The 56,281-nt window shown below is 54.3% G+C and carries 63 protein-coding genes (2 of these 63 only partly in view); 8 read left to right on the top strand and 55 right to left on the bottom strand.

Annotated elements, in window-relative coordinates; genetic code table 11:
* The 31 genes from ETC02_RS00605 to ETC02_RS00455 form a co-directional block, all read right to left on the bottom strand.
* Nucleotides 1–686 carry the 5' portion of a YlmH family RNA-binding protein gene (locus ETC02_RS00605; RefSeq protein WP_063211156.1) on the bottom strand. Its footprint begins 88 nt before the window's first position, so 686 of the gene's 774 nt are visible here — the first part of the coding sequence; the start codon lies at nt 684–686; the stop codon falls past the left edge of the window.
* Nucleotides 687–788: 102 nt separating this feature from the next.
* The gene (locus tag ETC02_RS00600) at nt 789–1,061 is read right to left on the bottom strand and encodes a YggT family protein (protein ID WP_033011295.1); all 273 of its coding nucleotides are present in this window, start codon (nt 1,059–1,061) and stop codon (nt 789–791) included.
* A gap of 3 nt (nt 1,062–1,064) precedes the next feature.
* Complete coding sequence (locus ETC02_RS00595) at nt 1,065–1,496, bottom strand: cell division protein SepF (protein ID WP_033011296.1); 432 nt, start codon at nt 1,494–1,496, stop codon at nt 1,065–1,067.
* Nucleotides 1,497–1,508: 12 nt separating this feature from the next.
* Nucleotides 1,509–2,183, bottom strand: a complete 675-nt coding sequence (locus ETC02_RS00590) for a YggS family pyridoxal phosphate-dependent enzyme (RefSeq protein WP_033011299.1) — start codon at nt 2,181–2,183, stop codon at nt 1,509–1,511.
* Nucleotides 2,180–3,004 (bottom strand): peptidoglycan editing factor PgeF, encoded by an 825-nt coding sequence (gene pgeF, locus ETC02_RS00585; protein WP_063211242.1) that lies wholly within the window; start codon nt 3,002–3,004, stop codon nt 2,180–2,182. The genes ETC02_RS00590 and pgeF overlap by 4 nt, the downstream gene beginning before the upstream one ends.
* A gap of 196 nt (nt 3,005–3,200) precedes the next feature.
* A complete protein-coding gene (locus ETC02_RS00580) occupies nt 3,201–3,443 on the bottom strand; it encodes a YlmC/YmxH family sporulation protein (protein WP_033011301.1) in 243 nt (80 codons plus the stop codon).
* A 95-nt stretch (nt 3,444–3,538) separates the two neighbouring features.
* Nucleotides 3,539–4,318, bottom strand: a complete 780-nt coding sequence (gene sigG, locus ETC02_RS00575) for an RNA polymerase sporulation sigma factor SigG (RefSeq protein ID WP_044742639.1) — start codon at nt 4,316–4,318, stop codon at nt 3,539–3,541.
* A gap of 120 nt (nt 4,319–4,438) precedes the next feature.
* On the bottom strand, nt 4,439–5,158 hold the full coding sequence (gene sigE / locus ETC02_RS00570; RefSeq protein ID WP_033011303.1) for an RNA polymerase sporulation sigma factor SigE: 720 nt from the start codon (nt 5,156–5,158) through the stop codon (nt 4,439–4,441).
* Nucleotides 5,159–5,208: 50 nt separating this feature from the next.
* Entirely contained in the window at nt 5,209–6,120 is a 912-nt protein-coding gene (gene spoIIGA / locus ETC02_RS00565) for a sigma-E processing peptidase SpoIIGA (RefSeq protein WP_033011306.1), read from the bottom strand.
* 211 nt (nt 6,121–6,331) lie between these two features.
* The gene (gene ftsZ / locus ETC02_RS00560; RefSeq protein ID WP_033011308.1) at nt 6,332–7,465 is read right to left on the bottom strand and encodes a cell division protein FtsZ; all 1,134 of its coding nucleotides are present in this window, start codon (nt 7,463–7,465) and stop codon (nt 6,332–6,334) included.
* A 27-nt stretch (nt 7,466–7,492) separates the two neighbouring features.
* Nucleotides 7,493–8,761, bottom strand: coding sequence for a cell division protein FtsA (ftsA, locus tag ETC02_RS00555; protein WP_033011337.1), 1,269 nt, complete (start codon nt 8,759–8,761; stop codon nt 7,493–7,495).
* A gap of 191 nt (nt 8,762–8,952) precedes the next feature.
* Nucleotides 8,953–9,315 (bottom strand): small basic family protein, encoded by a 363-nt coding sequence (locus ETC02_RS00550; protein WP_033011310.1) that lies wholly within the window; start codon nt 9,313–9,315, stop codon nt 8,953–8,955.
* Nucleotide 9,316: 1 nt separating this feature from the next.
* A complete protein-coding gene (locus tag ETC02_RS00545; RefSeq protein WP_033011312.1) occupies nt 9,317–10,033 on the bottom strand; it encodes a DUF881 domain-containing protein in 717 nt (238 codons plus the stop codon).
* A 28-nt stretch (nt 10,034–10,061) separates the two neighbouring features.
* Nucleotides 10,062–10,766 carry a DUF881 domain-containing protein gene (locus tag ETC02_RS00540; protein WP_033011314.1) on the bottom strand — a complete coding sequence of 235 codons (705 nt, stop codon included), beginning with the start codon at nt 10,764–10,766 and terminating at the stop codon, nt 10,062–10,064.
* Nucleotides 10,747–11,532 (bottom strand): cell division protein DivIB, encoded by a 786-nt coding sequence (divIB, locus tag ETC02_RS00535; RefSeq protein ID WP_033011316.1) that lies wholly within the window; start codon nt 11,530–11,532, stop codon nt 10,747–10,749. Before divIB ends, ETC02_RS00540 begins: the two co-directional genes overlap by 20 nt.
* A 208-nt stretch (nt 11,533–11,740) precedes the next feature.
* Nucleotides 11,741–12,841 carry a stage V sporulation protein E gene (gene spoVE / locus ETC02_RS00530; protein ID WP_171697961.1) on the bottom strand — a complete coding sequence of 367 codons (1,101 nt, stop codon included), beginning with the start codon at nt 12,839–12,841 and terminating at the stop codon, nt 11,741–11,743.
* A 52-nt stretch (nt 12,842–12,893) separates the two neighbouring features.
* Complete coding sequence (murD, locus tag ETC02_RS00525; protein WP_033011323.1) at nt 12,894–14,249, bottom strand: UDP-N-acetylmuramoyl-L-alanine--D-glutamate ligase; 1,356 nt, start codon at nt 14,247–14,249, stop codon at nt 12,894–12,896.
* A complete protein-coding gene (gene mraY, locus ETC02_RS00520) occupies nt 14,250–15,224 on the bottom strand; it encodes a phospho-N-acetylmuramoyl-pentapeptide-transferase (protein ID WP_033011325.1) in 975 nt (324 codons plus the stop codon).
* On the bottom strand, nt 15,209–15,670 hold the full coding sequence (locus ETC02_RS00515; protein WP_047818095.1) for a hypothetical protein: 462 nt from the start codon (nt 15,668–15,670) through the stop codon (nt 15,209–15,211). The genes mraY and ETC02_RS00515 overlap by 16 nt, the downstream gene beginning before the upstream one ends.
* Nucleotides 15,667–17,136, bottom strand: coding sequence for a UDP-N-acetylmuramoyl-L-alanyl-D-glutamate--2,6-diaminopimelate ligase (locus ETC02_RS00510; protein ID WP_033011329.1), 1,470 nt, complete (start codon nt 17,134–17,136; stop codon nt 15,667–15,669). The genes ETC02_RS00515 and ETC02_RS00510 overlap by 4 nt, the downstream gene beginning before the upstream one ends.
* 110 nt (nt 17,137–17,246) lie before the next feature.
* Nucleotides 17,247–19,181, bottom strand: coding sequence for a stage V sporulation protein D (locus ETC02_RS00505; protein ID WP_044742633.1), 1,935 nt, complete (start codon nt 19,179–19,181; stop codon nt 17,247–17,249).
* Between the two features lie 72 nt (nt 19,182–19,253).
* The gene (locus tag ETC02_RS00500; RefSeq protein ID WP_050368477.1) at nt 19,254–21,449 is read right to left on the bottom strand and encodes a penicillin-binding protein; all 2,196 of its coding nucleotides are present in this window, start codon (nt 21,447–21,449) and stop codon (nt 19,254–19,256) included.
* A 6-nt stretch (nt 21,450–21,455) separates the two neighbouring features.
* Nucleotides 21,456–21,812, bottom strand: coding sequence for a cell division protein FtsL (ftsL, locus tag ETC02_RS00495; protein ID WP_033011332.1), 357 nt, complete (start codon nt 21,810–21,812; stop codon nt 21,456–21,458).
* Nucleotides 21,813–21,846: 34 nt separating this feature from the next.
* On the bottom strand, nt 21,847–22,788 hold the full coding sequence (gene rsmH / locus ETC02_RS00490) for a 16S rRNA (cytosine(1402)-N(4))-methyltransferase RsmH (protein ID WP_033011333.1): 942 nt from the start codon (nt 22,786–22,788) through the stop codon (nt 21,847–21,849).
* A gap of 259 nt (nt 22,789–23,047) precedes the next feature.
* Nucleotides 23,048–24,676, bottom strand: coding sequence for a bacillithiol biosynthesis cysteine-adding enzyme BshC (gene bshC / locus ETC02_RS00485; RefSeq protein WP_047818093.1), 1,629 nt, complete (start codon nt 24,674–24,676; stop codon nt 23,048–23,050).
* Nucleotides 24,677–24,749: 73 nt separating this feature from the next.
* A complete protein-coding gene (locus ETC02_RS00480; protein WP_033010250.1) occupies nt 24,750–25,136 on the bottom strand; it encodes a DUF3397 domain-containing protein in 387 nt (128 codons plus the stop codon).
* Entirely contained in the window at nt 25,129–26,019 is an 891-nt protein-coding gene (locus ETC02_RS00475) for a 2-dehydropantoate 2-reductase (RefSeq protein WP_033010251.1), read from the bottom strand. The genes ETC02_RS00480 and ETC02_RS00475 overlap by 8 nt, the downstream gene beginning before the upstream one ends.
* Nucleotides 26,020–26,116: 97 nt before the next feature.
* A complete protein-coding gene (locus tag ETC02_RS00470) occupies nt 26,117–26,692 on the bottom strand; it encodes an RsfA family transcriptional regulator (protein WP_033010252.1) in 576 nt (191 codons plus the stop codon).
* A gap of 70 nt (nt 26,693–26,762) precedes the next feature.
* The gene (locus tag ETC02_RS00465; protein WP_063330431.1) at nt 26,763–27,518 is read right to left on the bottom strand and encodes an enoyl-CoA hydratase/isomerase family protein; all 756 of its coding nucleotides are present in this window, start codon (nt 27,516–27,518) and stop codon (nt 26,763–26,765) included.
* Nucleotides 27,519–27,676: 158 nt separating this feature from the next.
* Nucleotides 27,677–27,850 (bottom strand): 50S ribosomal protein L32, encoded by a 174-nt coding sequence (gene rpmF, locus ETC02_RS00460; protein WP_011230605.1) that lies wholly within the window; start codon nt 27,848–27,850, stop codon nt 27,677–27,679.
* Nucleotides 27,851–27,988: 138 nt separating this feature from the next.
* Complete coding sequence (locus ETC02_RS00455) at nt 27,989–28,537, bottom strand: YceD family protein (protein ID WP_033010255.1); 549 nt, start codon at nt 28,535–28,537, stop codon at nt 27,989–27,991.
* A gap of 327 nt (nt 28,538–28,864) precedes the next feature.
* Between ETC02_RS00455 and ETC02_RS00450 the strand changes: the two genes are divergently transcribed.
* Nucleotides 28,865–30,085: a nucleotidyltransferase gene (locus ETC02_RS00450; RefSeq protein WP_047818092.1), complete on the top strand. Its 1,221-nt coding sequence runs from the start codon at nt 28,865–28,867 to the stop codon at nt 30,083–30,085.
* Here the strand turns inward: ETC02_RS00450 and ETC02_RS00445 are convergent.
* Together ETC02_RS00445 and ETC02_RS00440 are read right to left on the bottom strand one after the other, a co-directional pair.
* Nucleotides 30,058–31,077: a SepM family pheromone-processing serine protease gene (locus ETC02_RS00445; protein ID WP_044742629.1), complete on the bottom strand. Its 1,020-nt coding sequence runs from the start codon at nt 31,075–31,077 to the stop codon at nt 30,058–30,060. The two genes, ETC02_RS00450 and ETC02_RS00445, sit on opposite strands and share 28 nt — an antisense overlap.
* Nucleotides 31,074–31,862: a patatin-like phospholipase family protein gene (locus tag ETC02_RS00440; protein ID WP_044742635.1), complete on the bottom strand. Its 789-nt coding sequence runs from the start codon at nt 31,860–31,862 to the stop codon at nt 31,074–31,076. The genes ETC02_RS00445 and ETC02_RS00440 overlap by 4 nt, the downstream gene beginning before the upstream one ends.
* Nucleotides 31,863–31,995: 133 nt before the next feature.
* On the opposite strand from ETC02_RS00440, the gene ylbJ reads away from it, so the two are divergent.
* Nucleotides 31,996–33,231 (top strand): sporulation integral membrane protein YlbJ, encoded by a 1,236-nt coding sequence (gene ylbJ, locus ETC02_RS00435; RefSeq protein ID WP_033010260.1) that lies wholly within the window; start codon nt 31,996–31,998, stop codon nt 33,229–33,231.
* A 139-nt stretch (nt 33,232–33,370) separates the two neighbouring features.
* Here ylbJ and coaD read toward each other — a convergent pair whose 3' ends face one another.
* Nucleotides 33,371–33,865 (bottom strand): pantetheine-phosphate adenylyltransferase, encoded by a 495-nt coding sequence (gene coaD, locus ETC02_RS00430; RefSeq protein ID WP_047818091.1) that lies wholly within the window; start codon nt 33,863–33,865, stop codon nt 33,371–33,373.
* Nucleotides 33,831–34,439, bottom strand: a complete 609-nt coding sequence (gene rsmD, locus ETC02_RS00425) for a 16S rRNA (guanine(966)-N(2))-methyltransferase RsmD (protein WP_044742664.1) — start codon at nt 34,437–34,439, stop codon at nt 33,831–33,833. The genes coaD and rsmD overlap by 35 nt, the downstream gene beginning before the upstream one ends.
* A 359-nt stretch (nt 34,440–34,798) precedes the next feature.
* Here rsmD and ETC02_RS00420 point away from each other — a divergent pair, with 359 nt between their 5' ends.
* A complete protein-coding gene (locus ETC02_RS00420) occupies nt 34,799–35,188 on the top strand; it encodes a DUF7147 family protein (RefSeq protein WP_033010264.1) in 390 nt (129 codons plus the stop codon).
* A gap of 37 nt (nt 35,189–35,225) precedes the next feature.
* Here the strand turns inward: ETC02_RS00420 and ETC02_RS00415 are convergent, their stop codons facing one another.
* The 7 genes from ETC02_RS00415 to ETC02_RS00385 form a co-directional block, all read right to left on the bottom strand.
* Complete coding sequence (locus tag ETC02_RS00415; RefSeq protein WP_050368475.1) at nt 35,226–35,495, bottom strand: YlbG family protein; 270 nt, start codon at nt 35,493–35,495, stop codon at nt 35,226–35,228.
* 18 nt (nt 35,496–35,513) lie between these two features.
* Nucleotides 35,514–35,960, bottom strand: a complete 447-nt coding sequence (locus ETC02_RS00410) for a YlbF/YmcA family competence regulator (RefSeq protein ID WP_033010267.1) — start codon at nt 35,958–35,960, stop codon at nt 35,514–35,516.
* A gap of 150 nt (nt 35,961–36,110) precedes the next feature.
* Nucleotides 36,111–36,482, bottom strand: a complete 372-nt coding sequence (locus tag ETC02_RS00405; RefSeq protein ID WP_033010268.1) for a hypothetical protein — start codon at nt 36,480–36,482, stop codon at nt 36,111–36,113.
* A gap of 40 nt (nt 36,483–36,522) precedes the next feature.
* On the bottom strand, nt 36,523–36,756 hold the full coding sequence (locus ETC02_RS00400) for a YlbE-like family protein (RefSeq protein ID WP_033010269.1): 234 nt from the start codon (nt 36,754–36,756) through the stop codon (nt 36,523–36,525).
* 12 nt (nt 36,757–36,768) lie between these two features.
* Nucleotides 36,769–37,152, bottom strand: a complete 384-nt coding sequence (locus tag ETC02_RS00395; RefSeq protein WP_033010270.1) for a YlbD family protein — start codon at nt 37,150–37,152, stop codon at nt 36,769–36,771.
* An 81-nt stretch (nt 37,153–37,233) separates the two neighbouring features.
* A complete protein-coding gene (locus tag ETC02_RS00390; protein ID WP_033010282.1) occupies nt 37,234–38,241 on the bottom strand; it encodes a CAP domain-containing protein in 1,008 nt (335 codons plus the stop codon).
* A 126-nt stretch (nt 38,242–38,367) separates the two neighbouring features.
* Entirely contained in the window at nt 38,368–38,793 is a 426-nt protein-coding gene (locus ETC02_RS00385) for a CBS domain-containing protein (RefSeq protein WP_033010272.1), read from the bottom strand.
* Nucleotides 38,794–38,968: 175 nt separating this feature from the next.
* Between ETC02_RS00385 and ETC02_RS00380 the strand changes: the two genes are divergently transcribed.
* Complete coding sequence (locus tag ETC02_RS00380) at nt 38,969–39,328, top strand: YugN family protein (RefSeq protein WP_033010273.1); 360 nt, start codon at nt 38,969–38,971, stop codon at nt 39,326–39,328.
* 36 nt (nt 39,329–39,364) lie between these two features.
* On the opposite strand, the gene ETC02_RS00375 is transcribed toward ETC02_RS00380, so the two are convergent.
* The 8 genes from ETC02_RS00375 to cyoE form a co-directional block, all read right to left on the bottom strand.
* Nucleotides 39,365–39,658, bottom strand: coding sequence for an Asp23/Gls24 family envelope stress response protein (locus ETC02_RS00375; protein ID WP_033010274.1), 294 nt, complete (start codon nt 39,656–39,658; stop codon nt 39,365–39,367).
* Nucleotides 39,659–39,729: 71 nt separating this feature from the next.
* Complete coding sequence (locus ETC02_RS00370) at nt 39,730–40,185, bottom strand: DUF420 domain-containing protein (protein WP_033010275.1); 456 nt, start codon at nt 40,183–40,185, stop codon at nt 39,730–39,732.
* A gap of 43 nt (nt 40,186–40,228) precedes the next feature.
* A complete protein-coding gene (ctaG, locus tag ETC02_RS00365) occupies nt 40,229–41,131 on the bottom strand; it encodes a cytochrome c oxidase assembly factor CtaG (RefSeq protein ID WP_171697958.1) in 903 nt (300 codons plus the stop codon).
* 106 nt (nt 41,132–41,237) lie between these two features.
* Nucleotides 41,238–41,570, bottom strand: coding sequence for a cytochrome c oxidase subunit IVB (gene ctaF / locus ETC02_RS00360; protein WP_033010278.1), 333 nt, complete (start codon nt 41,568–41,570; stop codon nt 41,238–41,240).
* Between the two features lie 4 nt (nt 41,571–41,574).
* A complete protein-coding gene (gene ctaE, locus ETC02_RS00355) occupies nt 41,575–42,195 on the bottom strand; it encodes a cytochrome c oxidase subunit III (RefSeq protein ID WP_033010279.1) in 621 nt (206 codons plus the stop codon).
* Complete coding sequence (gene ctaD / locus ETC02_RS00350) at nt 42,195–44,066, bottom strand: cytochrome c oxidase subunit I (RefSeq protein ID WP_171697957.1); 1,872 nt, start codon at nt 44,064–44,066, stop codon at nt 42,195–42,197. Before ctaD ends, ctaE begins: the two co-directional genes overlap by 1 nt.
* A gap of 22 nt (nt 44,067–44,088) precedes the next feature.
* Nucleotides 44,089–45,159: a cytochrome c oxidase subunit II gene (coxB, locus tag ETC02_RS00345; RefSeq protein ID WP_033010281.1), complete on the bottom strand. Its 1,071-nt coding sequence runs from the start codon at nt 45,157–45,159 to the stop codon at nt 44,089–44,091.
* 74 nt (nt 45,160–45,233) lie between these two features.
* Nucleotides 45,234–46,163 carry a heme o synthase gene (cyoE, locus tag ETC02_RS00340; RefSeq protein WP_033008519.1) on the bottom strand — a complete coding sequence of 310 codons (930 nt, stop codon included), beginning with the start codon at nt 46,161–46,163 and terminating at the stop codon, nt 45,234–45,236.
* Between the two features lie 390 nt (nt 46,164–46,553).
* Here cyoE and ETC02_RS00335 point away from each other — a divergent pair, with 390 nt between their 5' ends.
* The gene (locus tag ETC02_RS00335; protein ID WP_033008517.1) at nt 46,554–47,513 is read left to right on the top strand and encodes a COX15/CtaA family protein; all 960 of its coding nucleotides are present in this window, start codon (nt 46,554–46,556) and stop codon (nt 47,511–47,513) included.
* A 52-nt stretch (nt 47,514–47,565) separates the two neighbouring features.
* Here the strand turns inward: ETC02_RS00335 and pyc are convergent, their stop codons facing one another.
* The 3 genes from pyc to ETC02_RS00320 all read right to left on the bottom strand — a co-directional run bounded on the left by pyc (nt 47,566) and on the right by ETC02_RS00320 (nt 52,688).
* Nucleotides 47,566–51,009 carry a pyruvate carboxylase gene (gene pyc / locus ETC02_RS00330; protein WP_050368470.1) on the bottom strand — a complete coding sequence of 1,148 codons (3,444 nt, stop codon included), beginning with the start codon at nt 51,007–51,009 and terminating at the stop codon, nt 47,566–47,568.
* Between the two features lie 58 nt (nt 51,010–51,067).
* Nucleotides 51,068–52,279, bottom strand: coding sequence for an FtsW/RodA/SpoVE family cell cycle protein (locus tag ETC02_RS00325; RefSeq protein WP_050368469.1), 1,212 nt, complete (start codon nt 52,277–52,279; stop codon nt 51,068–51,070).
* A 121-nt stretch (nt 52,280–52,400) separates the two neighbouring features.
* On the bottom strand, nt 52,401–52,688 hold the full coding sequence (locus tag ETC02_RS00320) for an Fpa/YlaN family protein (protein WP_033008511.1): 288 nt from the start codon (nt 52,686–52,688) through the stop codon (nt 52,401–52,403).
* A gap of 164 nt (nt 52,689–52,852) precedes the next feature.
* Here ETC02_RS00320 and ETC02_RS00315 point away from each other — a divergent pair, with 164 nt between their 5' ends.
* Nucleotides 52,853–53,359 (top strand): hypothetical protein, encoded by a 507-nt coding sequence (locus ETC02_RS00315; RefSeq protein ID WP_050368468.1) that lies wholly within the window; start codon nt 52,853–52,855, stop codon nt 53,357–53,359.
* Between the two features lie 118 nt (nt 53,360–53,477).
* Here the strand turns inward: ETC02_RS00315 and ETC02_RS00310 are convergent, their stop codons facing one another.
* Nucleotides 53,478–54,809, bottom strand: a complete 1,332-nt coding sequence (locus ETC02_RS00310) for a PhoH family protein (RefSeq protein ID WP_063211136.1) — start codon at nt 54,807–54,809, stop codon at nt 53,478–53,480.
* A gap of 134 nt (nt 54,810–54,943) precedes the next feature.
* Here ETC02_RS00310 and ETC02_RS00305 point away from each other — a divergent pair, with 134 nt between their 5' ends.
* Together ETC02_RS00305 and ETC02_RS00300 are read left to right on the top strand one after the other, a co-directional pair.
* Complete coding sequence (locus ETC02_RS00305) at nt 54,944–55,540, top strand: YhcN/YlaJ family sporulation lipoprotein (RefSeq protein WP_033016198.1); 597 nt, start codon at nt 54,944–54,946, stop codon at nt 55,538–55,540.
* A 215-nt stretch (nt 55,541–55,755) separates the two neighbouring features.
* Nucleotides 55,756–55,956 carry a YlaI family protein gene (locus ETC02_RS00300; protein ID WP_033008504.1) on the top strand — a complete coding sequence of 67 codons (201 nt, stop codon included), beginning with the start codon at nt 55,756–55,758 and terminating at the stop codon, nt 55,954–55,956.
* A gap of 57 nt (nt 55,957–56,013) precedes the next feature.
* Here ETC02_RS00300 and ETC02_RS00295 read toward each other — a convergent pair whose 3' ends face one another.
* Nucleotides 56,014–56,281, bottom strand: the 3' portion of a protein-coding gene (locus ETC02_RS00295) for a hypothetical protein (RefSeq protein ID WP_033008503.1). The gene runs 17 nt beyond the window's last position; only the last 268 of its 285 coding nucleotides appear in the window; its start codon lies off the right edge, out of view — the gene reads right to left on this strand; it ends in the stop codon at nt 56,014–56,016.

Here is a 56,281-nt window from a genome sequence, read left to right as displayed (position 1 = left end):
GCCGACAGGACATCGCCCGGCCCGCATACAAAATCGGGCTTGTCCACCACCTTCCAGTTCACTTTGACGAGCCCGCTTTCAATGAGCGTCTTCGCTTTCTCGCGCGCGAGGCGGAACGCCTGGGCAAGCACCGCATCGAGCCTTAGAGAAGACACCGTTACCGTTCCTTCCTCCCACGTTTCGGCAAGCGGCATGGCAGCTGACAGCGGCAACAGCTCAAGCGAAACCGGCGCTTTGCCGATCGTCCCGACATGGAGGCGAATGTAATCGGCCACCTCGGCGGCGGCAAAAAATTGGATCTCTCCTCCTTGGACGAGAATGTCGCCGAACTTGCCCCGCCGCAAGCCGAGCGACATGAGCGCTCCTAAGACGTCGCGGTGTTCAAGGGAAACGAATTTGCCTGGATAGCGGACAGCGAACAAGGCGATGTCATAATCCTCCTCATTCGGTTCGAAATACGGCGGATACAAAAGCGCCCGCTTCCGCTCGACAAACAAAGCGCCGCCGAAAAAGGACACGCGCACGTCTCCGTCGCTGCCGACGATGCTTTGCACGATTTGCTGCTCGCGCGGATCAAGAAAATCGGTCAGCTTCGGAGCGTACTGACGTTCTACCATTTCCTTCCATTCCATTACATGATCGATGAATTGATGTTCCTCTTTGCGGAAGTGCTGATACAGCTCCATTCCCATTCACCTTGCCTCATAAAGAAAGGAACCCGGAACGGATTCCTCCCGCTATTCCGCCCGCCTGCGCCTGGGCCAAACGACGCGCGTTCCGTCCGGCTGCTAAAACTGCGCTTCGAGGATGTCAAACAACGCATACAGCCCTCTTGTCGCAAATTCAAGGACAATAAAGGCGATGATCGGAGAGATGTCAATGATGCCAAGCGGCGGAATGACGCGCCGAAACGGTTCCAAATACGGCTCGCAAATGGCGGCAAGCATTTGTCCGAACCGCGTTTCGCGCGCATTCGGAAACCAAGACATCAAAATGTAAATGATCAAAGCGTACGAGTATACTTGAATCAAGGTCGTTAAAAACGTAAGCACATAATCCAACGGCTACCACCTCTTTATCGGTCTGTCATCCTCGCCGTCAAGCGAAATCGCGCCGCTGACGTCGACGTTGTCCGGGGTGCACAAAAAAATTTTCGTGCCAACTTGCTGAATGTCGCCGCCAATGGCGTACACCGTGCCGCTTAAAAAGTCGACGATCCGCTTCGCCTGCTCATGCTGGATGCGCTGCAAATTGACGATGACCGCCCGCCGGCTTTTTAAATGATCGGCGATTTCCTGCGCCTCCGCATACACCCGCGGCTCAGCGAGCACGACTTTCGCCGATTTTTGCACGCTTTGCAAGCTGACGACGTTCGCCTTGTTTGCCGCCTTCAGCAGCGGCGCCTCCTCTTCCGGCTGCGGCGCTTCGTATTCTTCTTCATAGTCTTCGTAATCTTCTTCTAAAAAATAATCGCGAAATTTTTTCATCAACCCCATCAAGTTCACCTCCTACAATGATCCGACAAGCGCGCTGCCGATGCGCACAAACGTCGCCCCTTCCTCAATGGCGATCTCGTAATCGTTCGACATGCCCATCGACAGCTCCGTGCACGGCGCATGCGGCCAGCGGAGCGCCTGAACGCGCTCTTTCAAGACCCGCAATTGCCGGAAGCAGGCGCGCAATACCGCCTCGTCATCCGTATGCGGGGCCATCGTCATCAATCCGACGACCTCAAGGTGCGAAAACGAACGGAGCTGATCGATGAACGGGACGGTCTCGTCAGGAGAGAGGCCGTGCTTCGTCGCTTCTCCCGATACATTCACTTGCACAAAACATTTCACCGGCCGCACCGCCCGCTTTTCAATTTCTTTCGCCAGCGACAGGCGATCAAGCGAATGGATGTAATCGACTTTATCGATAATGTCCTTCACCTTGCGCGACTGAAGCGTCCCGATAAAATGCCACACCGCCCGGTCCCCGATCCGTTCATACTTTTCAAGCAGCTGGCCGGCGCGGTTTTCGCCGAGGTCGGCAATGCCGGCGTCAAGCACATGAAGCGCCCTTTCGGCATCAATATATTTCGTGACAGCAACGATGCGTACGTCGGCCGGATTGCGGCCGACGCGGGCGCAAGCCGCCTCGATGCGCTGGCGAACGGCTGCCAAGTTGTCGCGTACGGTCATGCTGTTTCCTCCCTTCGGCCGATAAACGCCAACATCCGCCCTGTCGTCCCACGGTCGCGGCGGTGGGAAAAAAACAACGTCTCCTCACAGCTTGTACAGCGTTCCGACACATAAATATGGCAGTCTGGAATCCCGGCGGCCGCAAGCTGCAGCCGGTTGGCCTCTTTTAAATCAAGCGCATACTGCCCTTGGCTTGTTTCGCGCCACGGCAACGGGCCGCCCGCAGGAAGAGTCGGACGCAGGCCATCGATCACCCGGTCATCAACCGTGTAACAGCATGGGCCAATGGCCGGTCCAATCGCGGCATAGATGTCGGACGGGGCAATGTGTTCACGCTCCTGCCAAAGCCGCACCATGTTTTGGACAATGCCGCCCGCCGTCCCCCGCCAGCCGGCGTGGGCAAGGCCGACTAGGCCCGCCGATGGCGCGATAAAATAGACAGGCACACAATCGGCAAAACAAAGTGCGAGCAATACCCCCGCCTCATCCGTATACAGCCCGTCGGCCCCCCGGACCGCTGCAGCGAAGTCGTGCGCCCCGCTCCCCCGGTCGCCTTTCGTGACTTTCCGAATCACGGCGCCGTGCACTTGCTCACAGCACACCCAATGATCGAGCGGAAAAGAAAGCCGATCGGCCAGACGGCGGCGGTTGTTGACGACGGCCGTGCGGTCATCGCCGACATGCAGCCCCATGTTCAACGAAGCGAACGGCCCTTCGCTTTCTCCGCCTTGTTTCGTTGTCAACCCGGCGACCGCTCCGGCAAACGGGGGCGCCCCGCAGCGGAGCCATCCTTGAGCTTCTTGTTGAAAAATGTCCGGCATTCGCGTCAACCTCACGCTGTTTTTGTAGTTTTTTATCACTTTTTTTCCTATTTTATCATAGTTTGTTTGTTCATGATAACCTTTATTTGCGATTTTGTCGAAACATTGATGCAATCCCGCCAATCAATGCCGCCCGAGCGACCGGACGCCGCGGCCGTCTGCGCTCCAGCGGCGCGCCGCCCGTTGTGCCGGCCGCTCAGTCGGCATCATGCAGGCGGACTAAAATGACATCCGCTCCGATTTTGACGATGTTTTGCCACGGAATGACGACCGCTTCTTCACGCCCGAACAACCCGAGCATCTTTCCGGAGCCTAAAATAATGAGCGACCGGATTTTGCCTGTATCTAAATCGATGTCAATATCCCCGATGTTGCCAAGCTTCTTCCCGTTGGCCACATTGACGACATCTTTCGTTTGAAACTCGGAAATTCTCATCACGGTTCAGTCCCCCGCCTTTCCTCTCCTCTTTTTCATCTATATGACGCCGCCCAACCGGTTATGTGCCAAAGAAAAAAGGCTGCCCCAGCAGCCGTTCACACTTGGATGTTTTTATTCATTTGCCGGATCGCTGCCTTTTCAAGCCTGGACACTTGCGCCTGGGAAATGCCGATTTCCTCGGCGACTTCCATTTGCGTCTTTCCTTGGAAAAACCGTTTGCGGATAATCATTTTCTCTCGCTCATTCAACCGCCGCAGCCCTTCTTTTAAAGCGATTTCTTCGATCCATTGGCTGTCGCGGTTGCGCTCGTCGCTAAGCTGATCCATCACATAAATCGGATCGCCGCCGTCGTTGTAGATCGGTTCAAATAAGGAAACAGGGTCTTGAATGGCATCAAGGGCAAACACCACTTCCTCGTGGGCGACGCCGAGTTCCCGCGCAATATCTTCCGTCGACGGCTCTTTCGCCGTCTCGCTCATGAGCCGTTCCCGCACTTGCAGCGCTTTGTAAGCGATGTCGCGCAGCGAGCGCGAGACGCGAATTGGATTGTTATCGCGCAAGTAACGGCGGATTTCGCCAATGATCATCGGCACCGCATAAGTGGAAAATTTCACATTTTGGTTGAGGTCAAAATTATCAATCGATTTCATGAGTCCGATGCAGCCAACTTGAAATAAATCATCAACAAACTCGCCGCGGTTGTTAAAGCGTTGAATGACGCTTAACACGAGGCGTAAGTTTCCGTTTACCAATTTTTCCCTTGCTTCCAAATCCCCTTCATGCATCCGGCGAAACAGCTCCCGCATTTCTTCGTTGTTGAGGACGGGAAGCTTTGAAGTGTCGACGCCGCAAATTTCGACTTTGTTCCTCGTCAAGTTGTTCCCTCCCATCAGGAGATGCTAAGTCGTCAGTTTTCAGTATCTCCCTGGGAGGGAAAAATATGCACAGCCTGTCCGAGCGAAAAAAAGCGGCGGAGCGTCCACTCCCGCCGCTTGCTACATCATTTTGTTGAACTCTTTGCGCAACCGTTTAATGATCCGCTTCTCGAGCCGCGATATGTACGATTGCGAAATGCCGAGCAAGTCAGCGACATCTTTTTGCGTTTTTTCCTCTCCTCCTGACAAACCAAAGCGCAATTCCATAATCTGCTTTTCACGGTCGCTCAGCTGGTGCAAGGCGTTTAGCAGCAGCCGCCGGTCGACGTCCGCCTCCAAATCCTTTGTAATGACGTCGTCTTCCGTTCCCAGCACATCGGACAGCAGCAGCTCATTGCCGTCCCAATCGATATTGAGCGGTTCGTCAAACGACACTTCCGCCCGCACTTTATTGTTGCGGCGCAAATACATTAAAATTTCGTTTTCAATGCAGCGTGATGCATAAGTCGCCAGCTTGATTTTTTTCTCCGGGTTAAACGTATTGACCGCTTTGATTAAGCCGATCGTTCCGATGCTGATCAAATCTTCGATGTGAATGCCGGTGTTTTCAAACTTGCGCGCAATGTAGACGACAAGCCGCAAATTGCGTTCAATGAGCAGCGACCGCGCCGTCTCATCACCGGTGGCCAGCCGTTCGATCAACTGCTCTTCCTCTTCTTTCGTCAACGGCGGCGGAAGCGCCTCGCTGCCGCCGATATAGTAAATTTCGTCGGCCTTCAACCCAAGTTTGGCCAGCAGCTTATACAGCCAATACATGAACCGAAGTTTCCATCTTTTCATCAAAATCCCCCTTCTAAACGGATAAAATGCGAGTATGATATAGTAACGACCTATGAAGCGGTCAGCTTTCTTCCCGCCTGCACCATTTTCGGGTGGATGATGCAATCGTATTCTCCGTCGGCTGAAAGCGGGTCTGCACTTAAGGCCATAAGCCCATGTTTCACCTCAAGCCACTCGTTTTCGTATGACAGCGCGATGCGGTCTAGTTTTACCGCCATCATCATTTGCGGGCCGCTGCCCACTGCGCGGTATGGAATGAGACGAAGACGATGGGCCCACTGTTCGGGCGGGTCGTCAACCGTCATGGCTGCCATATAGGCCATCAGCTCTTCGGGCAGCACGTCCTTCGCTTTTTCCCGGTCCACGATCATCACCGGCGTTTTGGACACTGGGTCAAACAGCTGGTTGCCGCTGTCGATGAGCCCTCTTAGGGCAAGGGGCCGGCCTTCCCAAACAGCAATGACATCCACAATATGTTCGAAGCGCAATTTTTTCTCGCGAATCTGTTCCACACGGCGGCGGGAAAAAAGCCACAACACCGGAAACCCGACGAGGACAAACAGCCAGCTCACCGGGTCGCCCGCCCCGGGGGGATGCATCATCAATAATCCGTTCTGCACGGACAGTTGCTCGGCGAAAAAATAATGAACCGCCAGCATGCCGCCCCCGACAGCGAACGTGGCAAAGTAAAACGCCAGCATGTTCTCGATCATATAGCGCGGCCGCTTAAAGCCAAAAGCGGCGAGCACAATCAAGATCGAGGCGGCCATTTTGGCAAGCGGGTGCTGGGCGATGGCGGACAACGGGGTGAACAGCAGCACCACAAGCAGCGACCCGATCAACGCTCCGGCCAACAGCCGCCACCAGACGATCGGGCGCTTAAGCATGAGCGCTGTCAGCCAAAGAAGCATTGCATCAAAACAGACGTTCAAAAGCCAAATGACATCAAGATACACAACCAACCGGCAAGCCCCTCCCCCGCCCCATCGGCTTTTGTCTGAAACAAGTATATAGCACATCCCGTTGGAAAGTCTGTCAATCGGTGGTGGTGAAAAACAGAATGTTTTGTCAAAGCGAGGGGAAACGTGCGAACGAGGAAAACCGCCCTTTGAAGCGCGGGGAGAGGGCAAAAAAAGAAGGCATGAACACGGCTTGTTCATGCCCGATAGCTCCTCAACGGCGACGGTTGCGGTTACGCAAGAACGCCGGAATATCGAGCGGGTCTTCCGCCTGCCCGGACCGGAGCGCCGCATAATCTTGCGCCGGTTCTTCGCGCTTTTCCCGCTTCGGCGCCGGCGTCACTTTCGGCGCCGTCCCGATGCCGGCGCGCGGCGGCCGCGGCTGCGAAGCAACGTTTTCGTTAAACCCGGTCGCGATGACAGTGACGACAATTTCGTCTTTTAAGTCTTCGTTGATGACCGAGCCGAAAATCATGTTCACTTCTTGATCGGCCGCCGAAGCGACGATGTCGGCGGCCTCCTGCACTTCGTACAAACTTAAGTTCATGCCGCCGGTGATGTTCATGAGCACGCCTTGCGCCCCGTCGATCGACGTCTCCAACAGCGGGCTGGAAATGGCTTTTTTGGCTGCCTCCGCCGCTCGGTTTTCGCCGCTGGCAATCCCGATGCCCATCAGCGCCGAGCCTTTGTTGGACATGATCGTTTTCACATCGGCGAAGTCAAGGTTGATCAACCCCGGCACAGCGATCAAATCGGAAATGCCTTGCACCCCTTGGCGCAGCACATTGTCCGCTTCGCGGAACGCCTCAAGCATCGGCGTATTTTTGTCAACAATCTCAAGCAATCGGTCGTTCGGAATGACGATGAGCGTATCGACCGCCTCTTTCATGGCAGCGATGCCGCTTGCGGCCTGCGTCGCCCGCTTCCGCCCTTCAAACGTAAACGGGCGCGTGACGACACCGACCGTGAGCGCTCCTAATTCGCGGGCGATTTGGGCGATGACGGGCGCCGCCCCAGTTCCCGTGCCGCCGCCCATGCCAGCGGTGACAAACACCATATCGGCGCCGCGAAGCGCTTCTTCAATTTGCTCTTTGCTCTCCTCAGCCGCTTTTTTTCCAACTTCTGGGTTCGCTCCCGCACCCAAGCCGCGTGTCAGCTTCGCCCCGATTTGCAGTTTCGTCGGCGCCTTCGACAAATTGAGCGCCTGTGCATCGGTATTGACGGCAATAAATTCAACGCCTTGCACTCCGTGTTCAATCATCCGATTGACGGCGTTGTTGCCGCCGCCCCCGACCCCAATCACCTTGATCGTTGCCAACTGATCGACTGTTGTCTCAAACTCCAACATGGCCAAATCCTCCTAAAATTTCAATCTCTATTCAAAGAAAGAACCGAAAAATTTCTTGACCTTCTTCCCGAAATGGTCTTCTTTCTTTTTCGGTTTCGATTGTTGTTTTGGCGCCGGGCGCTCGGCCGGCTCCGCCGCGGCCGCCGCCGGGACGGTTTTCCCTTGCAGCTGCGCCTGCCGGTAGGCGAACTTGAGCAGGCCGACGCCGATCGTGTATTGCGGGTCGCGCACGCCGATGTAATCCGGCATGGCAACACGGACGCTCGTCCCTAGGACGACGTGAGCCAACTCCAACACTCCCGGCATATTCGCCACGCCGCCGGTCAGCACATAGCCGCCCGGAAGGTCGCGAAAGCCAAGCCGGCGCACTTCATGTTGAACCATTTGCAAAATTTCCTCCATCCTCGCCTCAATAATATCGGCGATCTCAAGCTGGCTGAACTGCTGGTGTTGATCGCTGCCCATGACCGGCACGCTGAACACTTCTTCGTCCGAAGCGTAGTCGTAAAACGCATACCCGTGCTTCAATTTGATTTTTTCCGCATCCTCCGTTGTTGTCCGCAGCCCGATGGCCAAATCTTTTGTAATATGCTCCCCGCCGACCGGCAGTGAAGAGACAGCTTGCAACGCCCCTTGCTCAAAGACAGCGACCGTTGTCGAACCGCCGCCCAGATCGACGAGCGCGGCGCCCAAGTGCCGCTCATCGTCGGATAATGCCAGCGAACCGGCCGCTAACGGCTGGAGGCAAATGTCGCTGATTTCCAAACCGGCGCGTTCCACACAGCGAAGGAGATTATGTAAAATCGTCTTCGCTCCGGTCACCATCGTCCCTTCCATCTCCAAGCGGACGCCGATCATGCCGCGCGGATCGTGGATGCCGTCTAAGCCGTCGACGATAAACTGGCGCGGAACGACGCTGATAATTTCCCGGTCCGGCGGGATGGAAACGACTTGCGCCGCATCGATGACGCGGGCAACGTCTTCATCGCTGATTTCGCGGTTTTCGCTGGCAACCGCAACGATGCCATGGCAGTCATGCAGCTGAATATGGCTTCCCGCCACCCCGACAATCACGCGGCGGATCGAAAGGCCGACCATCCGTTCCGCTTGTTCGACCGCGCGCTTGATCGATTGCACCGTTTTATCTATATCAACAATCGCGCCTTTTTTGAGCCCTTCTGATTTCACATTGCCGATTCCGATAATGTTAATCGAGCTGCCCAACATTTCCCCGATGATGACTTTGACGCTCGATGTTCCGACATCCAGGCTAACGACGATCTCATTGCTGCTCATCTTTTGGCATCTGCCTACTAAAAACGCGCCGATGTCAGCCGGCGTTTCAGTAAGCAGCGACACCTCCTTTTTCGGCTGAAATTTCCCTGTCCATCTCTTCGTCTATATCCAGCTCGCGATTTTCGCAAGAACATCGCATTTTGTTTTACTCCATATAATTCAACACAGGAAGACACTTTCCTGTCTTCCGCTTAACTTTTTTCGCGATTTTCCCGCCGCTCCGCCCATTCGGCAAGCCAAAGGCGACGGATGATGGCAATGTTTTGAAACAGGCGGACGCCAAACGCGAAGACGGCCGCCAAATACAAGTCTACACCAAGATGCACCCCAAGAAAAGTCAAAGTTGTGGCAAGGATGATATTGAAAAAAAACCCGGTTATAAATACTGTTTCGTCGTACGTTCCTTGTAAATGGGCGCGCCATCCCCCTATTAATGTATCAAAGGCGGCCAAAATGGCAATCGACAAATAACTGGAATACTGATCGGGAACTTCCCAGCCGGCCAGGACGCCGACGGCAAACCCGAGCAACAATCCGAGAAGCGGAAGCCACATGCTATTTCTCCTCCTTGCCGGCGCTCGCCGTCTCCATGTATTTTACCTCCAGCCGCTCGGTTGACGGCGGAATGGCGATCATCGGTTTCGGCTTGGAAATCGAAAGCTCCAAGTTTTCGACGATGAAATCATCCCGAATCGGCGAAACCGTCAACCCGCTATACAGCTTGTCCGCATCGTCCGCGATCGCCTTCACCTCAACCGGCAGCTGAAGCGGCCGGCGACCGACTTTCGTCACCCCGTTGACATCGCGAATCGCCGTCCGGTTCGTCAGCCGCTCGCCGCTAATGGCGATTTCCTTTGCTCCATATTTGTTCAATTCATTTACCAACCGCTGCAGCAGCTCCGGCGACACCGTTTGGGCGACCGGACCGACGTAGCCGCCCGCCGCAAACGGCGCGATCGTCAGCACCACGCCGCGCCCTTTCACCTCGGTCAGTCCGGCTTCTTCCCTAAGCTCGGCGACCGTCTCCTCGAGCGCCGCCTCACCGTCTTCCTGCTCCTCGCGCCGATAATGGCGCAATTTCGCCTCGTAGCGTTCCAGCTCCTCAAGCAGCTGCTGTTCAAGCTTCTGCTCCTTTGTCAAATCGGCGCGCAGCTCCCAAATGTCGCGCGTATCGCGCTCTTCCGAAGGCAGCGTCGTCCGCATCCCGACGGCCAGCATCAATCCGAACACGCCGGCAATCCCGGCAAAATACAGCTGTCTTTTTCGCTCCAATGCGCTTCACCGCTCCTTCCTGCCCGTTTTACGGTCTGGGCGCGAATACCGGATCGAGCGTAATCGCCTCTTGCTTTTCCACTTTTACATCGATATGGTCTTGAACAAGCTCGTCGACGACGCCGCCTGGCAGGACGAGCGCAGACGACAGCACATCTGGGTCGCCGATCGCCGAAATGACAAACGGAGCGGCATGTTGCGTCCCGTCAACCTCAATGACCGGACCGTTGCACACAATGTAGGAGCGATGGGAAATGCGCTGCCCGTTAATGGCGACCGCTTCGGCGCCGGAAATAAGCAGCTCGTGAACGACTTTCCATACGTGCTGTTCGTGAACGATATAATCAGTAGCACTTGCTTCAGAGGGGATGTAAGAGGAGTCGGAAAGCGTGACTGCTACACCCTTTCCTTTCACCCTCGCCTTTCCAACATACATGCGCAGCTGTTCTGCTTCTTTCGCCAGCCCGGCTTCGTTCGTCTGCCGGTCGGCCAGTTTTTTTTCCCAAGCGGCCAGTTCGTCTTGCTTTTCGACAAGCTGTTGCTTTAACGACCGGTTTTCCTTTTGCAAAGCGATCAGCGCCGAGCGAAACTCGTATTCCCTTTTCCACTCGCTGTCGCTCCATTCGCGGCGGGATGGATCGTTTTTGGCATGTTGGTAGGAAAACCCGAGCATGGCGCCGAATAAAAAGCAAATAAAAGTAAGGAGGATGCGGCTATGGGCTTGTTGTCTCATCATCGTCCTCCTTTTTCGGCGGCTCGTACGGGACAAAGTAGCTGCCGACTTCGAGGTGAATGACCCCTTTGACATTTCGGTCAAGCTCGGCGACAATCGCCGGATAATGCGACAGCTTGTCCGCAAAACGATGAATCGTCGCACTTACCTCATACCCGTCGTTCATGTAGACGATGACGCGGTCTTCATACTCGCTGTTCGGCTTGTAGTGAATTTCCGACATGGCGCCAAGCACCGGCGCCGGCAGTTCCGCCAGCTGTCCAGTCATCTCGGCGATGGCGTCGCCGTTTTTCCAACCGACGAGCACAGGCGCATCGCTCGGGGCTGTTTTCACCGCTTCCTGCTTTAACAGCCGTCCGTTCTCAAGCAGCGGGAAAAATGTTTGCCGGTCGTAGACATAAGCGACCCGCCGCCATTCGTGGACGCGGATGACAATCGTGTTCGGCAGCCTCTTTTCCACGGTTGCCTCTTTAATTTCCGGATGGCGGGCGATCCTCGTTGCCACACTTTGTTCGTTCACTTTCCAAAAGCTTGTCCGCTTCGTAATGCCGCTCAAGCTGATGATGCGCTCCGCCGGCAAATGGCGGTTTCCGCTCACCTCCACATGCCTGACGGCGCTTAACGGCGATTGGAAGTAAAGAACGCACAAAATAAACAGAAAAAAGAAGGACAAATACAAAATCAGCCGACGGTTCGCTTTTTGGCGGCGACGCTCTTTCAGTTTTGGGACGCGGTCTTCAAGAACAACAACCTTTCCCTTTTCCATTGCCTTCCCCGCTTTCCTGCCCGCGGGCAGCTCCATGGCTGCGCTCGAATAAAAACAAACGGCATCCGCTGCCGTTTTCTTGTTCTTTGCACTTGTTTTCATTATATCACAAATAGATCGCGAGAGAGACCGTTTTTTATAACATTTGCCGGCACTGTTCGACGGCAAGCCGCCCGAACAAACAAAAACAGCGGACGCCGCCGCCTGCCTAATAGCGGGCGTGTCTGCTAATATTGAGCAGCACGCCGATCGCCATCAGCATCAATGTCAACGACGATCCGCCGTAGCTCAAAAACGGGAGAGTAATGCCGGTGACGGGCATCAGCCCGGTGACAACGCCGATGTTGATCATCACTTGGATGGCAATCATCGAAATGATGCCAAGTGCCAAAAAGCTGCCGTACAAATCGGGGGCGCCAAGGGCGATGCGCACGCCGCGCCAAAGAAGAAGGCTGAATAAAAGAAGGACGAGCGATCCGCCAATAAAACCGAGCTCCTCGGCCAAAATGGCGAAAATAAAATCAGTTTGCGGCTCCGGCAAATAAAAAAACTTTTGCCGGCTTTGCCCGAGCCCCAGGCCAAACAGCCCGCCCGGACCGATGGCGTACAGCGACTGGATGATTTGAAATCCGCTCCCCAACGGGTCTTCCCACGGATTCAAAAACGATGTAATCCGCTTGATTCGATACGGCGCCGATAAAACGAGGGCGGCAAACCCGGCAAGCCCCAACACCCCAAGGCCCACAAAATGGCTGAGGCGGGCGCCGGCGACAAAAATCATCGCCACACATGTGCCGACCATCACGGTGCCCGTCCCTAAGTCCGGCTGCAGCATAATCATGCCGAACGCCGCAAACACGAGCGCCAGCGCCGGCAGCAATCCTTGTTTAAACGATGTAATCTTCTTTTGGTTTTCGGATAAATATTTGGCCAAAAACGCGATCATCGCCAGCTTCATAAATTCGGACGGCTGGATGGAAAACGCCCCGACGCCGATCCAGCTGCGCGACCCATTGCGCACCATGCCGACGCCCGGGATCAACACGAGTACAAGCAGCCCGAAACAAACGATGAGCAACACTTTCGACCAGTCGCGCCACGTCCAATAATCGATGTTCATCACAAAAAACATGGCGATAATGCCGACGATGGCAAACAACAGCTGGCGCTTGGCAAAGAAAAACGAATCGTGAAACTTGTATTCCGCCCAAATGGCGCTCGCGCTGTACACCATAATAAGCCCGATGGCCAAGAGCGAAAACGTTAAAAGAATCAACAAAAAATCCGGCGCAGACCTTTTCCGCGGCAATGCCCAACACCTCTATTTTGTAAACTAGAAGGAAAGGGCTGTCCCTTTCCCTCTATTTCAACTTATGCACGGCGTCGATAAAAATGTCCCCTCTCTCCTCGAAAGTTTTGTATTGATCCCAGCTGGCGCAGGCCGGAGAGAGCAAAATAACATCGCCCGGCTCGGAAAGCCGGAAGGCAACCGGGACAGCTTTTTCCACATTATCGACATATTCGATCGTTTCTATTCCCGCCTCCCGGGCGATGCGCCCGATTTTCTCCGCCGTTTGCCCGAACAATACCGCCGCTTTCACCTGCCGCAAGTACGGAAGAAGCTCGTCAAACTCATTGCCGCGGTCAAGCCCGCCGGCCAACAAAATCACCGGTTCGCCGGCGAACGCCGAAAGCGCCTTTTGCGTCGCCAAAATGTTCGTCGCCTTCGAGTCGTTGTAAAACCGCCGGCCGTCGACTTCGGCTACATATTGAAGCCGATGTTTTACGCCGGCAAACGTCGTCAACACTTGAACGATCGCCTCGTTGCTGGCGCCGGCCAGCTTGGCAGCCGCCACCGCGGCCAAAATGTTTTCCACGTTGTGCTGGCCGGGGAGGACAATGTCTGCTGTCTTGATGATCGGCTCTCCGTTCCAGCAAACGGCGCCATTGTCGACGTACGCCCCTTCACCGAGCGGCTTCGTCGCCGAAAACAGCACCTTTTGCGATCGAATCGAGGCGGCGATGTCCATCACGGTCTGGTCATCCGCGTTGACGACCGCATAATCTTGTTCTGTTTGGTTGCGGAAAATATTCGCCTTCGCCGCCGCGTATGCTTCCCTTGTGCCATGGTAGTCCAAATGGGCATCAAAAATGTTAAGCAAGACGGCGATCGTAGGACGGAATTGATCAATGCCGGCAAGCTGGAACGAAGACAGTTCGGTGACGAGCCATTGGCCCGGCTTCGCTTCCTTGGCCACCTCGCAGGCGACTAAGCCGATATTGCCGGCAAGCAACGGGTCTTGGCCATCCGCCTTTAACATTTCATAAATCAATGTCGTTGTCGTCGTTTTCCCGTTCGATCCGGTAATGCCGATAAACAGCGCTTCGGAAATGTGATAAGCCAGCTCCACCTCGGTCACGACCGGAAGCCCTTTTTCAAGCGCTTTTTTCACTAACGGATTCGTATACGGGATGCCCGGATTTTTCACGACGAGGTCAAACGGCTCATCGAGCAGTTCGAGCGGATGGCCGCCGCAAACGACGCGGACGCCGAGCTCTTCAAGCTGCTTCGCCTCCGCGTTTTCCGCCAACGGTTTTTGATCGTTGGCGACGACTTCCGCCCCTAATTCAACGAGCAGGCGGGCCGCTGCCGCCCCGCTTTTCGCCAATCCAATCACAAGCACACGACGATGTTGATAGAAAAGAGTCGGTTTCAATTACATCCACACCTCGATATAAATTCCTAGCATGGCAAACAACAGGCCGACGGCCCAAAACGTCACGACAACGCGCCATTCCGACCAACCGACGAGCTCATAATGATGATGGAGCGGGCTCATGCGGAAAACGCGCCTGCCGGTCGTTTTGAACGAGGCGACTTGAATGATGACAGACAGCGTTTCAATGACAAAGACGCCGCCAATAATGATCAGCAGCAGCTCGAGTTTCGTTAAGACAGCGACCGCAGCGATCGCCCCGCCAAGCGCGAGCGATCCGGTATCCCCCATAAATACTTTTGCCGGATGGGCATTAAACACTAAAAAGCCGAGCACAGCGCCGACAACGGCGACGCAAAACACCGCCACATCGTACTGACCTTGATTCCAAGCCAACACGGCATACGCGCCAAAGGCGATCGCCGCCGTGCCGGCCAAAAGCCCATCGAGCCCGTCGGTCAAGTTGACAGCGTTGGAGCCGCCGACAAGCATGAGCAAAAGCAGCACCCCATAAGCCCAGCCAAGGTCAAACGACCAGCCGGTCCCGGGGATATGTACTTCCGTCGAAAAGCCGCTTTGCCGGTAGACAAAAAAGAAAACAACGGCAATGATGAGCTGGCCGATAAATTTTTGCCGGCTCGTCAACCCCAGGTTCCGCTTCATCACCACTTTGATCATATCGTCCAAAAAGCCGAGCACCCCGTAGCCAACCGTAACAAGCAGCAATAAATATGTTTCCACCGACAGGACGGCCAATCTCGATGTCATCCATAACGTTGTCGCCACGATCGAAAGCAAAATCATAATGCCGCCCATTGTCGGGGTGCCCGATTTTTTTTGATGCGACTTCGGCCCTTCCTCGCGAATGCTTTGCCCAAATTTTAACCGCCGCAAAAACGGGATGAACAGCGGCGACAAAATGACGGTGACCAAAAAGGAAACAGCCATCGCAATGACAATTATTTGTTCTGGCATGAATCGTCACATCCTTTTGCCTGCCGCGCGTCCAGCCACCGTTTCTGCAACTCGGCGAGCCGGAGGCGGATTGCTTCATCAGCCGGGACATACTCCCCGCCTTCTTCCGGGAACGAAAACGAAAATTCCGTTCCCCGGCCGCCTTCCCGCAAATACCGCTCAAGCAGCGCGGCGGCCGCCGCAAGCGGCGACGGGACGAAAAAGAGCGGAAACTGATTAGGAATGTAGCGCGGCAACGGCTCTCCGATCGGCCAAAACGAAGCGATCGCCCCGTGCTCGATGGCCGTTTTCAGCGTTTCCGCCGCATCTTCAAGCGGCACGAACAGCCCTTTTTTCACCTGTTCGGCCGGATTGACAAACACCGCGTGAAAACGAATCGTTTCGTCCACAATGCCGCGCGCTTCGTTCGCAATTTTCTGCACCATTCCGTACGTAACCATCGTCATGTTCTCTCCCTCACCGCCGCTCGGGCGACAGCGCGATCGTCAAACTCAATCACATTGCCGCCGATGATTTGGTACGTTTCATGCCCCTTACCGGCAATCAACACAACATCTCCTTCTTGCGCCTGCCGGATGGCGTAGCGGATCGCCTCTTCCCGGTCAGGAATCGTCACGTACCTTCCATCTTGATCACTTACCCCCGCTTCCATATCCCGCAAAATTTGCTGCGGGTCTTCCGAGCGCGGATTGTCGGAGGTGAACACGGCGACATCCGCGTGGCGCACCGCCACCTGCGCCATAAGCGGCCGCTTCGTCCGGTCGCGGTCGCCGCCGCAGCCAATGACGACATAGACGTTCCGCTTCGCAAATTGGCGCACCGTTTTCAGCGCGTTTTCCAAACTGTCCGGCGTATGGGCATAATCTACAATGATAGTAAAATTTTGCCCTTCATCGACCGTTTCAAACCGCCCGGACACCGGCTCGACATCCCTTAAAGCCGCCGCAATCGTTTCAAGCGAAAACCCGGAGGCAAGGCAGGCAGCGGCCGCCGCAAGCATGTTATAGACGTTGAACAAGCCGACGAGCTTCGTTTCCACCACTGCCGATCCGTGCGGCGTGCACAGCCGAAAGGCCATGCCGGACGGGGTCATGGCAATCTCTTCCGCCATCACATCGCTCTTCGTGCGAATACCGTAAGTGATGATTGGTGCTGCTGTCATATGTTTATAATATTGCGAAACAGGATCATCATGATTCAAAACGGCAAATTTCGGCCGCCGCTCGTCGTAGCGGTTGCCGAGCTGGGCAAACAACAGCCCTTTGGCGTTCCGATACTCGTCCATCGTTCCGTGATAGTCAAGATGATCTTGCGTCAAGTTCGTAAACACGGCCACATCGTAATCGCAGCCATGCACCCGTCCTTGGTGAAGGGCATGCGACGACACTTCCATGGCCGCAAACTCCACGCCCTCGTCGATCATCTGTTTAAACGTGCGTTGCAAGACGAGCGACTCCGGCGTCGTATTCGCCGCCGGGTAAGAACGGGCGCCGATTTTGATCCCGACCGTGCCGATCAGCCCCGTTTTTTTGCCGGCCTTTCTCGCGATCTGGTCAATGATATGAGTCGTCGTCGTTTTTCCGTTTGTGCCCGTCACGCCAATTAAATGAAGTCGATGGGTCGGGTGCCCGTAAAACGCATCAGCCAAAATCGCCATCGCCCGCCGGCTGTCCGGCACAAGGACAAGCGGCGCGTCCACCGCGAGCGGACGCTCAGCCACGACCGCCGCTGCTCCGCGCGCCACCGCTTGTTCCGCAAAGTCATGCCCGTCCACCGTAAATCCTTTAAGGCAAAAAAACAGCGAACCGGGCGTGACATGGCGCGAATCCATTTCGAGCGCGACGATATCCGGATTGCCCCCGCGATGCACCCAAAAACCGGGCAAGCGCGACAGCAACGTTTGCAATTTCATCCTTAGTCATCCCTTTCGCTTATAAATAGCTCGCCCTATGAGCGGACAGCGGAAAAAGGGGCGCAACCAACCCGATGAGTCATCGCATCGGCCGCCCCTTGCAAGATCGTTTACCGCTCCTCTGCCGCTTCGCGTTTCGCCAAATAAATGCGAATCGTCGAGCCTTCTTTTACTTTCACCCCGGGCTCCGGCGATTGTTCGACGATGACATCGCCCTCGCCACTAACATCTAATTTTAAGTCAAAAAACTGTTCTTGCAAATCTTTTTTTGTCAGTCCGATCAAATTCGGCACCTCAATGACTCTCGGCTCATCCCAGCCCCGTTCCTTCTCAAGTTGGTCTTTGCGCGGCTTCACGCCCATCACCCGCAGGCTGTCTTCTATGACCTTGCCAACGATCGGCGCCGCAACCGTGCCGCCGAATTGGACCGTGCCTTTCGGATTGTCAACAGCGACGTACACGACGAGCTGCGGGTCGTCCGCCGGCGCAAAACCGATGAACGACACGATATGGTTGTTTTGCAAATAGCGGCCGCCTTGCGCTTTTTGCGCCGTTCCGGTTTTCCCGCCGACGCGGTAGCCTTCGACATACGCCTTTTTCCCTGTGCCTTGGGCGACAACGCTCTCAAGCGCATAGCGGACTTGTTTCGATGTTTCCTCGGAAATGACGCGCCGTTTCGCCTTTGGTGTATTGCGGCGTACGACTTCCCCTGTTTCCGGGTCGACCCATTCTTTGGCGATGTACGGGGTGTATAGAGTGCCGCCGTTGATCGCGGCCGATACGGCGGCGACTTGCTGGATCGGCGTCACCGACACCCCTTGGCCGAACGCGGTCGTCGCCAATTCGACCGGCCCGACCCGCTTTAAGTCAAACAAAATGCCAGTCCCTTCCCCTTGCAGGTCAATGCCGGTTTTCTCACCGAAGCCAAACTGCTTAATATAACGAAACAGCGTTTCCTTTCCGAGCCGCTCCCCCAAAGCGACAAATCCCGGGTTGCACGAGTTTTGTACGACTTCCAAAAACGTTTGCTCCCCATGGCCGCCCTTTTTCCAGCAGCGGAGCGTAGCGCCGGCCACTTTAGCGTAGCCCGGATCAAAGAAGTGGTCTTTAAGGAGGTTGACTTTATGCTCCTCAAGCGCTGCAGCCAACGTAATGATTTTAAACGTCGACCCCGGTTCATACGTGCTCCAAATCGGCAAATTGCGGTTGTAAATTTCCGGAGGGACGCTGCGGTAATCGGCCGGGTCAAACGTCGGCCGGCTCGCCATCGCCAAAATTTCCCCCGTATTCGGGTTCATGGCAATGGCGATGATGCCGTCTGGATTGTATTTCGCCTCAGCAATATCGAGCTCCCGCTCTATGATCGTCTGAATGCGTGAGTCAATCGTGAGCACCAAGTTCAAGCCGTCGGTCGGCGGCGTATAGTCATCCGCCATATCGGGCATGCGCCGCCCTTTTGCATCGGAGTAAAACTGCACCGAACCGCGCTCTCCGCTCAGTTCTTTGTCATAATACAGTTCAAGCCCTGTGAGCCCTTGGTTGTCAATGCCAGTAAAGCCAAGCACATGCGATAAGTAGCTGCCAAACGGATAGTAGCGTTTCGTGTCTTCAGCAATGTACACCCCGTCCAAATCGAGCGCGCGCACGTCCGCCGCTTTCTCGTCGGAAATTTTCCGCCCTTCTTTCAAGCGGACGATCGAGGTGTTTTTTGTCATTTGTTTATAAACGGATTCGACCGAAGCGCCCAAAACCGCCGCCAGCTTTTCTGCCGCTTCCGCCGGATTTTTCACTTGCCGCGGGATGACATACACCGTCGGCGCGCTCATATTCGTCGCCAGCGGGACGCCGTTGCGGTCCAAAATTTCGCCGCGCTTCGGCTCAAATGGGATGTTCCGACCCCACAGCCCTTTCGCCCGTTCCGCTAATAGATCGCCGAGCCAAAATTGGACATAGCCGAGACGGAGATCGATAATGGCAAAAACCAAAACGCCGATCAAAAAGACGATCGTCAACCGTTTGCGCACGGTCACGTACGATACGCGCATATGGCGGAACCTCCTTCATGATGGGCTCGTTCCACTATATGCTTGTACGCCCCGTTATAGAACGGCAAAAAATCACTCGTGAGGCCCGGCCTCTTTCCGTTCAGCCGCCTCTTGTTCTTTCTTTGCCGCCGTTTCTTCCCACTGGCGCGGCGGAGCCAGTTCGACGATCAAATAATCCCCTTGCCGCACTCGTGCTCCCGGGCGGATGTTTTGGCTGACGACATAGCCGGTTCCTTTCGTGCTTGGCCGCAGGCCGAGTATATGAGCCACTTTCATGGCGTCCCGCAGCGAAAACCCGCGCAAGTCCGGCATCGTCGCCGCTCCATCCGTTTTCAACACGACCCGCTCGCCGGGAAGAAGACGATCTCCGCCGCGCGGAAGCTGCCGCTCAACGTACCGGCCGGTGCCGATGACGACCGGCACATAGCCGTTTTTCTTCAACTGCTCCGCCGCCGTGACGGCCGCCTCGCCGACCAGCGAATCGAGCGCGCGTTGCGCCGCTAGTTTCGTTTCCACCGATTTTTCTTTGCTCGGTTCAATATGCAAATATTGCAGGCTGCTTTTCATCACCGTTGTAAAAATTTGCGAAACAGGCGCCGCTCCGGTTTCCGTCACATCCAACCGCGGCTGCTGAACAGCTACATACATGAGAAGGCGTGGATCATCCGCCGGCGCCATGCCTAAAAACGAGAAAATATAATTTTCCCGTCCGGTCAAATAGCCGCCGGAAGCGGATGGAATTTGCGCCGTCCCCGTTTTGCCGGCGACGCGGTAGCCGTCAATTTGGTACGGGCGGCCGGTGCCGTGCTCTGAGGTGACAACCGTTTCCAAAATTTCCCGAACCTTCCGCGCCGTTTCAGCCGTAATCGGTTCACCGACGACAGTCGGCTCGTGGTCGAGAACGACTTTGCCGCTGTCTGGATCGACCACCTTTTCAATGACGTACGGCTTCATCATTTTTCCGTCGTTGGCGATCGCTGTCGCCGCCTGGATTTGCTGAATCGGGGTCACTGACGTCCCTTGCCCGAACCCGGTCGTAATCCGTTCGATCGGATAACGGTAACGAATTTGCCCTATCGCCTCATTCGGCAAATCAATGCCCGTTTTCTGCTCGAAATGGAAACGATGCAAATACTGCAAAAACCGGTCTTCCCCGAGCTTTTCTTTCACCAAAATGGAAAAAGCGACGTTCGAAGAGCGCTGCACCCCTTCATTGAACGTAATCGTCCCCCAACCGACATCGTTATGGTCGCGGATGGTGTTCGGCCCGACTTTGTATGAGCCGGAACGGTACGTTTCATTGCCGTTGTACACTCCTTCATTAATGGCGGCAGCAAGCGTAAACACCTTCATCGTCGACCCCGGCTCATACGGGTAGGAAATAGCGTCATTTAAAAAGTTCGCAATATCGCGTTTGTTCGGGTCAAAACTCGGGCGAGTCGCCATCGCTAAAATTTTTCCTGTTTTCGGATCAGCCACGATGGCGATGATCTTTTTCGGCTTGTACTGCTTTTCTACGCCGTTCATGGCGTCTTCCAAAAACGTCTGGATTTTCGCGTCAATCGTTAAATACACGTTCGCGCCGTTGTCCGGCTTTGCAATCGTGCGCTCTCTCGCCTCCGGCAGACGGAACCCCTTCGCATCGCTGGCAAACGACACATAGCCGTCTTTTTCGCGCAAATAACGGTCAAGCGATTTTTCTACTCCCATTTTGCCGACCGTTTCGTTTTTCGCATTTTTTTGCGCGTAGCCGATGACGTGCGAGGCGAACACGCCATTCGGGTAAAACCGGGCAGTGTCGCGGGTAAAGATGATGCCCGGCAAATGGAGCGCTTCAATTTTCCGCTTCAGCTCGAAGCTGATATTGCGGCCATAGGAGCCGAACTCGACTTGTTTCGCCTTTTTGGTCAAAATGCGCTCCATTTGCTCGACGTCCATGCCAAGCAGCGGAGCGAGCTTTTCCGCTGTTTCCTCTGGATCGGCGACACGGCGCGGATCATCCGGGTCCACAATGGCGGCGACTGTATACGACGGCACGTCTTGGGCTAAAATGGCGCCGTTGCGGTCAAAAATCGTCCCGCGTTTCGCTTCAATCGTGCGCGTCTGCTTATGCTGCTGCTGCGCGATCTCCGCCAGCGCTTCGCCTTCCGCTTTTCCCGTCCACTGCACTTGCACAAAGCGGGCAAACAAAAGAAAAAAGGCAAAGCTGAACACGCAAAACAAAATAAACGCCCCGCGATGGGTGTTGCGATGCTTTTTTGCCTCCATCGCCCATCAGTCCTGTACGACTTTGACGTGGTTTTCGTTGAGCGACAAACCGAGCTCTTTCGCCTTTTGCAAAATGCGCTCGTACGCGCTCAGCCGCTGCACTTCGACGTACAAGTCATTATTTTCTTTCTTTTGTTCATCAATGGCCGATTCCAACTTTTGGACATCTTTATTAAGCTCATAAATTTGCACTTGGGTTGAGACGGTATGGACCGCCGCGTAAAAGACAAACAGCAAAAACGAAACGATCAACAGCTTCTCAGCCAGCGTCAGCCGAAGGCGCCGTTTTCGCTGCGGCTTCTGGCTCGGCGGCGCGGCCGGATGCTTTTGTTCGCGTGCTACTTTGACTGCCAAATGGTTCACAGCGTTTCCCTCCTGTTTCTCCTCACCTATTTTCTCAGCCGCGCGGCAGTTTTTCAGCAATGCGGAGTTTGGCTGAACGGGCGCGGCGGTTCCGTTCCACCTCTTCAGCAGAAGGAACGACCGGTTTTTTTGTAATAATTTTCAACACAGGGCGGTAGTCATTGGGGGGAACTGGAAGCCCTGGAGGCAATGGCGGGTTCTCGCTTGCTTTTTTAAACGTCTCCTTGCAAATGCGGTCTTCGAGCGAATGAAACGTAATGACGCTCACCCGTCCTCCCGGCGCCAACAAGTCAATCGCCTGCTCAAGCGCTTCGCGAAACGCCTCGAGCTCATCGTTGACTGCGATGCGGAGCGCCTGGAAAATGCGTTTGGCCGGATGTCCGCCGCTGCGGCGCGCCGGCGCTGGAATCGCCTCCTTAATGACCTCAACGAGCTCCCCGGTCGTTTCAATCGGCTTCTCGCGCCGCACCTCCTCGATTTTGCGCGCCACTTGCTTTGAAAATTTTTCTTCGCCGTACCGGAAAAAAATGCGCACAAGCTCCTCATATGGCCAACGGTTGACGATCTCCGCCGCCGTCAGCTGCTGCTTGCGGTCCATCCTCATGTCAAGCGGCGCGTCGTGCTGGTAGCTGAAGCCGCGCTCCGGCTCATCGAGCTGCGGCGATGAAACGCCCAAATCAAACAGCACGCCGTCGACGGCAGCGACGCCGCGGGCGGAAAGCTCCTCTTGCAAAAACCGGAAGTTGCGGTGCACAAACTGCACTTGCTGGCCATAACGAGCGAGCCGTTCACGCGCATACGAAATGGCGGTTTCGTCTTGATCAAAGGCAAACAGCTTTCCGCGTTTTGAGAGGCGGGAAAGCAAATAGTCGCTATGACCGCCGCCGCCCAACGTACAATCGACATAGACGCCGTCCGGGCGGATGTTCAGTCCGTCAACCGCTTCTTTTAACAGCACCGTTGTATGTTCAAACACATGTCCACCACCTTTGCTGCTTCCAAACGCTGCTTCCTTATTATATCGCAAAGACGGACAAAATTTTAGCTTTTTTTGTAAAAAAACGTCCCTTTTTGTTTATTTTTGTCGGACATCCCCAGATGGAGCCATTAGTTCCAACCTCCTTTTACTTTTATTTCCAAACCTGTGGCGATTGTTTTGTTACTATTTCATTCCACAAAAAAAAAATCCTGCTCGAAACAGGATTTTTCTTTTCGACTTTTTCTTTGAAAAAGCTTTATATATATACAATTTTATGCATTCCGTTTCCAGGGGCGTCGATCAGCGAAAGTTTTTTTACAAAATCAAATCCGTAACGATTCACGTAGTAAAACACGTTCCAAACCCGTTCCTGAGGCGCTCCGTTCGGCCGCAGCGCCGTTTCGACGCGCCAAAACTTGCGCCATGTCGTCTCATGTTTGCGCAAAAGCGCCCGCTCCAACGTTTGCTGAAGAAACTCGATTTGTGACTGAATGATGGCGGCATTTTTCGCCACCAATCCTTCCAATCCGCGGTCAATCTCCATGCCAAGCGCGCGCAGCGGCTGATGCGCCGCCTCGATGTCGGCTTTCGCTTTCGCAAACGCCTTGGCAAGCGGAACTTCAGCCGTCTCCTTCCGCCATCGCTCCTTGGCCGCTTCGAGCCGCCCGGCCAATACGTCGGCGGCTTCGAGACCGAGATCAGCGAGATCGGTTTGCAGCGAACGGCCGACGATCGTCGCCTGCAGGCGCGGCGCCACCGGCGGCATTTCGAATCCGAACAGCGAAAACGCCTCCTTCAACTCCGCCCAATAGGCGATTTCTCCCGGGCCGGCGACAAAAGCGAGCGTCGGCAGCAAATACTCTTGCATAAGCGGACGAGTGACAACATTGTTGCTTAAACAGTGCGGCTTCGTCTCGGCAAGCTCAAGCAGCTGCTGTTTCGCAAAGACGATATGCCCGGCCTTGTCGCGGAACGCGCCGCGCTCTTCGTCATAGTGCAAAAGCAGGCGCTCATGGCCGTTGTAATAAAACAAGTTGGCCGCGTTGGGCGCTATCTCAATGAGCGGCGCATACCCGAGCGCGCGCAACGCCTCTTGCTGCGCCAACACGGCCGATGTCACGCTGCGATGGCGGTCAATGAGCGCGGCGAAAAAACGGCGCTCAAGAAGGCGCACCGCCGCATCGCCGGCATTCAAGACAACCAATCCGTCAGCAGCAAACAGGCGCAAGACAACCGCCGCAAAAAAGTCGACAAACGTGCGCGCCTCATCCAAACATGTCTTGAGAAAGGAAAGCAGTTCGTTCGTCACGTCCGTCTCCCCGTACGTTTTCACGACACGTTCGATCCACGCGCCGGCAAGCTCATGATCAAGCGGGACGTCGGCTGCCATCCGCCTTTCCTTCCGCTTGTGCGGATATAGCGCTTTCCTCACTTCGCCGCCCTCTACCACATACACATGGTCGATTTCCGCGATGTCATGATCCTCGCCGGCGATCCAAAACAGCGGCACGACCGGCACGCCAAGCTTCCGTTCCTGTTCTTTGGCGAGCTGGATGATGGTGATGATTTTATAGATCGTATAAAGCGGACCGGTCAACAGCCCGGCTTGCTGTCCGCCGACAACAACGACGCTGTTCTCCTGCCGCAGCTTGTCGATATTGTGCATCGTCGCCCTGCTTGCCGAGAACCGACGGTGATAGGCGTCTAAATAATCGGCAAGCCCGCTCCGGTCGTATGTCCGTTTTTGCAAATGAGACAACCGGCGGCGAAACGCCTGATCATCAGCCCAAACGTAGTCAAACCCTTTCTCAGCCGGAAACGCGCCGGTTATGTAATCGGCCGCCAGCTTTGTCGCCGCCGGCAGCGGAATTTCGTGAACCTCCATGGCGAAAACTCCCTTTCTTATGTATTCTTTCATGAGTATAGCACGTTCGGCGCCAAGAGGAAAAAATGATTGCTCAAAGGACGGCAGCGATGCGCGCCATCATGCCATAGACGAGCAGGCCGGCGTAAAGGGACGCAAAAATGAGAAAACTGGCCCGCCAAAATAGACGAAACACCGCCGCCAGGTGAAAATCCGCCTTTTTCCGCCAGTAGCCGAGTGCGATGGCGGCGTGCAATCCGAGCAAAAAGAGAAGAAGATGGACAAAATATGACTTTCCGAACAGCACGGCAAGCAAAAAATAGACGGCGGCGATGAAAAACGCGGTCGCCGCGTTGACCGCCGCGTAAAATGCCGCCCGTTTCCGCCCGCCAAACAGGCGCATGGCCGCATAGACGAGCCAAAACAGCAACAGCGGCAGTGTGACGAATGTCGCCAACACCGGCGCGAGCCAGTCACCCATCGCGGCTCCCCCCTTCCTTCCCTTTCAGCGCGCAATACACAAAGCGGACGAGCGGCAACGCAACGCCGCGCGCTTCCCCTTGCTTCAGCACATAGCCTAAAATGGCGTCAATTTCCGTCCGACGCCCGTTTGCCACATCCATATACATCGACGAATAATTGTCCGCCGTGTTCCGGCATATATGAACGATCCGCTCCCACGCCCGTCCGGCGTCACGAAGCGGCAACACCCGCCGCACTTCATCAAACAGCTGCGCCATCATGTCCCGATACGGCGCCACCTCAAGAAGCTCGCCGTTTTTCACTTGCAACAGCGCCGTCAACGGGTTGATGACCGCATTGACGACAAGTTTGTCGACAAGAATGCGCTCCCAATCGTCCGCCCATTCAATGGGAAACTCTCGATCTCCAGCCAGCCCGGCGGCCGCAGCAGGCGACCCATAGAAGGGGGCGAGCGTCAGTTTGCCGGCGCCTGTGTGCGCAACCGTCCGATCGTCAAGCTTGAACGCGCCGTGCTCCACAACGCCGACGACGATGTTTTTGTCAGCAAAAACAGACAGCTGTTCGAGATGGCTCATCCCGTTTTGCAAAAAAACAATCGTGCCGACGCGGCGGAACGAATCACGCCGGGAGCAGACATCCGCCACATCATATTGTTTAACCGTCACAAACACAAGCGGCTCAACGAGTTCCGCCCCGGCAAACGGCCTTGCTTGAACGGCAGTCTCCGTTGTTTTTCCTTCTTTTTTCAGGGCGACGCCGCATTCAGCAAGCTGCCTCGCCTGAGACAAGCGCCTTGTATACACCGTGACCTTATGGCGCCGCCCGAGATAAGCGGCAAGAAGCAGGCCGACCGCCCCGCCGCCGACAATGCCAATGTTCACATGTCTCCCCCGCTTTCCCGCCAAATTGCGTTAGCCTTATTTTAGCAAATGTCCCCGTCATCCGTTAAGAAAAAAAAGCCGGCCCAAAGGCCAGCTTTTATCCTTCCCCGACGCCCTCAGCCGCCGGCTCCGTTTGTTTTTCGGCGCCCGCCACCATTTTCCGCGCCCGCTCCATAATGGCGAGCAACGTTTTATACTCCTCTTGGACGGCCGCCAGCTGCTTTTGCAACGCTTCCTTTTCCATTTGCAGCTTTGTCACCATTTGTTGCAGCTGCTCCATATCGTTTTTTAACGCCCGATTTTCATCCGCTGTCCGCCGGGCGTCGCGCGCTTTTTGCCCTTCCGCTTGCAAAAAAGCGAGCACTTCCGTCCATGACAGTTTGCTCTCTGCTGCCGCTTCCATCTCCGTTTGTACCCCGCCTTCTTTTACCGATGCCGCCTCTTTTTTTCGCGTTTTCCGTTCTTGCTTTGCCTGTTCAATTTCCTCTTTATACTGCTTGCGAACGTACGAATTCCAGCGGAACCCGCACGCTGCCGCTGTCCGCGACAAGCGCCGCCCCACCTCAGCAAACGCTTCTAGCTGGGTGCCGCCCTCGCGAATATATTGAAGCACAACGTTGGCCAACAGTTCATCTTCCTCTTTCGTCCAAGCGTCCTGGCGTACTCCGGTCATCTCCCTTCCCTCCTCATCGCCGCTTTGTCATTATATGTATGCGGCTAATAGAAACAGTAGAAGGAAAAAATTACTGCTTGCGAAAAAAAGGACGCAACGCCTGTTCATGTTCAACCGACCCCCATAGTGCGGCGCAGCGGTCGATTTCAGCGAAAAATTGCTCACGAAACCAAGGTGTTCGCCATTTTTCGCCCGCTGCCGCCTTATAGGCTTCTAAAACAGCGAGCGACCGCGCGGCATAAAGGGCGAGCCGCGCCTGCCATTGCTCGCGCCAGTGGTCAGCCGCCAAGACCGCATCAGCCCACCCGCACGCTTCCATATCTTCCGCTGTCATCGGTTCAGCGCGCAGCAATAGATCGAGGGCCCGCGCGTACGGCAGTTTGCCGAACAGCATCGAGGCGCCGCCCCAGCCGGTTGTGATGCCGAGCCGCCCTTGAATGAACCCGATTCGGCTTCCTTCTTTGACAAAACGGAAATCGCAGGCCGTCGCCAGCTCGCAGCCCCCTCCCATCGCGGCGCCATTGACGAGCGCGGCCGTCGGTTTCGGAAACGTCAGCAGCCGGTAGAGCACCTCCCCCATGCGCGTCAGCATCTGTTTCGCCTCAGCGCCGCGCAAAGGCCCGAACTCGTGTAAATCGCCGCCCGAGCAAAAAGCCTCATCGCCAGCGCCCGTGATGGCAAATATTTTGACCCGCTCATCCGCTTCCGCCTCGCTCAGCGCTCCCTCAAGCGCCTCCATCACTGCAAAATTGACTGCATTCCGTTTTTCGGGACGGCAAATCGTAAACAAGGCGACGCCGTCACGCTGCTCCATCATCGCTTCCATCAGCACTCCTCCTTTATTTTATGACAATTGGTCATCGTCCCCCCTTTTTCCTGCCAGCAGCGAAAAAAAACAAACGCGTGGACGTACGTTGTCGATTGTTCACTGCCAATAAAAAAGGCTGCCCGCTTTTCGGACAGCCTGTCGCTTGATGTCGGCCATTATTTGTTGACGACATCTCTTCCTTTGTACGTACCGCATGCTTTGCAGACGCGGTGCGCCAATTTCCATTCGCCGCAGTTCGGGCATTGCACCATGCCCGGCACTTGCAGTTTAAAGTGTGTACGGCGCAGTCGTTTTCTCGTTTTCGATGTTCTTCTAAAAGGTACTGCCATCGTTTTCCACCTCCTTGTCCGGCACATTCAGCGTATCGCTGCCGACGGGCAGCCGCTTGTTCAAGGCAGTCCGCCGGCAGGCAAGGCAGCTGCCGGACGGTGCGCGTTCTGGTCGGCGCCATCGGCCGGCAACGCCGGTCAGCCATCAGTTTCTTTCGTTCCATCAAAAAACTTAGCCAATCCTGCCAGACGAGGGTCGACCTTGTTCGCCGCCCGCTCTTCCAGCGTTTTTTCCCATTGTTCTTCCGTGAGAACGTCCCATCCTTCCCCGTGTTGCGGCGCCCCGTCAGCCCCCGGGTTGTCGGCGATGAGCTGCAGCGGGATTTCAAGCAGGATGAGCTCGCGAATAATTGGGTTTAAATCAACCGTGTTTCCAGTTACGATATGGGTGTCTTCATCCGTTTCAGCGACGTCGCCGCCATCAACAAAAAACGTTTCCGTCGTCTTGATGGAAAACGGGTGTGTCACGTCGACGAGCGTCCGCGAACACGGCAATACCATCGTTCCTGACAGCGTCAAATGAAATGTAAACTTTGTCGAACCGACGTCCGCTTTCCCTTGAACGCGGACAAGCGAAATATCGCGGATCAACGTGTCGATTTGTTTCAAATCAGACACGTCAACCGTCTCGTCAATCGCCATTTCCTTGTGCTGAAAACGGCGAAGCTGTTGAACCGTCCATTTCATACAATCACCTCAAGGCAACGAGTAAAATTATACGTTCCGTTTCTATTTTTGTCAATGTTTTTTCTTTACAACCATCCGGCCGCCTGAAAAAAGAAGAGGCAACAGGAAAGGCATACTTCCATCATTTCCAAATTCCGTTGCTTGCATGCACATATGCCTCCGGCGGCTCGACGCGTTCCGCCAAAACCGGACGACAACATCACGACGCCCTTCCCGGGTTGATCTTTGCCGCCGCATGTTCCATACTAGATGAGAGACAGGAGGTGCGCTTATGACGAGCCATCGTTTCAGCGCCGGACGACGTCCGTTCCATGGGGGGAAGCGGCCATGAAAGCTGTTGGCGTGATCGTCGAGTACAATCCATTTCATAACGGCCATCGATATCACTTGCAAGAGACGCGTGAAAAGACAGGAGCGGACTGCCTCGTCGCCGTCATGAGCGGAAATTTTCTGCAACGCGGCGAGCCGGCCATTGTTTCAAAATGGGCGCGGGCCAAAATGGCGCTGGCAGCCGGCGTCGATCTCGTCATTGAACTGCCATATGCCTTCGCCGTTCAGGCGGCGGAGCGATTTGCCGATGGAGCGGTGCGGCTGCTCGATGCCCTCGGCTGCGAAGAGCTTTGCTTTGGGAGCGAATCCGGCGACATTGCTGCTTTTTTAGCCGCCGCGAAGACGTTGTTTGCGCAAAAAGAGGAGTTTGACGCCCTCGTCCGCGCCGAACTTCAGCGTGGGCAAAGCTTTCCGAAAGCGAATGCCAAGGCGTGGGATCAGCTCCGCTCCGTCCCGCTTGATTTGGCGCAGCCAAACAACGTGCTCGGATTAGCCTACGTGAAAGCCATTTGGCGGCACAAGCTCTCCATCATGCCGCGCACGATTCCCCGCCTCGCCGCTGGCTATCATGACGAGTCGTTTTCCCATCCATCGATCGCCAGCGCCACAAGCGTGCGAAAGACGCTGCGACAAACTGGGCAGCTTGCGTCGATTGCGCCATACGTCCCTCCAACGACGCTCGAGCAGCTGCGCCAATACCGGCAAACGTATGGGCGCTGGCATGATTGGGAAGCGTATTTTCCGCTCTTGAAGTATCGGCTACTGACGGCAACCAAGGAGGAACTGCGCCGCACGGCCGGAATCGAGGAAGGCGTGGAGCACCGGTTGAAAGAAAAAATTACCGTTGCCGAAACGTTCGCTTCTTTCATCGCCGCCGTCAAAACGAAACGGTACACGTGGACAAGGCTGCAGCGAATGTGCGCGCACGTGCTGACCAACTTCACAAAGGAAGAACAAACGAAGACATCCGATCCTACATACATCAGGCTGCTCGGCATGAGCGAAACCGGCCGCCGCTACTTGCAGCGGGTGAAAAAAGAGCTGGCGCTGCCGCTGATTACGAAAGCGGCTAAATTGAACGGCGATCCGCTTTACGAGCAAGAAAAAAGGGCGGCCGCCGTCTATGCAGCCGCCCTTCCTGAGCCGCTGTACAGCGCCGCGCTCAAAGAAGAATACGCAACGACCCCCATTTACGCTTCCGGCATGGAGCGCAAATAACGGATCGCATCTTCAAACGTATCGACCGGGACGATTTTCATGTTCGTCCCGATTTTTTTCGCGGTCTGCACCGCCTCCCGGTAGTTCGATGACGGGGAGCCATGTTCATTCGGAGCGAAAAACACTTCCGCCCCCGCGCGGTCAGCGGCCACGACTTTTTGTGAAACACCGCCGATCGGGCCGACTTGCCCATGAATGTCGATCGTTCCGGTGCCGGCAATGTTATGGCCTTTCGTCATATCTTCTTCAACGAGCTGATTGTAAATTTCAAGCGAAAACATCAGCCCCGCCGACGGACCGCCGATCTGTTCCGAGTCAACGTCAACCGGCGGGTCGGTGCGGACGTCATAATCGGTCATGAGCGTCACCCCAAGGCCGATTTGGTTTGGATGGTGCGGGAACGGCTTCAGCCGGAGCTCGACCTCCCGCCGCTCCCCCTCGCGGACAAACGCGATGCGGACGCGGTCTCCCTCTTTTTTCTTCCGAATGTAGTCGATGATTTGCTCCGACGTTGTCAACGGCCGGCCGTCGACCGCGGCGAGGCGGTCGCCGGCCTGCAAGCGTCCCTCCGCCGGCATGTCAGGGAGAACGTTCATCACATACACACCTTTCGGCTCATATGAAACCGGCTTTCCAGCGTGCCGGTAAGCGACGACAATCGCCGCTTCCTTTGACTGTTCCATCAGTTCTAGCTGACGCATCGTATATTCTTTGTCGCTTTCCCCTTCCTGTTTAATCTCTTCAACCGGATGCAGCTCATAAAACGGGCGGATATGGGCGAGCAAGTACGCGATGACGTTCGCCCGCCCCATGCGGACCGTCGTCAACATGAACGCCCCCGCATCGCGGTCGCCGTGCTCGACATGAACAAGCGGCGTTAACTTTTGCGCGCTTCCCGGCATCGTCACGTAATACGGCAATTTCATAAAAATAAGCAAAACGGCAAGGACGGCGCCAAAGAAAAACGCCGCTATATACGTTCGTTTCTTCATTGGTGCTTTGGCTCCTTCCACTGTTCAATCGCTTGGCGGATCGCCCCGGCTTGTTTCCGCGCTTCCTCTTCGCCGCGGGCAATAATGTCTTCGATATGGGTGAACGCCCGCGAGCTGTATTGCTCTACGCGCGGCCGGATCATCACGTCCGAGGCGAGTTCCCGATGGGCGACGAGCTCGGCTTGCAAAATATCAAGGCTCTGCCAAATGACATCCACAAGCGAGGCAATTTCCGCCTCTTTGTTCAACGGGGCGACATCGACCGCGATGACAAGATCAGCCCCCATCGCCCGAACGACCGATACCGGCACGCGGTCCACGACACCGCCATCAACAAGCAGCCGCCCGTCCACCGCCGCGGGCACAAAAATGCCGGGGATCGAGATGCTCGCCCGCACAGCTTGGGCCGCATCCCCTTGCCGAAACACGACTTTTTCCCCCGTCTGCAAATCAGCGGCGATGACCGCCACCGGCGGAGAAAGCTCTTCAATCCGCCTCCCTTTCGTCAACAAACGAATGAATTCGGTGATGCGCTCACCGGCGATCAGCCCCATTTTCGGCACCGTCCAATCGAGAAAATCGTTGCGCCGGAACGACTTGGCGAGCCGATAAAGGCGGCTGAGGCCGTGGCCGCTCGCATAAAGGACAGCCACAAGCGCGCCGATGCTGCTGCCCGCCAAATAAGAAATAGGGATTCCTTCCTCCTGTAGCACTTTCAATACGCCGAGGTGAGCAAATCCGCGCGCGCCCCCTGACCCGAGCGCCAATCCGATCTTCGGCGGCACGATTCTCCCCCCTTTGCTGCGGCGCTCCCTCGCTTTCATCTTATGGTCTAAACCGCCCCCCTATGCTCGTATATTAGGTTATATGAGGTTGTACCGCGCAAGGCCGCACGGCAAAAAAAAGGGGGGGAGAACATTGAAGCGAAACTGGGGAGCGAAACTGAAAACGGCGCTGCTCGCTTCCGCTGTGACGTTATTCGCCTTTTCGCTCATTTGTTATCCAAAACAGTCGCTCCAAGCATCCATTCGCGGGTTAAATATGTGGTGGGAAGTCGTGTTCCCGTCGCTCCTGCCGTTTTTCATTGTCTCGGAGCTGCTCATCAGCTTTGGCGTCGTTAGCTTTCTCGGCGTCTTGCTGGAGCCGCTGATGCGCCCGCTTTTTCGCGTCCCAGGCGTCGGCGGGTTTGCCTGGGCGATGGGGATGGCATCCGGCTACCCGTCGGGGGCGAAGCTGACCGCCCGCCTGTATCAAGAAAAACAACTGTCGACCATCGAGGCCGAGCGGCTCTCTTCGTTCACCAATTCTTCCAACCCGCTATTTATATTTGGGGCTGTTTCAGCTGGGTTTTTTAACAATCCGCAGCTTGGTTTGTTGCTGGCCGCCTCCCATTATTTAGGGAACATTGCCGTCGGACTAGTGATGCGCTTTCACGGCATCCGGAAAGAACGGGGGCAGCCGAAGCGGCGGCCGCGCTCGTTTTCGCTCCCGTATGCGCTGCGCACGCTCCACAAAACGCGGCTGAAGAATGAACAGCCGCTTGGCAAGCTGCTCGGCGATGCCGTCCGCTCTTCCGTTCAAACGTTGTTGATGATCGGCGGCTTTATTATTCTCTTTTCCGTCGTCAACCAATTGTTGTATATGATGCACTTGACCGAGCAGCTCGCCCCCTTGCTGCGCCAGCTGCTCCGGCTCGTCCAGCTTCCGGAGCAGCTTGATATTCCGATTTTTTCCGGGTTGTTTGAAATTACGCTCGGCAGCCAAATGATCAGCCAGACAGATGAAGCCGAGCTGCTGGAAAAGGCGGTGGCCGTCAGCTTCGTCTTGGCTTTCGGTGGCTTTTCCGTTCAAGCGCAAGTGGCCAGCATTCTCGCTGAGGCCAACATCCGCTTTCAACCGTTTTTCATCGCCCGTTTTCTGCATGGAGTTTTTGCGGCTTCATTTACATATTTGCTTTGGGAGCCGTTGTACCTTCGGGCGGCAGGCAACGAAACCGGCAACATTCCGGTGTTTTGGCACGCCGCCGCAGAGAGCGTCTGGCACGAAAGATGGCAATGGCTGCAGCACTATGGGCCGCTGGCCACGATGCTGTTTCTGTGCCTTTATATATGGCTCGCCGCCAACGCAAGCAACAAAACGCGCGGACGCTTGTGACTGCCCGCGCTGCCGGCCCCGCGGCGCCATCCGGCCGCCGGGGCGGCTCTCGATGCTTTTGCATCCCGCTTCTCCGCCGGCAAAATAAGGGATCGGCGGATCGGTTCCGCCCTTGGACAGAACAGCCTTTTCCTAGCCGTCAATCGGCGGCCATCGAGGCGAATTTCCGCTTCAGGGCCGCCTCGACAACCGGCGGCACAAGTTCGGAGATGTCGCCGTTATATTTAGCGACCTCCTTGACGATGCTCGAACTCAAAAACGCATACTGGCTGTTCGTCATCATAAAAAACGTTTCAATGTTCTCGTCCAAGACGCGGTTCATCGATGTAATTTGCATTTCATACTCGAAGTCAGACACCGCGCGCAAACCGCGCAAAATGGCGGTGGCGTTTTTGCTGCGGGCATAGTCGACAAGCAGGCCGTGAAACGATTCGACATGCACGTTTTCTAGCGTCCGCGTCACCTCGCGCAGCAGCTCCATCCGCTCCTCAACCGTAAACAGCGGCTTTTTCGAGGAATTGTTTAACACCGCCACATAAACTTTGTCAAATACTTTTGCCCCCCGTTTGATAATATCCAAATGCCCGTATGTCACCGGATCAAAGCTCCCCGGGCAAACGGCAATGCTCGCCATCGCGTTCGTCCCCTTTCTGTTCGTCAGTCCGGCGGTAAATAGTGACGCCGGTGATGCCGTATGTTTCCCGCTTCCACTGCTTCAAGCGGCCGACTTCTTCCGGCAGCTCGGCCTCAGCCAAATGTTCGGCAACGACAACGCCATCGTCCTCCAACAAATCGTGGCTGGCGATAAACGATAACAGCGCCGGCCACTTTTTCTCCTTGTACGGAGGATCGAGAAAGATGACGGAAAAGCGCAGGCCTCGCTTCGCCACCGCCCTCAACGCCCGCTCGGCGTCGTTGCGGTAAATTTCCGCCCGGCGCTCAAGTCCACAGGCGGCAACGTTTTTTCGGACCGTCTGCACGGCCTTTCCGTCATGATCGACGAAAATGACGCGCTCAAGCCCGCGGCTGAGCGCTTCGATGCCCAAGCCGCCGCTGCCGGCGAACAAATCGAGGCCGATGCCGCCGGCGAAATACGGGCCGATCATATTAAAAACCGCTTCTTTCACCTTGTCGGTCGTCGGCCGCGTCGACAATCCTGGAACCGCTTGCAGATGCCGGCCTTTGCATGTTCCGGAAATGACTCTCATTGCGTTCACCTAATTCGTTGTTTTCATGGTCGTCTTATCATGTTTATTATAGTCAAACTTGAGAATTTTTCATAGCCGCGTGTATAGAAATCAGAAAACCGTCCATAATGAGTAATGGCAACACCGTAGATGGCGTTGTTGCCAATGACGGAGAAGACTTACGTTTCCCCATAAGTTCTTCCTCCGGTTTCTCCTCTCCCTTTTCTTTTTCTTTCCGTTCCCTGTTCCGCCCCGCGCGGAGGCAAGGAATTGGAAAGGGCCTTGCGGATCCGTTTGTCCGCAAGGTTTTTTTTTGATTGCAATTTCTGCAATGGACCGGTAAAGTTATGAATGGACGATGATCGCAAGGAGGACCGTACATGATCCAGCGTTTTATCGAACTTGGCGAAGGCTATTCCGATATATATGAGCTGATGGAGCTGGCGCGCGCCAACCGCCACCGTTTATCCGGCTTTTTTGCTTTCCATACGGTGAAAAAAGGCCAGGCGGTCGTCTCCTTGGTTGTTGTGCTCCACCCAACCGACCCGGGCGACTTTCAACCGCTTTACATTTGCCGTGAAGGTGTTCCCGATCCCTCCGTCAAACCGAACAAACGGTACGATTTGTTTGCGGAAACCGCGAAAGAGCTTGGCTTTGGCGTCATCCATCTCGACGTCAAGCCGTCAACGATGTTCGCGGAACTCGACTTATATTATCAGCACTTAATCGGCATTATGCGAATGAACCGCTTCATCCCGCCGCTCCAATAGCCAAAAAAAGAGCAGGGCTAAGGCCCGCTCTTTTCTTTCATCCAAGCGGATACGGGGAGTCTTTCTCTTTCTCCCCTTTCGATTCAAACTCCAGCTTTAAAAACGGACGATACGACGGCTCAACGCGTTTGACGAACGGGAGCGCCGCCAGTTTTTTCATCACATGGTCGACTTGCTCCATGTCGCAGTACAGAACAGCATATTTCAGCCGCTTTGAAATATAGTGAATGTTGCCGAATTTGCGCAGCTGCTTCCCGTATTTCAATGAATGAAGCCAAACGATAATCCCTTGCCGTTTTGGAAACATAGTCCTTTCCCCTTTTTTCTATGCTCGGCAGCCGCAGCCTCCGCCGGATCTGCAGCCGCCGGAACAGCCGGCTGACAGGAAGTACGGGTTCCCGGTCGGCACTTTGACATGTTCCGAGACAGCCTTGCCGATCAACACGCTAATGTCATCAAGCAGCTGTTGCAGCGCTTTTTCCGACTCTTTAAAGGCGGCCACCGTCTCATGCAAATCAAGCTCCCGTTTCGCCTCACGCACTTCTTTCATCACGTTGCGGTAATCGGGATGGTATTTGCCGAAGCGCTGCACCTCCTCATACCGCTCTTTCAGCTTGACGAAACGGGCGATCAGCTGCTGAGCGCGGCGGTCTTGTTTGAGCCGCCGAAACGCGCGGCGGTATTCATCCGCCACCTCCGACTCGACAACCATTTTCGCCAACGATTCTGCTTTATCCAAGATCTCGATGCGCTCGAGAGTAGCGATCCTCACAAATATAGCACCTCCATCTTTCATCATACCATGAATAAAAGGAAAATGGAAAGGGAGGAGATCATGAAGGAAAAGAAGAGCGCAAAAAAAAAAAAGACTATCCGAAGGCAGAAAGAGACTCTGCCGGATAGCCTTGTCTCCTGTCGAGCTTTACGGGATCGTCACTTCAAATTCATGCATCATGCCGGTCATCTTTCCATCGTTATAGACGAGCTCAAGGCGGATCATATGCTTTCCGCTTGGCAGGCCGCGCACGATAAAGGCGGCCGTATACACTTCCGTCATTTTCTGTCCATTGAGATACACGTTGATATGGCCGCCCCCCTCTCCTTTGCGAAACGGAAATTGCGCGGCCAAACATTCCACGAGCACGTCATGCCCTTTCACTTCATATTTGACATGCCATGGGTGATTCGCTGTCGGCGCATGAACAGCGGCCGCTGCCGTCTCCGGCCGTCCGCCGGCATACGCCCATAACAGCACCACACACCCGAACCATACAAGCCATTTCGGCAAAGGCATCACTCCCTTTCAGAGCTAGTCTTTGCCGTTTGCCGCCAAATTAGTCGCGCAGCGCTTTAAACATTTGCCACATGAGAGAGGCCATCTGCAACGATTGGGAAATTTTTTCTACTTTATCGGGGATCGTCTGCCCGTAATGGCGCAAGGCGGCCAACTGGAGCGCCGACAGCTCGTGCGGACGGCGAGCGAGCAGCCGGTACCAGCGCGGCTGTTCACGCACAAACGCGCGCAACATCGGGTTTGCCTGCACATATTGCCATACATCTCTTCTCATTGCTACCACCCTTTAGTCTTGGCGAAACGAAAACGGATGCTCCTCTTTGTTGGGCCGTTGCGGACTGGCTCCTTGAAATTCAGACAGAATGCCCTGGATCGCAGCGAGGGCCTGTTGGACGCTTGCCAAGTGTTTTTGCACTTCTGCCGCGTCAAGCTGTCCAAGCATCGCCGCGAGCTTATCAAGCCATTTGCTTGCTCCCTTTTCCTCTCTTTTCTCCTTGCCGCCTGCGTCTCGGTACGGTTCCCATATGTCGTCATCCTCTCCGAACAAGTACCAGTCCTCATACACTTGCTTCCACGTCTTTTTGCCGCTGCGCACCTCTTGAATGAGTTTCGGGTGTTTTTTGACAAACTGTTTGAACTGTTCAACGGAAGGATGCAGAGGCTTGGCCATAACCGTTTTCATCCCTTTCATCCACTCATGCCTATCTGCCATATCATATCGCGCCCAGCAGGCAAAGGTGCGCCCAAATTTTCATAGCGGCGTCAGGAAATTTTGCGTATAATAATCGGCATAAACGCCGACGCCAAGGTGGGTAAATTCCGCATTCAGCATAATTTCCCGGTGCTTTTGGCTGTTCAGCCACCCAACCGTCGCCTCGACGCCATCTACTTGATGAGCGGCAATATTTTCCCCAGCGAGCTGAAATGAAACGCCCAAGGCGCCAAGCCGTTTGGATAAATCGCCGTATTGCGGCGATTCATGGGAGAAGAACTGGTGGTCATGCATATCCTGGCTATGCTTGGCGGCAGCCATGGCGGCTTTGCTGTCCCAGACAAGGGGGGGAAGCTCATGACGGCGGCGGATCAAGTTCGTCCAGTCAAAAATTTGCTTCGCATTGGCCGCATCGACCTGCCGCTGTTCTTTCTCTGACAACGGGGCAGCCGCGGGCAGGCGGCCGCGGTACACAAGCTCATACGGCCGCAGTTTCACAAACGTTTCTGCGTCCATGAGGCGAACAGCGGCCACACGGCCGGTAAACCGGTCGATGTACAGCTGGGCATACGCCTCTCCCACTTTAACGACCGGTCTTGAGGAATAATCTTGTTCCGACAGCTCAAACCGGTACGTCCCGCTGCTTAGTGTAATCTTAATGTTGGACAGGACGGGCATCGTTTGGAAAATCGTCTGCAGACGCTGGCCAATCGCAAACGGCTCGACGTTCACCTTTTCCCCGCCGACTAAAGCCGTGACGATTTTGCCGCCAAGCACCCCGATTTGGAAATACGATTCAGGGCGGCGGCTGTACACCCACCAATCGTAGCCATAAGCTGACGGATCAATTCGATCCGGCGCGCCGAACTGCTTTTTCGCCTCTTGCGCCGGCCGGCCGATCAACGCAGCGACGCCGGCGGTTGCTTTCGGTTCTTTCAGCGTGTATCCATTTGTTTTGGGCTGCTCCGGAGGGCTTTGCGGCGGCGGACTCGGCACAAAATAGTAAAACCCGATCAATAAGAACAAAAAAAGAAAAAACCATTTCACACGGCAACTCCCGCTTTCTGCAACAATCTCCTTATTGCCATTATAGCCGTTTTTCACAGGCAAAAAAAAGGGGGCGTCCAAAAAGACCGCCCTTTCCTTCAAGAAACAATGTCTGTCCGTATTCAGTCAATGGACGCGATGTTGTTCAGAAATCTCGCTCAGCGCACGGCCGGCGCTCTCATCCGAATAACGGTTCGTCGCCAAGTCGCCGAGGGCAACGATGCCGACTAAACGGCCGCCTTCAACGACCGGGAGACGGCGAATTTGATGGCGCGCCATGATGTCCGCCGCTTTTTGCACGGAATCGTCCGGCGACACCGTCACCAGCTCGCGGCTCATCACTTCGGTCACCGCCGTTGAACCCGGATGTTTTTCCGCGATGCCGCGCACGACTAAATCGCGGTCCGTAATCATTCCGACGAGGCGGCCTTGATCGACGATCGGAATGGCGCCAACATTAAATTCACGCATTTTTACAGCCACTTCATACATGTTGTCAAGCGGGGTGCAATATTGCACATCCGTCGACATGATGTCCCGCACCGTTTGCATTGTCCGTCTCTCCTTTCTGCTTTTATTGTGCATCCGGCAGCGAGAAAAAATGCAAGCAAAACGGAAACAATGGCAAACAATTCGTTGAAATGCAAACCGTTTTCGTACTATTATAAATGAGGGGACGATTTCCTTTTTGGCGCTTTACATACCTGCGTTGTTAGGAGGAAGAAACATGAAATTTGACAATAGCGGTCTTGAAAATCAAACGGTTGAACTGTCCCGCCTTGATGACATCATGGCGCGCCACGGTTTTGTACGCGCGGCGCAGTGGGATTACGAACGGGTCACATACGACCGGAAATACGTGATTAAAGAGGGAACATACTATTTGCGTGTTCAAGGGTACGCGATCGAAGGGGATGTCGACTCGCGCTATGCACTCATTAAACTGCTCACACCGATTTTAGGGAAACATTACTATCCGCATGGCGTTGAATATGGCGAAGATGAGCATTTTCCATCTTCCCTTGTCGGCCAATGCCAAAAAGTATTGGAGCAAGTCAAACGCGAAATTGAAAAGACGAAAGAGTAAAGAAAAAACGCATGAGAGCTCTTTTCTCATGCGTTTTTACGTCGCGACAAGCCGTTTGACCGTCACATCGACCGACTCGGCGCTGTATGGCGTCATCGCGGCGATCTCCTCGGCAATTTGCTGCTGCAGCTGCCGGCAAACCGCGAGCACCGACGCCCCATACCGGACGGATAGCTTCACGCTGATGCGGCAGCGGTCCTCTTGTGAAACAGCTACAAATATTTCGCAATCGTCCATTACAACGTCTTCCCATTCCCGCACACACATCATGACAATCGTCAACAGCGTCGCTTCTACGGCGCTCCGCTTCCGATGCCGGGACGTCTTCACCGCACTCCCCCCGCAGCGTATGAGCTATTTTTGTTATGTTATGCGATCCGGCCGGCCGATGCCACTTGCCTCTAAAATCCGAGCACTGCTTTAATCAGCGAGGTCGTCTGCCCACCCGGGTACAGGACGTAAAGAAGCAAATACACGATGACCCCCGTCGAAGCGCTGCCGAACCAAATAATGCTCGTCACCGGCCCAAGCCGGCGATGGCGGGAGCGGCTGTCTTTCAGCCCCGTCCAGATCGTCACAAGGCCAAATACGGCGCCCACTGTCGCCAACATGATATGGAAAATAAGAAACACCGTATAATAGACTTTGACATTCTCCGGTCCGCCGAAGCTCGTATTGCCAATAAACAACGTCCGCGACATGTAAATGATGAAAAACAACAGCGCAAAGACGGCGGCGGCCAACATCACCTTTTTATGCGCTTCCGTCCGTTTGCGGCTGATCAAATACCAGCCGTAAGCAACAAGCAAAGCGCTGATCACGATGCAGCTTGTGCTGATCGTCGGTAAAATCGCCATGGCTTCTCTCCCTTTCCTTCGTCTCTTTATGGCGTATGGCGCCTTACAGTTTCGTCGGCCGCGGCGCCATATCCATGCTCGGTTCTTTTTCTCGTTCTTTCCGATACCACTCGCTAAAAATAAAGAACAACATCACTCCGTATACAATTTCTTGAATAATTTTCATCAATACTCCGCCGAGCTGCTGATCATGAAGCGGAGACATCGACAAAAACATTTGCGGTCCGGTCAAATCAAGCGACGCCAACACCCCCTGCGGCACGCAAAGCGCCAACCCGGTCATCCATGCTTCCGGATCCGTGTACGTCTCATAAAGCGGGGTGCCGGCGAAAATAATGAGCGCACAGGCCGGTGTGAGCAGCATGCCGTCGGCAAAAATATAGCCCATTTTTTTTAACCCGGATAATGTCGTCCATCCGGAAAGTTTATTCACAAGCGGCCACCACATGAGGAAGGCTGCAATGAAAATGACCGTTGTGACAAACGCATGCAAAAACATGTTCGTTTTCACAACGTCAAAAACCATTGGGACATGGTACAAGGAAAATAACCCATTAAACAAAAGCAAAGACACAATCGGCTTTGTCAACAGCTGAAACGAACGGCGCACCACTGCAATCCGGAACATCCGCTCATAAAACAGCTCCGGAATCCCTAAAATAAAGCATTGCGGCACTGTTAAGTAAAGCAGCGCCATTTGCACCATATGGGCGGTGAACGTCAAATGGCCCAGCAAGTCGAGCGGAGAGCCTTTGCATACGTAAAGAAGCACTATTCCTGTCAAAAAGTACGCTTTTTGTTTCCTCGAAACGGGGGCATCAAGGCCAAACCGCTGCCGCCACGGTCCGGTGACTCCGAGATACAACAAGGCAACAGCCGCCAACGCCAACAGAAAAAACGGACTCCAAAGCGCAACGGGACCAAACATTTGCAACGACTGAAACATACTGATTCCCTCCTGCCTTGTCCTTTCCCCATTATACTACATGCCGCCGCATGAGCGCTATTAAAAAAAGGGGAAACCGGTGCTGCAACACCGATCCCCCCTTTGCTTACCACCAAATGACCGTCGTAAACGCCCACACAAGCAGAAGCATGACAAACACGCCTCCATAAATAAACATAGCCGGAAACTCATGACCTTTATGGCTCATATGCATGAAATAATAAAGCTGAAACGCCACTTGCACGCCAGCTAAAAGCAAAATAAACGGAATGACAAACCAATGGGAAAACTCTTCATAACCGACCGCGGCGAAAGAGATGAGCGTCAACAAAATCATCAGCACGAAGGCGATGAGTTGATGGCGCATGTCTTCCGCATTTTTCCGGCGGCGATATGCTAAGTCGATGCGCTCATTTCCTGAATTCGTTTGGTTCGCCATACGTTCACCCCACCATTCCCATTAAATATACGACGGTAAAAATGAACACCCAGACGACGTCGATAAAGTGCCAATAAAGGCTCGCGACGTAAAACTTCGGGGCATTATATAAGTTTAACCCGCGCTTGGCATTGCGAATCATCAATGTTAAAATCCAAAGCAATCCAAACGCAACGTGGGCGCCGTGCGTGCCGACGAGCGTGTAAAAGGCGGACGCGAAGGCGCTCGTCGTAAACTTATGGCCTTCATGAACATACTCATAAAACTCATAAATTTCCAAGGCCAAAAACCCAGCGCCAAGCAGTACAGTAATGCCAAACCAAAGCTGCATTTTTTGAAAATCAAAGTTTTTCATATGATAAATGGCGTAAACGCTCGTTAAACTGCTCGTTAACAGAAGCATCGTCGCCATAAACACGATCGGCATTTGGAACAGCTCTTCCGCGGAAGGGCCGCCGTTCGTTTTGTCTTTGAGCGCCAAATAGGTGGCGAAGAGAGAGGCGAACAGCACCGTCTCTCCGCCTAAAAAGAGCCAGAAACCGAGAAACTTATTTTTCCCCTCAAGGGTGGCACGTTCCGGCGCCGCCGGGAACGTCTCGGCCGTCAGTTTTTCCTCCACGTGCATCAGGCGTTCGCCCCCTTCTTCTCAAGTTCAAGCACTTCCTCTTTATGAATGTGGAAGCCGTGATCATCAATCACCGAGCGCAAGAACATCGCACCGAGCGTAATGAGCAAGCCGAGAACGCCGACCGGCAAGCCCCATCCGGCGTCATTATGGTACGTAAAGCCGAATGCTGCAACAAACAGTCCGAACGAAATGACAAACGGCAAGAACGACGAATTCGGCATATGAATGTCACCAAGCGGTTCAGCCGGCGTCAATTCTTTTTTGCCTTCCATTTTTTCAAGCCAGAAGGCGTCCAAACCGCGCACGAGCGGCGTTTGAGCGAAGTTGTACACCGGCGGCGGCGAAGCGATGGCCCATTCGAGCGTGCGGCCGTCGCCCCATGCATCCCCCGCCGCTTTTTCGCCTTTTACCGTCGTAATCACAATGTTAATAAGTAAAATAACCGTCGCGGCTGCCATAAAGAACGCCCCAACCGTGCTGATCAAGTTGCCGGTTTCCCATCCTTGGTTCGGCAAATACGTAAAGACGCGGCGCGGCATCCCCGTCAAGCCGAGGAAGTGCTGGATAAAGAATGTCAAATGGAACCCGATAAAGAACAGCCAAAACGTAATTTTGCCAAGCGTCTCGTTCAGCATGCGGCCAAACATTTTCGGCCACCAATAGTGCGTACCGGCAAGCAGGGCAAACACAACCCCGCCGACAATGACGTAATGGAAGTGCGCCACGACGAAATAACTGTCATGGTATTGGTAGTCAGCGGCAGCCGATGCGAGCATGACACCTGTGACCCCGCCCATGACGAACGACGGAATAAACGCTACTGCATAATACATCGGCGTCGTAAACTTGATGCTTCCACCCCACATCGTAAACAGCCAGTTGAAAATTTTAATCCCCGTCGGAACCGCAATCGCCATTGTCGCAACGGCAAAGATCGCATTCGCAATCGGCCCCATCCCGACCGTAAACATATGGTGCGCCCATACCATGAATCCGAAAAAGGCGATGAGCACGGTCGCAAACACCATCGACGAATAGCCGAACAGGCGCTTGCGCGAGAACGTCGCAAAAATTTCCGAGAAAATACCGAATGACGGCAAAACAAGAATGTAAACTTCCGGATGTCCAAACACCCAGAATAAGTGCTCCCAGATAATCGTATTACCACCGGCAGCGGGGTTAAAGAAGTTGCCGCCAAACAACCGGTCCATCATCATGAAAATCAAAGCAACCGTCAGCGGCGGGAATGCAAACAAGATAAGCGCCGACGTTACAAACGTCGCCCATGTGAACATCGGCATGCGCATAAACGTCATGCCCGGAGCGCGCATGTTGATGATCGTGACAAGGAAGTTAATCCCGCCTATCAACGTTCCAATACCGGAAATTTGCAATCCGAGCGTGTAAAAGTCGACACCGTGGTGCGCTTTCGAATCGAGCGCTAGCGATGCGTACGACGTCCAACCGGCGTCCGGCGCGCCGCCTAAAAACCACGAACAGTTTAAAAACAGGCCGCCGAAGAAAAAGAGCCAAAATCCGAGCGCGTTCAAGAACGGGAACGCAACGTCGCGCGCGCCGATCTGCAAAGGAACGACGGCGTTCATGAACGCGAAAAGAAGCGGCATCGCAGCCAAGAAAATCATCGTCGTTCCATGCATCGTCAGCACTTCGTTATACAAGCCGCCGACAAGGAAATCGTTGTTCGGCTTCGCGAGCTGAATGCGGATAAACAATGCTTCAAGACCGCCGAGCAGAAAGAAAATCCCGCCAGCAATCAAGTACAGATGGGCGATTTTTTTATGGTCGACCGTTGTCAAGTAATCCCATAAAACAGCGCCGACACCCTTTTTGCGAGCGATCGTACTCACAGTGAAACCTCCCTTTTATGCCTTATTCCACTTTTAAGCTCATTAAATATTTCGTCAACGCATCAATCTGCTCTTCTGTCAGTTCGCCATATGTACCTGTCATTTTGTTTCCAGGCTTTATGCTTTCGGGATCACGCAGCCATCTTTTCAAGTTTTCTTCATTGTGTTCTAAAATGCCGGCAATCCGTTCACGATCGCCAAAGTTCGCCAAGTTCGGCGCTGTGCGTGCCTGTTCCGGACGCTTGTCTACCGGCGACACGGCATGGCAGCCGATACAGCTTTTGTTGAAAATCGCCTCGCCTTGTTTGGCGACCGGATCTGTCACAACCGGTTTTTTCGCATTTTGCATTTTTTCGACCCATGCATCAAACTCCGCGCGCGGCAGCGGACGCACTTTGAAGTCCATCAACGCATGGGACGGACCGCAAAGCTCCGCACATTTGCCGTAAAAGACGCCGCCGGCTTTATCTGTCGCTTCTTGGTCAAAGACAAGCCAGAACTGGTTTTTGTTGTCCGTATTTGTATCCATTTTTCCGCCGACCGCCGGAATCCAGAACGAGTGTTTGACGTCTGACGCAATCAAGTTAAAATAGACTTTTTCGTCCGTCGGTACAACTAAATCTTGGCTCGTAATAATGCCGTAATCCGGGTACTCAAACTCCCACCAATACAAGTTGGCGCGCACGTTGACCACAACCGTGTCTTTATCACGGTTCTTGTCATTCATCGGCTTGACATCCGCCAGCTTAAACGTCGCCGATACCGTCGGCACCGCCAAAATCAGCAAGAGGATGATTGGAATGACAGTCCAAATAATTTCTAGTTTATGGCTTCCTTCCACTTGCTTCGGAATTTTGTTTTCTTCCCCCTTGCGCCGCCGGAAGCGGATGACAACATAGACGAAAATGATCGCTACAACGACAATGACGAGCACCATGATCGACGTGCTCAGCAACATGAGCGAGTACTGCATGTCCGCTACTTCGCCGGCAGGCTGGAGCGTCGACAAAAACGGCTTGCCGCAGCCGGCGAGCAACAGCGCCATCATTCCAAACAAGGAAAGTAAGCGCCAGTTACGCAGCCCTTTGTTCATAGCCTAATCAAACCCCTCTTTCTTTGATGTAGAAATATATACAAATTCTTTCATGATGAAAGAATTTCAAACGTTTACCATAAGGTGGCGATCACCATCGCCACGAATAGAATTGTCAAATAGTTGAGCGAATAGACGAACATCCATTTCGCCCACTTTAAGTCATCTTTCATTTTCAAGCCCCACAGCCCCAAAAACAGCCAGCCGATGTTCAGCAGCGTCGCGACCGTTAAAAACGGCGCGCCGAGCGAGAACAAATAAAACGGCAGCGGCTGCAAACAGGCCACCCAGACGATGATTTGCCGCTTTGTCATGGCGAAGCCGTGAACGACCGGCAGCATCGGAATGCCGGCAGCCCGGTACTCCTCGCACCTCTTCATCGCCAACGCCAAAAAATGCGGCGGCTGCCATAAAAACATGATCAAAAAGAGAACAAGCGGGACGACATGGAAACTTGGGTCAACCGCGGTCCAGCCGATCACCGGCGGCACGGCGCCGGAAATGCTGCCGACGACGGTGTTGAGCGTATAATGGCGCTTCGTCCAAAGCGTATAGAAAAAGACGTACGTCACCATGCCAATGAGCCCGACCACCGCTGCCGTAACCGTTGTCATGAGCAAGCTCATCGTGCCGACGGCGACCAGGGCAACTCCGAGCCAAAGCACGCGCCGCGGCTCCATCGTTCCAGTTACCGTCGGCCGCACTTTCGTCCGCTCCATATATTGATCGATGTCGCGGTCAATGTAGTTGTTAATGGCGCATGAACCTGCGATGACGAACGCGGCGCCAAACAGCGTAAAAAACACAAGATGCAAATTCTCCAAAAAGTGCTCTCCAGTAAAATAAAACGCCAGCCACATTCCGGCAAACGTCGTGATCAAGTTCGAATTAACAATCCCGATTTTGACAACTGCCGACAATTCTCTCCAAATCGTCTTTGCGCTTGCCTGCGAACGATGGCGAGCATCGGCCGCGGCCCCATGCACCGCTTTCAAATCGGCCATTTCTCCTGTTCCTCCTCATTGCGCCGCCCGGCGGGCAGACGCCGTGATCTTGGCTCCAATGCCCGAAATACGAAAACAAAAAAACAAAAGAACTAGGCAGGTTTATTTCTCTTTATATTAAATCACATTTTTTTCTCATCATGTGAACTTTTTTTAAATAATTTGTGTCAAATTTTTGAATCCGTTAGGCGAAACCGGCCCGTTTGCCTATCCCATTAATATTTCTAGCAAACTTAATCGACTTATTCAATATGCAAACGTCATTTTGTGTTTCCGGTGGTCATCGTGTAAAATAGATTTGGTTTGGAACATCGTTGGCCGTCATCAACTGCACCACTTTTTACTAATATGGACAAAATCATAATTCCTCAATACAAGAAGGTGAAGATTTTGCAACGTTCATTAAAATGGTTTGCGGCCGCGACAACCGTGGCCATGCTGTTTGTGCTGATCGGCGGAGCGCTCGTGACGAAAACCGGCTCCGGCATGGGGTGCGGCCGATCATGGCCGCTGTGCAACGGCCAGTGGGTGCCGGATGACATTACGCCTGAACTGGTCATTGAGCTGAGCCATCGCCTTGTCTCCGGGCTTGCCGGCATCATGGTGCTCATTCTTTCCGTTTGGGCATGGCGGGTCATCGGCCATATGCGTGAGACAAAGTTTTTGGCAGTCGTCTCATTCGTTTTTCTCGTCCTGCAAGGATTAATCGGCGCCGCCGCGGTCGTCTGGGGGCAGTCCGATTTTGTGTTGGCCCTGCATTTCGGCATTTCGCTCATCTCATTTGCCGCTGTGCTGCTGTTGACGCTGCTCATTTTTGAAGCGGACAAAACGTTTTCCGCCGTCTCGCTTACGCTTGACAGGCCGATGCGCGTTCATATTTACGGGATCATTATTTACTCGTACATTGTCGTCTATACCGGGGCGCTCGTCCGCCATACGAACGCCAGCCTCGCCTGTCCAAGCTGGCCGCTGTGCGCGAAAACGCGTCCTTTCCCGGTGCAGTTTCACGAATGGGTGCAAATGGGCCATCGGCTGGCGGCGGGGCTGATCGTCATCTGGATCGCCATCGCGGCGCTGCACGCCATCCGTCATTACCGAAGCCAACCGGTTATCTACTATGGATGGATCATTGCTCTTTTTCTCGTCCTCGCCCAGATGACAACTGGGGCGCTCGTTGTGTTCACTCAGTTGAACTTATACGTGGCTCTGGCGCACGCGTTTTTTATCTCCTGCCTGTTCGGCGTGCTCAGCTACTTGCTGCTCTTGGCGCTGCGCACCCGCCGTGCGCCGGGAAAAACGATGGCTCACCCGCCCGAGGAAACAGCGCCAACCGTGCTGAAATGGCGGTAATCCGCTGCAGAGAAAAAGGGATGCCCACAAAAACGCGGACATCCCTTTTTCATTATTTGGATAGCTCAATCAGCAAGTCGCCCGCCTGAATGGCATCGCCGCTTTTGACGTAAATGTCTTTGACAATGCCAGCAAACGGCGCCTGCACCGTCGTTTCCATTTTCATCGCTTCCGTGACCATCAAATGGTCGCCTTTATCCACTTTCTCCCCTTTTTCGACAAGCACTTTCACAACCGTACCCGGCATCGTCGCCGCAATATGGTTCGGATTCGTCCGGTCGGCCTTGATGCGCTCAGCAACGGCCGCTTTGATGCTCTCATCGCGGATGATGACTTCGCGCGGCTGGCCGTTCAGCTCGAAGTAGACGACGCGCGTGCCATCGGCCTGCGGCTGGCCGATGGAGACGAGTTTGACGATGAGCGTTTTCCCGCGCTCAATCTCCACTTCAATTTCCTCGCCGAGGCGCATGCCGTACAGGAACGTCGGTGTATCGAGCACGGAAATATCGCCGTATTTTTCCACCGTTTCGGCATATTCCAAAAACACTTTCGGATAAAGCGCATAGGCAATGGCGTCAAAGTCGGTCACTTCGCGGCCGAGCTTGTCATACAGCTCCCGCTTGATTTGCTCGAAATCAACCGGCTCAAGCAGCTCACCCGGACGAACGGTGATCGGTTCGCGCCCTTTCAAAATAATGCGCTGCAACTCTTTCGGGAACCCGCCATGCGGCTGGCCTAAATAGCCTTCGAAAAACTCCACGACCGAGTCTGGGAAATTGAGCGTTTCGCCGCGTTCAAAAATGTCTTGCTCCGTCAAATTGTTTTGCACCATGTAAAGCGCCATGTCGCCGACAACTTTCGATGATGGCGTCACTTTGACGATGTCGCCGAACAAGTCGTTCACGCGGCGATACATTTCTTTCACTTCATCCCACCGATCGCCGAGGCCGACCGCTTTCGCTTGCTGCTGCAAATTGCTGTATTGGCCGCCCGGCATCTCGTGCATGTATACTTCCGTATGCGGGGCGTTCATGCCGCTTTCAAACTCCTGATAAAACTTGCGCACATCTTCCCAATAGCGGGCCAACTGCTCCAAGCCATAAATGTCAACTTCCGGCGCCCGCTCTGTTCCTTCCAACGCATAGTAGAGCGTATTGGCGCTCGGCTGCGACGTCAAGCCGGCCATCGAGCTGACGGCGACATCAACAATGTCCACACCCGCTTCAATCGCTTTGGCGTACGTGTAAATGCCGTTGCCGCTCGTATCGTGCGTATGCAAATGGATCGGAATATCGACCGTTTCCTTAAGCGCGGAAATGAGCACGTACGCCGCCTGCGGCTTCAAAAGCCCTGCCATATCTTTAATGCCCAAAATGTGCGCTCCGGCTTGCTCGAGCTCTTTGGCGAGCGACTTGTAATAGTCCAAATTGTACTTCGGCCGGCTCGGGTCCAAAATGTCGCCGGTGTAGCAAATGGCGGCCTCGGCGATTTTACCACTTTGCCGGACGGCATCGATCGCCACCGTCATTCCTTTCACCCAGTTTAAGCTGTCAAAAATGCGGAAGACATCGATGCCGGCTTGCGCCGATTTTTCAACGAACTCGCGGATGACGTTGTCGGGATAGTTTTTATACCCCACGGCGTTGGCCGAGCGAAGAAGCATCTGGAACAGCACGTTCGGGATGCGCTCGCGCAGCTTGAGCAGCCGGTCCCACGGATCTTCTTTCAAAAAGCGGTACGCCACATCAAACGTCGCTCCGCCCCACATCTCAAGCGAGAACAAATTCGGCAGCAAGCGCGCCGTCGGTTCGGCGATGCGCAGCATGTCGATCGTGCGCACGCGCGTCGCCAACAGCGACTGATGGGCGTCGCGGAACGTCGTATCGGTCAAGAGCACGCGCGGCTGCTCTTGGATCCAGCGAACAAGCCCTTCAGGTCCGCGTTCATCCAAAATTTGCTTCGTTCCCGCTGGGATCGGTTCCGTTTGGCTCACCTTCGGCACGCGCGGCTTGTCAAACACCGGCTTTTTCTTTTTGCCGATGCCAGGGAAGCCGTTGACCGTCACCGTGCCGATGTAGGTGAGCATTTTCGTCCCGCGGTCTTTCCGGCGCGGAAACACAAACAATTCCGGCGTTGTGTCAATGAACGATGTATCATATTCCCCTGACAAAAACTTCGGATGCTGCACGACATTTTCCAAAAACGGGATGTTCGTTTTAATGCCGCGAATGCGGAATTCGCGCAAGTTGCGCAGCATTTTTCTGGCCGCCTGCTCAAACGTCAACGCCCATGTCGACACTTTCACGAGCAGCGAATCGTAATACGGCGTAATAACCGCTCCTTGGAAGCCATTGCCGGCGTCCAAGCGCACGCCAAAACCGCCGCCTGAGCGGTACGCCATAATTTTTCCCGTATCCGGCATAAAGTTGTTGAGCGGGTCCTCAGTCGTCACCCGCGACTGAATCGCATAGCCGTTAATGCGGATGTCTTCCTGCTTTGGAATGCCGACTTCCGGGCTGTGGAGTGAAAAGCCGTCGGCGATTAAAATTTGCGACTGGACGATGTCAATCCCCGTGATCATTTCGGTGATCGTATGCTCGACTTGGATGCGCGGATTGACCTCAATGAAATAAAATTCATCGCCTGAGACAAGGAACTCAACCGTACCGGCGTTGACGTAGCCGACGCTTTTCATCAGTTTGACCGCCGCTTCACAAATGCGCTGGCGCAGCTCGTCCGACAGCGAGACGCTCGGCGCAACCTCAACGACTTTTTGGTGGCGGCGCTGCACCGAGCAGTCACGTTCGTAAAGATGGACAATGTTTCCTTCATGGTCGCCCAAAATTTGCACTTCAATGTGCTTTGGCTTTTCGATTAGCTTTTCGACATAGACGTCATCGCTGCCAAATGCCGCCTTCGCCTCTGATTTGGCGCGTTCAAACGCTTCTTTCACTTCAGACTTGGAACGGACGATGCGCATGCCGCGTCCGCCGCCGCCCAGCGCCGCCTTGATGATGATCGGATATCCGTGCGTTTCGGCAAAGCGGACGACATCCTCAAGGCCGCCGACCGGTCCGTCGCTGCCCGGGATGACCGGAATGCCCGCTTTCATGGCCGCATGGCGCGCTTTTACCTTGTCGCCAAACATGTCGAGGTGATCCTCGTTTGGGCCGATGAAAATAATCCCTTCCTCGCGGCACCGTTTCGCAAATTGGATATTTTCCGACAAAAACCCGTACCCCGGATGGATGGCATCAACGTCGTGAGCTTTGGCGATTTCGATGATGCCCTCGATGTCCAAATACGCTTCAATCGGCTTTTTCCCTTCGCCGACCAAATACGCTTCATCCGCCTTATAGCGGTGGTACGAACCGGCATCTTCCTTCGAGTAAATGGCTACAGTGCGGATGCCGAGCTCCGTGCAGGCGCGGAAGACGCGAATGGCGATCTCCCCGCGGTTGGCTACAAGCACTTTGTGAATTCGTCTTGTCCTCATCGTCTCTCCTCCTTTCTAATTAAACTATAAAAGTTTTGCCGTTTTGTAAATACACTTTCTAAAAAGTCAGACCTTTTTTTGACGCGTTCACGGCTTGTTTTTCGCTTTTTTTGTATCGCTGTTCATACTTCGTAAACATCGAAATGTTCACCAGCAAGCCGAGCGAGGCCATCATCAGGACGAGCGATGTCCCCCCGTAGCTGACGAGCGGCAGCGGCACCCCGGTGATGGGAATGAGCCCGACGACTCCGCCGACGTTAATAAACGTCTGGAAGCCGATCATGACGGAAATGCCGATGGCGAGCAAGCTGCCGAACGCATCAGTCGAGCGGCGGGCGATCCACAATCCGCGCAGCACGATAAACGCCAATAGCCCAAGCGTGAACATGACGCCGAACAAACCGAGCTCTTCGGCAATGACGGCCATAATAAAGTCGGTGTGCGACTCTGGCAAATAGCCGTACTTTTGGATGCCTTTTCCGAGCCCAAGCCCTTTCAGCCCGCCGATCCCGATCGCCAAATACGAATTGACGAGCTGATAGCCGTCCGTATCCGCATATTGAAACGGATCCAAAAAACTGTAAAGGCGCGACAACCGTTCGCCCGAAAAAATCTTTTTGCCCATGAACGGAAGCCAAAGCGGCGACAGCATCACGGCGATCAAAGCGAAAAAGAGCAGTTGCTTGAAAAGCAACGTGAGGCGCAGTCCAGACGAAAGAATGATGCACACCGCGATGACAAAAACGATAAACGCCGTGCCGAAGTCCGGCTGAATGGCGATCAACGCACAAATAAACAGCGTATAGTAAATGGGGAATAAATTGCTTTTCACCGGCTCAGCCAGCCGTTTCCGCTTGTTGGCAAACGCCGCCGACAAGTACAAAATCAAGCCGAGCTTGGCCAGCTCCGCCGGCTGGATGGAAAGCGCCCCAACGCGAAACCAGCTTGTCGCATTGTTGGCCGTATGGCCAAGGAACGCAACCGCGATCAGCATCAGCGGGGAAGCGAAGAAAACGAATTTCACGAATCGTTCTTTTCGCCACACTTTATACGGAATAATAGCCATCATGGCAAAGGCAGCGAGCGCGGCGATGAGCCAATGCTTTTGCCGCTCATAAAAATAGTCGCTCGGCACCTCAAAACGGATGACGGCCGTCACCATGCTCGCGCTGTACACCATAATCAGGCCGAACAACGACAGCATAATGACCGCGGCCATGAGCGGATAATCGTAACATTTCAACACTTTCTTCCGTAATTGTCGATCCATCGTCCCTCTTCCCTGTTTGCACGTATGTACATAAATCATTCGCAGCAGCGCGCCGATTTCCTGCCCAAAAACAGAAAAACTCAAACGACGGCAGGCCAATCGTTTGAGTTGCCATGTATCGTTATCGTACGCGCTTTTTTGTCACTGCTTCATGCAACGCGGAAAGCTCGCGCTCAAGCCGGTCAAGGAGCGCCTTTCCGTCTTTGGCCTCCACAAGCCCGAGGCGCACCGCAAAGTCGATTTCCCGCGACAAGCCGAACATTTGCGTGTCCAACACTTCCTCATAGAGCGGACATTGCGGCATCGTCAAATGATCCATTTGCACGCGGATGAGCTGAATAATTTTTTCCGCATCGGCTTGCAGCAGCGCGTACGCCTTTTCGCGATAGCCCATCGATTCGTCCGTCACATCGATCCCTCCGTTCTCTCCCCTATCCTTCTTTAAATCTTAACGTGAAACAAGCCATTTTGCAAGTTGAAACCATTGACAGCAATCCGGCTTGGAACATGACAAACGCTTTATTTATTATTATACTAAAAACAGCGGCAACATGCAGAGGAGAGGGTGTCTTGATGAGCGATATTATCATGCTGACGGGAAAGGTCAACTTTACGATTACGCTCGACCCTGGCGTCTGGATTTTCGATGACCGAAAAGTCGATTTGGACACGTATTTTTCGCATCCGAAACCGGATCAGGCCGAGGCAGGGCAAGAGGAAGAAGAAATCAAAAAGTGGTCGGCGTTTTGGGACCGGGAAATTCAGGAGGGGGCCGTCTTTCCGCCCACATTGAAAACCGAGCGGCGTTTTTTGAAGGAGAAAATCATCACCGGTTCGTTCGGCATGCCGTTTGCTCCGTTTTTGCAAAACGCTGAACCGCACGAAGACGCTTCCGAACTTGTCGTCGTGACGGAAAGCGGGGAAACGGTGATCCCGCTCGACAAAGCACACGATTTGATTTTTGCTTTTTCTAAAAACGGAAAGCCGCTGCGCGATGACGGTCCGGTGCACATTTATTTCGGCGACGGCTCGAACCGCGAAGCGCCGATTACCCATGTGCGCCAGCTCATCGTCCGCTGACCAGACGCTCCGTCAAGAGGACGTCCGGTTTTCGGTCGGCCGTGAGGGGCCGCCATTCCTGTTCGTTCGCGTGACGCAGGATTGGCAGCCTCCCAAGCGGCCGGTTGGAAGACGAGGGCTAAAGCAAGTCGGCAGCGAGCTGGGCGAGCTCGGAACGCTCTCCTTTGACAAGGCGGATATGACCGGCGATTGTTTGGTCTTTGAATTTCTCGACCACATACGTCAAGCCGTTGTTGTATTCATCCAAATATGGATGGTCGATCTGTTCCGGATCGCCCATTAAAATGATTTTGCTTTTTTCGCCGACGCGCGTCAAAATCGTCTTCACTTCATGCTTTGTCAAGTTTTGCGCCTCATCAATAATGATGAACTGCTCCGGCAGGCTGCGGCCGCGAATGTAGGTGAGCGCCTCGACTTCAATCGAGCTCATGCCGGCTAAAATGGCGTCCAATTCCCCCGGCTTTTTCGTGTTGAACAAATACTCAAGGTTGTCAAAAATCGGCTGCATCCACGGGCGCAGCTTTTCTTCCTTTTCCCCGGGCAAAAAGCCGAGGTCTTTCCCCATCGGCACGATCGGGCGCGCGACAAGCAGCTTTTTGTACATGCGTAAGTCTTCAGTCTGCATGAGCCCGGCAGCAAGCGCGAGCAGCGTTTTCCCGGTTCCAGCCTTGCCGATTAACGTCACGAGCGGAATATCGTCGCGCATAAGTAGCTCAAACGCCATCGTTTGCTGCACGTTGCGCGGGCGAATGCCCCATATATGCTCATGATGAAAAATCAGCTTCTTCACCTTTTTGCCGTTTTGGTCGACGATGCCAATCGCCGAAGCGGAACTGCCGAATGCGTCTTTCATAATAATAAACTGATTCGGGTAAAACGGGTGATCAGCGATATCGGCCAACACGAGCTCCCCTTTATCATAAAACCGTTGCAGGTGATCCCTCCCTATGTACAGTTCCAAAAACCCGGTGTAAATATGGTCGACGTCAACGACGCGGTCGCTTAAGAAGTCTTCGGCCTGCAGCCCGATGGCATCCGCTTTCACGCGCACGAGCGCATCTTTGCTCACCAAAATGACCGAACGTCCGTCCTCTTTCGCTTGTTCCTCAAGCGATAAGTTTTTCGCCACCGCCAAAATGCGGTTGTCGTTCGTTTTTTCGACAAAAATTTCCTGAAGCTGATGGAATGAACGGTGGTTCAGTTCAATGCGCAGCACCCCTCCGTTTTCAAGCGGAATTTTCTCGTGCAGCTTGCCGTTCTCGCGCAGGCGGTCGATCAGCTTCGACACCTGGCGGGCGTTTCTCCCGACCTCATCCATATACCGCTTTTTCGAATCCACTTCCTCCAGGACGACAGCCGGAATGACGACCTCGTTGTCCTCGAACGAAAAAATTGAATACGGGTCTTGCAAGAGGACGTTTGTATCAAGCACATAGATTTTCTTTCCCAAATTCCGCTTCCCCCTAGCGTCCGTTTTCCGCCTTGTATACCGGATGGGAATGGCTGTGGTATAGCATATGAAAAAATGTATAAAGATAGAAGGATTTTTGCAAAATAAAGTCAAAAAAGCAGAGGTGGACAAAGATGAAGAAAACACTCGGATGGCTGGCCGCCTTCTCCCTTCTTCTTTTAGGCGGATGCAATGTTGGAAACAGCAATGAAGCAAACGATGGGGACCGTTCGCTTGTGCGCGTCAGAAATACGGTTGATGAGCAGGTAGAAAATAAATCGGGCCAGGAGATCGCCCGCCGGATTGCGGAGATCGCGAACCGTGTGCCGAACGTTCACGATGCTACCGCGATCGTTGTGGGCAAGTACGCCATCGTCGGCATTGACGTCGGCGCCAATGTCGACGCCTCACGCGTCGGCACGATCAAATATTCCGTTGCAGAAGCGCTGCAAAAAGACCCGTACGGCGCCAACGCAATTATTATCGCCGATCCGGACCTTTACACGCGCGTGCGCAACATCGGCCGGCAAATTGATGAGGGGAGGCCTGTGCAGGCATTCATGAACGAAATCGCCGACATCGTTGGACGGGTGATGCCGGAAGTGCCAAGCGACCTGTTTGAAACGACGCCAAATCCGACCGAAGAAAACGACGGGCAGTTGAACAACCAAGAGGAACGGCAGTTGAACGAACATCAAGAAAAGCAGTCCAACCACCACTTAAACCGCTAAACGATTCTGCTGCGCTGTGGTATAATGGATCGGGAGGGGCATTTTCGATCTTAATGACAGCCGGAGAAGCTTTAGCGTGACAGAGAACCGAACAACGAGCCGCCTTCCGGACAAATCAATTTGTCTGGAAGGCGGTGTTGTTCGGCCGCCCGCCAGTCGAAAAATAAAAAACGTTAAAGCTTCAACGTGCATTGATATAGTTGTTGAGGTGAACCATGAGAATCAAATGCGTGCTTTGCGAACAAATTGACACGATCGACGATGAATCGCCGCTCGCCAAACGGCTTCGCAACCGTCCGATCCATACGTACATGTGCCGTCAATGTCATGACCGCATTGCGGAAAAAACACGGATGCGGCTGGCGACAGGAAAATTCCGCTTCTATCGCGGCAACCGCACCGATGACGATTGGTAACCAAAAACCGGCACTGAGAAGCGGCCGCTTTCCAGTGCCGGTTTTGCTTCTTTTTCTTTATGATCCGTACTTCTCAGGCTCGGCTTCGATCTGCCGCCATATCGCTTCCGCCAGCTCCACAGGGAAATGAGCCGTCTTTGTTTCCCCGCCGCACCTATATTCAACAACGTACCGCCCGCTCGCTTCGTCTTTGGCGGCCTTCACCGCCGTCACGCCGAAGTTGTTTTCCAAGATAGCCAGAAAAAACGACGCCGTGTCGCGCGCCGCCTCATCGTGCGGGCGAGCGGCGGCGACAATTTCGATTGTCAGCCAGTTGTAAAGAGCG

It is taken from the genome of Geobacillus sp. DSP4a (assembly GCF_013096875.1).
Classification (GTDB): Bacteria; Bacillota; Bacilli; order Bacillales; family Anoxybacillaceae; genus Geobacillus; species Geobacillus thermophilus.
Note: the sequence above shows the minus strand (reverse complement) of the source record. Positions and strands in the feature narration are given on the sequence as shown.

Excerpts from the sequence above, each read along its gene's own strand:
- ETC02_RS00595 (WP_033011296.1), bottom strand. The coding sequence starts at position 1,496 with ATGGGGTTGATGAAAAAATTTCGCGATTATTTTTTAGAAGAAGATTAC.
- ETC02_RS00590 (WP_033011299.1), bottom strand. The coding sequence starts at position 2,183 with ATGACCGTACGCGACAACTTGGCAGCCGTTCGCCAGCGCATCGAGGCG.
- pgeF (WP_063211242.1), bottom strand. The coding sequence starts at position 3,004 with ATGCCGGACATTTTTCAACAAGAAGCTCAAGGATGGCTCCGCTGCGGG.
- sigE (WP_033011303.1), bottom strand. The coding sequence starts at position 5,158 with ATGAAAAGATGGAAACTTCGGTTCATGTATTGGCTGTATAAGCTGCTG.
- ftsZ (WP_033011308.1), bottom strand. The coding sequence starts at position 7,465 with ATGTTGGAGTTTGAGACAACAGTCGATCAGTTGGCAACGATCAAGGTG.
- ftsA (WP_033011337.1), bottom strand. The coding sequence starts at position 8,761 with ATGAGCAGCAATGAGATCGTCGTTAGCCTGGATGTCGGAACATCGAGC.
- ETC02_RS00550 (WP_033011310.1), bottom strand. The coding sequence starts at position 9,315 with ATGTGGCTTCCGCTTCTCGGATTGTTGCTCGGGTTTGCCGTCGGCGTC.
- ETC02_RS00540 (WP_033011314.1), bottom strand. The coding sequence starts at position 10,766 with ATGAGACAACAAGCCCATAGCCGCATCCTCCTTACTTTTATTTGCTTT.
- divIB (WP_033011316.1), bottom strand. The coding sequence starts at position 11,532 with ATGGAAAAGGGAAAGGTTGTTGTTCTTGAAGACCGCGTCCCAAAACTG.
- mraY (WP_033011325.1), bottom strand. The coding sequence starts at position 15,224 with ATGCCAGAACAAATAATTGTCATTGCGATGGCTGTTTCCTTTTTGGTC.
- ETC02_RS00515 (WP_047818095.1), bottom strand. The coding sequence starts at position 15,670 with ATGACGATGGTTACGTACGGAATGGTGCAGAAAATTGCGAACGAAGCG.
- ETC02_RS00510 (WP_033011329.1), bottom strand. The coding sequence starts at position 17,136 with ATGAAATTGCAAACGTTGCTGTCGCGCTTGCCCGGTTTTTGGGTGCAT.
- ETC02_RS00505 (WP_044742633.1), bottom strand. The coding sequence starts at position 19,181 with ATGCGCGTATCGTACGTGACCGTGCGCAAACGGTTGACGATCGTCTTT.
- ETC02_RS00500 (WP_050368477.1), bottom strand. The coding sequence starts at position 21,449 with ATGGAGGCAAAAAAGCATCGCAACACCCATCGCGGGGCGTTTATTTTG.
- bshC (WP_047818093.1), bottom strand. The coding sequence starts at position 24,676 with ATGGAGGTTCACGAAATTCCGCTGCCGGCGGCGACAAAGCTGGCGGCC.
- ETC02_RS00480 (WP_033010250.1), bottom strand. The coding sequence starts at position 25,136 with ATGGGTGACTGGCTCGCGCCGGTGTTGGCGACATTCGTCACACTGCCG.
- ETC02_RS00470 (WP_033010252.1), bottom strand. The coding sequence starts at position 26,692 with ATGACCGGAGTACGCCAGGACGCTTGGACGAAAGAGGAAGATGAACTG.
- ETC02_RS00465 (WP_063330431.1), bottom strand. The coding sequence starts at position 27,518 with ATGGAAGCGATGATGGAGCAGCGTGACGGCGTCGCCTTGTTTACGATT.
- rpmF (WP_011230605.1), bottom strand. The coding sequence starts at position 27,850 with ATGGCAGTACCTTTTAGAAGAACATCGAAAACGAGAAAACGACTGCGC.
- ETC02_RS00455 (WP_033010255.1), bottom strand. The coding sequence starts at position 28,537 with ATGAAATGGACGGTTCAACAGCTTCGCCGTTTTCAGCACAAGGAAATG.
- ETC02_RS00450 (WP_047818092.1), top strand. The coding sequence starts at position 28,865 with ATGAAAGCTGTTGGCGTGATCGTCGAGTACAATCCATTTCATAACGGC.
- ETC02_RS00445 (WP_044742629.1), bottom strand. The coding sequence starts at position 31,077 with ATGAAGAAACGAACGTATATAGCGGCGTTTTTCTTTGGCGCCGTCCTT.
- coaD (WP_047818091.1), bottom strand. The coding sequence starts at position 33,865 with ATGGCGAGCATTGCCGTTTGCCCGGGGAGCTTTGATCCGGTGACATAC.
- rsmD (WP_044742664.1), bottom strand. The coding sequence starts at position 34,439 with ATGAGAGTCATTTCCGGAACATGCAAAGGCCGGCATCTGCAAGCGGTT.
- ETC02_RS00420 (WP_033010264.1), top strand. The coding sequence starts at position 34,799 with ATGATCCAGCGTTTTATCGAACTTGGCGAAGGCTATTCCGATATATAT.
- ETC02_RS00415 (WP_050368475.1), bottom strand. The coding sequence starts at position 35,495 with ATGTTTCCAAAACGGCAAGGGATTATCGTTTGGCTTCATTCATTGAAA.
- ETC02_RS00405 (WP_033010268.1), bottom strand. The coding sequence starts at position 36,482 with ATGCCTTTGCCGAAATGGCTTGTATGGTTCGGGTGTGTGGTGCTGTTA.
- ETC02_RS00400 (WP_033010269.1), bottom strand. The coding sequence starts at position 36,756 with ATGAGAAGAGATGTATGGCAATATGTGCAGGCAAACCCGATGTTGCGC.
- ETC02_RS00395 (WP_033010270.1), bottom strand. The coding sequence starts at position 37,152 with ATGGCCAAGCCTCTGCATCCTTCCGTTGAACAGTTCAAACAGTTTGTC.
- ETC02_RS00385 (WP_033010272.1), bottom strand. The coding sequence starts at position 38,793 with ATGCAAACGGTGCGGGACATCATGTCGACGGATGTGCAATATTGCACC.
- ETC02_RS00380 (WP_033010273.1), top strand. The coding sequence starts at position 38,969 with ATGAAATTTGACAATAGCGGTCTTGAAAATCAAACGGTTGAACTGTCC.
- ETC02_RS00370 (WP_033010275.1), bottom strand. The coding sequence starts at position 40,185 with ATGGCGATTTTACCGACGATCAGCACAAGCTGCATCGTGATCAGCGCT.
- ctaG (WP_171697958.1), bottom strand. The coding sequence starts at position 41,131 with ATGTTTCAGTCGTTGCAAATGTTTGGTCCCGTTGCGCTTTGGAGTCCG.
- ctaF (WP_033010278.1), bottom strand. The coding sequence starts at position 41,570 with ATGGCGAACCAAACGAATTCAGGAAATGAGCGCATCGACTTAGCATAT.
- ctaE (WP_033010279.1), bottom strand. The coding sequence starts at position 42,195 with ATGCACGTGGAGGAAAAACTGACGGCCGAGACGTTCCCGGCGGCGCCG.
- coxB (WP_033010281.1), bottom strand. The coding sequence starts at position 45,159 with ATGAACAAAGGGCTGCGTAACTGGCGCTTACTTTCCTTGTTTGGAATG.
- cyoE (WP_033008519.1), bottom strand. The coding sequence starts at position 46,163 with ATGGCCGATTTGAAAGCGGTGCATGGGGCCGCGGCCGATGCTCGCCAT.
- pyc (WP_050368470.1), bottom strand. The coding sequence starts at position 51,009 with ATGAGGACAAGACGAATTCACAAAGTGCTTGTAGCCAACCGCGGGGAG.
- ETC02_RS00325 (WP_050368469.1), bottom strand. The coding sequence starts at position 52,279 with ATGGATCGACAATTACGGAAGAAAGTGTTGAAATGTTACGATTATCCG.
- ETC02_RS00315 (WP_050368468.1), top strand. The coding sequence starts at position 52,853 with ATGAGCGATATTATCATGCTGACGGGAAAGGTCAACTTTACGATTACG.
- ETC02_RS00305 (WP_033016198.1), top strand. The coding sequence starts at position 54,944 with ATGAAGAAAACACTCGGATGGCTGGCCGCCTTCTCCCTTCTTCTTTTA.
- ETC02_RS00300 (WP_033008504.1), top strand. The coding sequence starts at position 55,756 with ATGAGAATCAAATGCGTGCTTTGCGAACAAATTGACACGATCGACGAT.